The sequence below is a fragment of the Cytobacillus sp. IB215316 genome (genome assembly GCF_033963865.1).
GTDB lineage: Bacteria > Bacillota > Bacilli > Bacillales > SM2101 > Nanhaiella > Nanhaiella sioensis.
The window spans coordinates 865,074-911,133 of the sequence record NZ_JAXBMC010000001.1; the positions used below are offsets into that span (position 1 = coordinate 865,074).

The 46,060-nt window shown below is 36.2% G+C and carries 41 protein-coding genes and 1 other annotated feature; all 41 genes read left to right on the plus strand.

Annotated elements, in window-relative coordinates:
• Positions 1–272: 272 nt before the first annotated feature.
• The 41 genes from rsmH to SLH48_RS04380 all read left to right on the plus strand — a co-directional run bounded on the left by rsmH (position 273) and on the right by SLH48_RS04380 (position 45,697).
• Positions 273–1,205, plus strand: coding sequence for a 16S rRNA (cytosine(1402)-N(4))-methyltransferase RsmH (gene rsmH, locus SLH48_RS04180; protein WP_320257103.1), 933 nt, complete (start codon positions 273–275; stop codon positions 1,203–1,205).
• 256 nt (positions 1,206–1,461) lie between these two features.
• Positions 1,462–1,815, plus strand: coding sequence for a cell division protein FtsL (gene ftsL / locus SLH48_RS04185; RefSeq protein ID WP_214483239.1), 354 nt, complete (start codon positions 1,462–1,464; stop codon positions 1,813–1,815).
• A gap of 4 nt (positions 1,816–1,819) precedes the next feature.
• Positions 1,820–4,078, plus strand: coding sequence for a penicillin-binding protein (locus SLH48_RS04190; RefSeq protein WP_320257104.1), 2,259 nt, complete (start codon positions 1,820–1,822; stop codon positions 4,076–4,078).
• Between the two features lie 71 nt (positions 4,079–4,149).
• Positions 4,150–6,084, plus strand: coding sequence for a stage V sporulation protein D (locus SLH48_RS04195; RefSeq protein ID WP_320257105.1), 1,935 nt, complete (start codon positions 4,150–4,152; stop codon positions 6,082–6,084).
• A 285-nt stretch (positions 6,085–6,369) separates the two neighbouring features.
• Complete coding sequence (locus tag SLH48_RS04200) at positions 6,370–7,833, plus strand: UDP-N-acetylmuramoyl-L-alanyl-D-glutamate--2,6-diaminopimelate ligase (protein WP_320257106.1); 1,464 nt, start codon at positions 6,370–6,372, stop codon at positions 7,831–7,833.
• A 2-nt stretch (positions 7,834–7,835) separates the two neighbouring features.
• Positions 7,836–8,261: a hypothetical protein gene (locus SLH48_RS04205; protein WP_320257107.1), complete on the plus strand. Its 426-nt coding sequence runs from the start codon at positions 7,836–7,838 to the stop codon at positions 8,259–8,261.
• Positions 8,254–9,228 carry a phospho-N-acetylmuramoyl-pentapeptide-transferase gene (mraY, locus tag SLH48_RS04210; RefSeq protein WP_320257108.1) on the plus strand — a complete coding sequence of 325 codons (975 nt, stop codon included), beginning with the start codon at positions 8,254–8,256 and terminating at the stop codon, positions 9,226–9,228. Before SLH48_RS04205 ends, mraY begins: the two co-directional genes overlap by 8 nt.
• Entirely contained in the window at positions 9,229–10,581 is a 1,353-nt protein-coding gene (murD, locus tag SLH48_RS04215) for a UDP-N-acetylmuramoyl-L-alanine--D-glutamate ligase (protein WP_320257109.1), read from the plus strand.
• Positions 10,582–10,622: 41 nt separating this feature from the next.
• Entirely contained in the window at positions 10,623–11,723 is a 1,101-nt protein-coding gene (gene spoVE, locus SLH48_RS04220; protein WP_214483246.1) for a stage V sporulation protein E, read from the plus strand.
• A 666-nt stretch (positions 11,724–12,389) separates the two neighbouring features.
• On the plus strand, positions 12,390–13,298 hold the full coding sequence (murB, locus tag SLH48_RS04225) for a UDP-N-acetylmuramate dehydrogenase (RefSeq protein WP_320257110.1): 909 nt from the start codon (positions 12,390–12,392) through the stop codon (positions 13,296–13,298).
• A 338-nt stretch (positions 13,299–13,636) separates the two neighbouring features.
• Entirely contained in the window at positions 13,637–14,398 is a 762-nt protein-coding gene (locus SLH48_RS04230; protein ID WP_320257111.1) for a cell division protein FtsQ/DivIB, read from the plus strand.
• A gap of 4 nt (positions 14,399–14,402) precedes the next feature.
• Entirely contained in the window at positions 14,403–15,107 is a 705-nt protein-coding gene (locus SLH48_RS04235; protein WP_214483249.1) for a DUF881 domain-containing protein, read from the plus strand.
• A gap of 118 nt (positions 15,108–15,225) precedes the next feature.
• Positions 15,226–15,948: a DUF881 domain-containing protein gene (locus tag SLH48_RS04240; protein WP_320257112.1), complete on the plus strand. Its 723-nt coding sequence runs from the start codon at positions 15,226–15,228 to the stop codon at positions 15,946–15,948.
• Position 15,949: 1 nt separating this feature from the next.
• Positions 15,950–16,312 carry a small basic family protein gene (locus tag SLH48_RS04245; RefSeq protein ID WP_214483251.1) on the plus strand — a complete coding sequence of 121 codons (363 nt, stop codon included), beginning with the start codon at positions 15,950–15,952 and terminating at the stop codon, positions 16,310–16,312.
• 426 nt (positions 16,313–16,738) lie between these two features.
• Positions 16,739–18,025 (plus strand): cell division protein FtsA, encoded by a 1,287-nt coding sequence (ftsA, locus tag SLH48_RS04250; RefSeq protein WP_320257113.1) that lies wholly within the window; start codon positions 16,739–16,741, stop codon positions 18,023–18,025.
• A 46-nt stretch (positions 18,026–18,071) separates the two neighbouring features.
• Positions 18,072–19,199, plus strand: a complete 1,128-nt coding sequence (gene ftsZ, locus SLH48_RS04255; RefSeq protein ID WP_320257114.1) for a cell division protein FtsZ — start codon at positions 18,072–18,074, stop codon at positions 19,197–19,199.
• Positions 19,200–19,597: 398 nt separating this feature from the next.
• On the plus strand, positions 19,598–20,521 hold the full coding sequence (gene spoIIGA / locus SLH48_RS04260) for a sigma-E processing peptidase SpoIIGA (RefSeq protein ID WP_320257115.1): 924 nt from the start codon (positions 19,598–19,600) through the stop codon (positions 20,519–20,521).
• Positions 20,522–20,576: 55 nt separating this feature from the next.
• Positions 20,577–21,287 carry an RNA polymerase sporulation sigma factor SigE gene (gene sigE, locus SLH48_RS04265; RefSeq protein ID WP_413785389.1) on the plus strand — a complete coding sequence of 237 codons (711 nt, stop codon included), beginning with the start codon at positions 20,577–20,579 and terminating at the stop codon, positions 21,285–21,287.
• Between the two features lie 65 nt (positions 21,288–21,352).
• On the plus strand, positions 21,353–22,174 hold the full coding sequence (sigG, locus tag SLH48_RS04270) for an RNA polymerase sporulation sigma factor SigG (RefSeq protein ID WP_413785390.1): 822 nt from the start codon (positions 21,353–21,355) through the stop codon (positions 22,172–22,174).
• Between the two features lie 362 nt (positions 22,175–22,536).
• On the plus strand, positions 22,537–22,797 hold the full coding sequence (locus SLH48_RS04275; protein ID WP_214483257.1) for a YlmC/YmxH family sporulation protein: 261 nt from the start codon (positions 22,537–22,539) through the stop codon (positions 22,795–22,797).
• Between the two features lie 104 nt (positions 22,798–22,901).
• Positions 22,902–23,726 (plus strand): peptidoglycan editing factor PgeF, encoded by an 825-nt coding sequence (gene pgeF / locus SLH48_RS04280; protein WP_320257117.1) that lies wholly within the window; start codon positions 22,902–22,904, stop codon positions 23,724–23,726.
• Positions 23,727–23,733: 7 nt separating this feature from the next.
• Positions 23,734–24,411, plus strand: coding sequence for a YggS family pyridoxal phosphate-dependent enzyme (locus SLH48_RS04285; RefSeq protein WP_320257118.1), 678 nt, complete (start codon positions 23,734–23,736; stop codon positions 24,409–24,411).
• Positions 24,412–24,522: 111 nt separating this feature from the next.
• Positions 24,523–24,966, plus strand: coding sequence for a cell division protein SepF (locus SLH48_RS04290; protein WP_320257119.1), 444 nt, complete (start codon positions 24,523–24,525; stop codon positions 24,964–24,966).
• 6 nt (positions 24,967–24,972) lie between these two features.
• Positions 24,973–25,239 (plus strand): YggT family protein, encoded by a 267-nt coding sequence (locus SLH48_RS04295; RefSeq protein ID WP_214483261.1) that lies wholly within the window; start codon positions 24,973–24,975, stop codon positions 25,237–25,239.
• A gap of 71 nt (positions 25,240–25,310) precedes the next feature.
• The gene (locus SLH48_RS04300; protein ID WP_320257120.1) at positions 25,311–26,084 is read left to right on the plus strand and encodes an RNA-binding protein; all 774 of its coding nucleotides are present in this window, start codon (positions 25,311–25,313) and stop codon (positions 26,082–26,084) included.
• Between the two features lie 120 nt (positions 26,085–26,204).
• Complete coding sequence (locus tag SLH48_RS04305; protein ID WP_214483263.1) at positions 26,205–26,696, plus strand: DivIVA domain-containing protein; 492 nt, start codon at positions 26,205–26,207, stop codon at positions 26,694–26,696.
• A gap of 66 nt (positions 26,697–26,762) precedes the next feature.
• Positions 26,763–27,004: a binding site (T-box leader), on the plus strand.
• A gap of 374 nt (positions 27,005–27,378) precedes the next feature.
• Complete coding sequence (ileS, locus tag SLH48_RS04310; RefSeq protein ID WP_320257121.1) at positions 27,379–30,147, plus strand: isoleucine--tRNA ligase; 2,769 nt, start codon at positions 27,379–27,381, stop codon at positions 30,145–30,147.
• Between the two features lie 148 nt (positions 30,148–30,295).
• On the plus strand, positions 30,296–30,598 hold the full coding sequence (locus SLH48_RS04315) for a TraR/DksA family transcriptional regulator (protein ID WP_214483265.1): 303 nt from the start codon (positions 30,296–30,298) through the stop codon (positions 30,596–30,598).
• Between the two features lie 122 nt (positions 30,599–30,720).
• A complete protein-coding gene (gene lspA / locus SLH48_RS04320; RefSeq protein WP_214483266.1) occupies positions 30,721–31,185 on the plus strand; it encodes a signal peptidase II in 465 nt (154 codons plus the stop codon).
• Positions 31,185–32,093: an RluA family pseudouridine synthase gene (locus SLH48_RS04325; RefSeq protein WP_320257122.1), complete on the plus strand. Its 909-nt coding sequence runs from the start codon at positions 31,185–31,187 to the stop codon at positions 32,091–32,093. The genes lspA and SLH48_RS04325 overlap by 1 nt, the downstream gene beginning before the upstream one ends.
• Positions 32,094–32,291: 198 nt before the next feature.
• On the plus strand, positions 32,292–32,831 hold the full coding sequence (pyrR, locus tag SLH48_RS04330) for a bifunctional pyr operon transcriptional regulator/uracil phosphoribosyltransferase PyrR (protein WP_214483268.1): 540 nt from the start codon (positions 32,292–32,294) through the stop codon (positions 32,829–32,831).
• Positions 32,832–32,991: 160 nt separating this feature from the next.
• Entirely contained in the window at positions 32,992–34,326 is a 1,335-nt protein-coding gene (locus tag SLH48_RS04335) for a solute carrier family 23 protein (RefSeq protein WP_320257161.1), read from the plus strand.
• 179 nt (positions 34,327–34,505) lie between these two features.
• Positions 34,506–35,423 (plus strand): aspartate carbamoyltransferase catalytic subunit, encoded by a 918-nt coding sequence (locus SLH48_RS04340; RefSeq protein WP_320257123.1) that lies wholly within the window; start codon positions 34,506–34,508, stop codon positions 35,421–35,423.
• Positions 35,404–36,678: a dihydroorotase gene (locus SLH48_RS04345; protein ID WP_320257124.1), complete on the plus strand. Its 1,275-nt coding sequence runs from the start codon at positions 35,404–35,406 to the stop codon at positions 36,676–36,678. Before SLH48_RS04340 ends, SLH48_RS04345 begins: the two co-directional genes overlap by 20 nt.
• 8 nt (positions 36,679–36,686) lie before the next feature.
• Complete coding sequence (locus SLH48_RS04350) at positions 36,687–37,787, plus strand: carbamoyl phosphate synthase small subunit (protein WP_320257125.1); 1,101 nt, start codon at positions 36,687–36,689, stop codon at positions 37,785–37,787.
• Positions 37,772–40,984 carry a carbamoyl-phosphate synthase large subunit gene (gene carB / locus SLH48_RS04355; RefSeq protein WP_320257126.1) on the plus strand — a complete coding sequence of 1,071 codons (3,213 nt, stop codon included), beginning with the start codon at positions 37,772–37,774 and terminating at the stop codon, positions 40,982–40,984. Before SLH48_RS04350 ends, carB begins: the two co-directional genes overlap by 16 nt.
• Positions 40,981–41,757, plus strand: a complete 777-nt coding sequence (locus SLH48_RS04360) for a dihydroorotate dehydrogenase electron transfer subunit (protein ID WP_320257127.1) — start codon at positions 40,981–40,983, stop codon at positions 41,755–41,757. The genes carB and SLH48_RS04360 overlap by 4 nt, the downstream gene beginning before the upstream one ends.
• A complete protein-coding gene (locus SLH48_RS04365) occupies positions 41,754–42,695 on the plus strand; it encodes a dihydroorotate dehydrogenase (protein ID WP_214483274.1) in 942 nt (313 codons plus the stop codon). Before SLH48_RS04360 ends, SLH48_RS04365 begins: the two co-directional genes overlap by 4 nt.
• Positions 42,667–43,383, plus strand: a complete 717-nt coding sequence (gene pyrF, locus SLH48_RS04370; protein ID WP_320257128.1) for an orotidine-5'-phosphate decarboxylase — start codon at positions 42,667–42,669, stop codon at positions 43,381–43,383. The genes SLH48_RS04365 and pyrF overlap by 29 nt, the downstream gene beginning before the upstream one ends.
• A complete protein-coding gene (pyrE, locus tag SLH48_RS04375) occupies positions 43,380–44,012 on the plus strand; it encodes an orotate phosphoribosyltransferase (RefSeq protein ID WP_214483276.1) in 633 nt (210 codons plus the stop codon). The genes pyrF and pyrE overlap by 4 nt, the downstream gene beginning before the upstream one ends.
• 212 nt (positions 44,013–44,224) lie before the next feature.
• Positions 44,225–45,697, plus strand: a complete 1,473-nt coding sequence (locus SLH48_RS04380; RefSeq protein ID WP_320257129.1) for an alanine/glycine:cation symporter family protein — start codon at positions 44,225–44,227, stop codon at positions 45,695–45,697.
• The last annotated feature ends 363 nt before the right edge of the window (positions 45,698–46,060 follow it).

Sequence of the window (46,060 nt, forward strand, 5' to 3'; positions counted from 1 at the left end):
AAGCAGGTGCTTTTTTCAAACTTTGTTGCTACTACATGGCCACTGATTAAAAGAGGTTTTATGCGATCTTCTTGAATTTATAGAAGAAAAGCTGCCGAAAACTTTAACTATTATCGTGTTCATTGCTTAGTATGAAAAACAACAATCGATGTGAAAACGGCCTATGCGTAACATAGTTATTTACTAAATTGATAATTTGAACAGAGAGACAAATACTACTCAATAAGTAGAAAATATGGGCAAAGTATATTTGTCTCAAGGTGGTGCTAGACATGTTTAAACATAAGACAGTTTTATTAGACGAAGCAGTAGATGGCTTACGAATTAATCCCGACGGTATGTATGTTGACTGTACTCTTGGTGGTGCAGGTCATAGTGAATTAATCGTGAGCAAGCTATCTAATAGTGGAAGGTTAATTGCGTTTGACCAAGATGAAACAGCGATCGAACATGCGAAAAAAAAATTAGCAAAACATCAAGATAAGATTACAATCATCAAGAGTAATTTTCGATACATACAACAAAGACTAGCAGAAATAGATATTCATGCTGTTGATGGTATTTTATTTGACTTGGGAGTATCTTCTCCTCAATTGGATACGCCTGAGAGAGGTTTTAGTTATAATTACGATGCGCCATTAGATATGAGAATGGACCATCAAGCAACTTTATCTGCATATGATGTTGTAAATCATTGGCCCTACGAGCAATTGGTAAGAATATTTTTCCAATACGGGGAGGAGCGTTTTTCAAAACAGATCGCTCGGAAGATTGAAGCTGCTCGAGAAAAGAAACCAATTGAAACGACAAGTCAATTAGTTGACCTTATAAAGGATGGAATTCCTGCAGCGGCACGTCGAACTGGCGGACATCCTGCGAAAAGAATTTTTCAAGCTATTCGAATTGCTGTTAATGATGAACTACAAGTGTTTGAAGATGCAATTGGACAGGCTATTGACATGTTAAAGCCTGGTGGCAGAATTTCTGTTATTACATTTCACTCATTAGAAGACCGGATGTGTAAAGTAGCTTATAAAAAAGCAAGTGAAGGTCCTCCTCTTCCCCCTGGACTACCTGTAGTACCAGATGAGTATAAGCCAACCTTAAAGCTCGTTACACGAAAACCTATTTTACCATCAGCTAACGAACTAGAACTAAATAACCGAGCACGTTCAGCAAAGCTTAGAATTGCGGAAAAAATGTAACTTTTTCGATATCATTTGTCCAAGACTAATTGAAGAACCTCTAAAAAGCTATATTTTCTTATCTTTTCAAAAGGCTCTTTTCGTAACTTTTGTATAAAGAATTACTAAGTGAGAACATCTTGGTATATTTTTATGAGGTTCATAACATGTATAAAAACGAAAAGATGCCCCGAAATGTTGTTGTATACGTGTTACTTAGGTACGATTAACAACAATTTATTCGATCACAGCCTTTAAAAAAGGAGAGAAGAAATGAATGAGTAACTTAGCACACAGAGTTCAAGAACAGCGTCAACACGAAGTCAAACATAAACGTAAATTAGTCAAAAAGAAGAGCGCGAAGATATCATTAGGTGAAAAATGTATATTGCTAATGTTTGCAACTGCAATATTAGTTGGTGGCATAACCATCATATCAAATACAGCTTCGATATACGCTTTAAATAAAGAGATTCAACAAACTGAGACTTCCATAGCTGAACAAGGAAGAGTAAACACAGATTTACAGGTGGAAATTCAAGAGCTTAGTACATACGAAAGGATATGGCAAAAAGCACAGGAGCTCGGGTTACAACTAAACGAAAAAAATGTAAAAGTAGTGCAGGATTGATATTATGACGATAAAAAGAAAAAATATTAACAAAGGAGCAGCGTTGTTAAGTATTGTTTTCACACTGCTCTTTTTTATGTTGTTGATACGTTTTGTGTTTATTCAATGGTCAGGGGAAGCAGGCGGTGAAGTATTAGCGATTAAAGCTGAAGAGAAGTATAAGAGACAAAGAACGATAGAGGCAAGAAGAGGCTCAATCTACGATAGAAATGGTGAAGTAATTGCAGAAGACATCCCTTCTTATACAATTGCGGCTGTGGTTGATGAAAGCTTAACAACTGATGAAGACGAGCCAAATCATGTAGTTGATCCACGCGATACTGCTGAAAAATTAGCACCACTAATTGGCATGAATGTACATGAGATGGTAGGGATTTTAGAGTTGGATAGGAAGCAAGTTGAGTTTGGACGTTATGGTCGCAATATTAGCCATCAATTGAAAAATGAGATTGAGGAGTTAAAATTACCTGGTATCACATTTATTCGAGATGAGAAGCGTTATTATCCAAATGGCGTATTTGCATCGAGTGTGATTGGGTATACAGTGAAAGAAGAAATTGAAGACGATACACAAATTCGTAAACAAACAGTGGGAATGTTAGGACTTGAACAATCACTAAATGATTACTTGCATGATGAAGATGGGTATATTACGTACGAAGGTGATCAACAAGGCTTCCGACTCCCTAATAAAGAGACTAAGATTGTACCACCGGAAAATGGGAATGATGTATATTTAACGATTGACAGAAAAATTCAAAGTTTCTTGGAAGATGCTATGAACAAGGTGAATGAAGAATATACACCAGAAAAAATGATTGGCGTTATTGCAAACGCTAAGACTGGTGAAATCTTAGCAATGAGTACAAGACCTTCGTTTGATCCTAACGTAAGGGATATTGAGAACTATTTAAATGATGCTATTTCCTACCCTTATGAACCAGGTTCAACGATGAAAATATTTACACTTGCTGCCGCAATTGATGGCGGTGTATATGATGGCGAAGAAAGATTTAAATCTGGTTCCTATTCAGTTCCTGGGAGTAAACCGATAAATGATATAAATACTACCTGGGGTGTTATCAATTTTAATGAAGCGGTTAGGCGATCTTCTAATGTTGGTTTTGCCATCCTTGCTTATGAGAAATTAGGTCCTGATAAATTCTACGAATATTTGCAAGCTTTTCATTTTGATCAGCCTACAGGTATTGATTTACCTGGGGAGGTAGCAGGTAGCATTTTGTTTAACTATCCAATTGAACAAGTAACGACAGCCTTTGGTCAAGGTACAACTGTAACACCTATCCAACTCGTTCAAGCCGCAACTGCTATTACTAATGGTGGTGAAATGTTACAGCCGTATATTATCGATAGAATAGTTGATTCAAGTACGAATGAAGTAATAGAGCAAGGTGAATCAAAAGTTGTGGGGAAGCCTGTATCTAACAATACTTCTGAAGAAGTATTAGATTTGCTTGAGCAAGTTGTTGTAGGTGAATATGGGACAGGAGCAGCTTATGATATAGAGGGCTATCAAGTTGCTGGAAAAACGGGAACCGCTGAAATACCTAACCCTAACGGCGGAGGGTATCTAAAAGGACACGGAAATTATATTTTTTCCTTCCTCGGTATGGCCCCAAAAGAAGACACTGAATTAATCATGTATGTTTCGGTGAAAATGCCGAACATAGCACCAAACGAAAAAGGGTCAGCACCCGTTTCAAAAATATTTAATCCTGTTATGGAAAGTAGTTTGAAATATTTAAATATACTTCCTACTGAAGTAGAGGACGAACAAAGAAATCTACAAAACACAGCTGTTACGATAAAATCTTATATTGGAAAGTCTCCACAGGAAGCTGTTAATAGTATAGAAAAAAGCGGCCTATCCCCAATATTAGTTGGGAATGGGGAAAAAATTATAGCGCAATATCCTAACAGTCAAATCGAAGTGATCGCTGATGAAAAAGTAATTTTAGTTACCGATGGAGAATTATTAATGCCTGATATGATGGGTTGGTCATTACGGGACGTCTTAAAGGTTGTTGAACTATTAGAATTGCAGCCAAATATAGTAGGTAGTGGTTATGTTACGAAACAAAATATCTTCCCTCATTCGGTCGTTCAGAAAGGTGATTTGCTTATCATCGATCTTCAACAACCGGCAGTAACAGCGGAATTAGCAAATGAATCATCAATGGATGGTGAAGACGCCGATTTAGAACAAGGTGAAGATGAGGAAACAATGGAAGTGTTAGACTAAAGGTGATCTGTTCTAAACAATGATGTACAAGCATATATTTGAACGAGCAATTTTATGGGAGGTTCACTTATATGCGTGTGTCTCAAGTTACAGTAAGAAAAAGGTTAACTTTAACATTATTAGTAGGTTTACTCATCTTTTTTATCATTGATGTACGCTTAGGGTATGTTCAATTTTTATTAGGTAATGAATTGACTGAAAAGGCTGAAGGCTTATGGAGTCGGGATATAAAATTTGAACCTAAACGTGGCGAAATACTAGACCGAAATGGCGTTCCTTTAGCAACAAACATCAGTGCTCCTACTGTTTGGGTTGTCCCTAGACAGATAGAAGATCCTGTTCACACGGCTACTAAACTAGCTGAAGCATTAGACATGTCAAAAGAAAAAGCATACAAACTTGTCACTGCGGAAGAGGTGAATGTCAGAATTCACCCAGAGGGTAGAAAAATATCTCATGAGAAGGCAAATGAGATTCAGGAGTTAGACCTAGCAGGTGTATATATCGGTGAAGACTCCAAGCGTCATTATCCATTTGGCAGCTATTTATCGCATGTATTAGGGTTTGCAGGCATTGATAATCAAGGGTTAATGGGTCTTGAACTTTATTATGACAAACAGTTAAATGGTGAACAAGGCTCTGTGCAATTTTATGCTGATGCGAAAGGGAAAAGGATGCCGGATATGGCAGATGATTACAACCCACCAATTGATGGAAATGATTTGAAGCTAACCATTGATACGAGGGTTCAGACGATCATTGAACGTGAATTAGATATTGCTGAAGCTGCTTATAATCCAGATGGGATTATTGCAATTGCTATGGACCCAAACAACGGAGAGATACTTGGTATGGCGTCTAGACCAGATTTTGACCCAGCTAATTTTCAAAATGTTGCTCCAGAAATTTACAACCGAAATTTGCCAGTTTGGAGTACGTATGAACCAGGTTCAACCTTTAAAATTATTACTCTAGCAGCTGCTTTACAAGAGGAAGAAGTTAATTTAATTGAAGATCATTTTTATGATTCGGGCTCAATTTCTGTAGGAGGATCTAAGCTTCGGTGTTGGAAAAGCGGAGGTCATGGCAGTCAGTCATTTTTGGAAGTTGTACAAAATTCATGTAACCCAGGCTTTGTAGAGCTGGGTCAAAGATTGGGAAAAGATAAATTATTTTCTTACATTACTGCATTTGGTTTTGGAGAAAAAACTGGAATAGATTTGGCTGGGGAAGGGACTGGCATTTTGTTTGATTTGGAAAAGGTAGGGCCAGTCGAACTCGCTACAACTGCTTTTGGTCAAGGGGTCTCTGTTACACCTATTCAACAAGTTGCAGCAGTAGCTGCTGCGGTCAATGGTGGAATATTGTACACACCCTATATCGCGAAGGAATGGATTGATCCAATCACAGGAGATGTGATAAGTCGCAATACTCCTGATGAAAAACGCCGTGTCATTTCAGAAGAGGTCTCAGAACAAGTACGATACGCTCTGGAAAGTGTTGTAGCGCTAGGGACAGGAAAAGGTGCATATGTTGATGGTTATAGAGTAGGTGGAAAAACAGGAACGGCTCAAAAGGCAGTAGACGGTCGTTATTTAGAGAATAATTATGTTGTATCATTCATAGGTTTTGCCCCAGCAGATGATCCACAAATTGTTGTGTACATTGCTGTAGATAACCCAAAAAATACAGTTCAATTCGGTGGAGTGGTAGCTGCTCCTATTGTTGGCAATATTATGGATGATAGTTTAAGGGCTTTAGACATTAAACAAAGAGACGGACAAATTGAGAAAGAAGCAACGTGGTTAGATGAACCGCAAATTACAGTACCTAATCTTGTAGGATTAACTAAGAAGGACCTTCATACGCAACTCGTAAATTTAAAGATTGACAGTAGCGGGGAAGGCGATGAAGTCATACAACAAGCTCCAGCTGCTGGTGCAAAAGTAAAGCAAGGTTCCACCATTAGAGTGTTTTTTGGTGATACAGACAAAGAACGAGAGTAAAAAAATTTTGATCTATCACTCCATTTTAGTTTATGATTGTTGAATATAGAAATTATCCTCCCCACCTTTAAAGGTGGGGTCATTAATCATCATGTTGTATTGGTTGTTCAAATAAGTGTGATCGAGATGGTGATCTAAGATACATTAGAAACAAGTATTGATGAAAAAGATAATTCGTTTTATAATTTTTTTTGTGTTTAAATTATATGATATACATATATACATAACTTTGAATACGATGATAGTCATATCTATATAGATATAATACTGAGAGGAATTGGTTTTATGGACTTACAAACTTTGCAATCATTGTTGTATGATTTTCCAAAGAAGGTTGCGGAAAATCCAACGATTACCTCAATAGAAACGAACTCACGTGACGTAAAGCAAGGAAGTCTGTTTATTTGTATAAAAGGGTATACGGTTGATGGACATGATTTTGCACAAGAAGCGATTAATAAAGGTGCCGTAGCTATCATTGCCGAAAAATCATTAGATGTGGATGTGCCGGTAGTCGTTGTACAGGATACAACACGTGCAGTATCAGTTATTGCAGATGCCTTCTATGAACAGCCTACTAAACGGTTTAGGCTGATCGGTGTCACGGGGACGAACGGCAAAACGACAACTACTCATATTATTGAGGAAGTTCTCCAACATGCTAAACAAAAGACTGGATTAATTGGGACGAATACTATAAAAATTAATAATCAAACTTATGGCGTAAAGAATACAACACCAGAAGCCTTAACGCTTCAAAAAACATTTAAAGAAATGGTTGATAATCAAGTTGATACTGCAATCATGGAGGTATCTTCACATGCCCTCGATTTAGGAAGAACTTTTGGGTGTGATTTTGATGTGGCAGTTTTTACGAATTTAAGCCAAGATCATTTAGATTATCACGAAACAATGGCTGAATATCGCCGTACAAAAGGGTTATTATTTGCTCAATTAGGTAATAGCTATAATCACAGTAATCCTAAGTATGCAATATTAAATGCTGATGACGATGCAAGTGATGAATATAGAAGAAGCACAGCTGGAACAGTGATTACTTATGGGATGCAAAATCAAAGTGATTTTATGGCAAAAAATATAAAAATGACTCCTTCTGGGACGAATTTTGAACTAATAACCCCTTATGAAACATTTAAAGTTTCAATGAAATTAATAGGTCTTTTCAATGTATACAATGTGCTGGCTGCAACAGCAGCTTGTTTTGTTTCAGGAATCTCCTACACTTCTATTATTAGTACAATAGAAACTTTAGAAGGAGTAAGTGGTCGTTTTGAAGTAGTTGATGGGGGGCAAGACTACACAGTCATTGTTGATTATGCCCATACACCTGATAGCTTAGAAAATGTGTTAAAGACGATCAATGAATTTGCTAGCTCCGATGTATACGTTGTAGTAGGGTGTGGAGGGGATAGAGATAGAACTAAACGTCCGTTAATGGCTAAGGTAGCTGAAAAATATAGTAACTTGCCGATATTCACTTCAGATAACCCTCGTTCAGAAGATCCTGAGAAAATCTTAGCGGAGATGGAAGAAGGAGTAAAAGGAAAAGATTATATATCGATCATAGATCGTAAGGAAGCAATTTCTTATGCGATTGGCCATGCAAATAAAGATGATATCGTTTTAATCGCCGGTAAGGGGCATGAGACATACCAAGAGATTGGTGGCCAGAGGCTTGACTTTGATGATCGTGAAATCGTACTCCAACTTATAAAGGAGCGACTATAAATATGCTTCGATACCATCATCTAAAAAAATTATACCCGCATACTAGGGGTGTTGAGGATGATATCCATTTCAAATATGTCTTTACAGATTGTAATATATTAGTGAATAAAGGGTTATATGTACCAATCAATAGCCAGGGTAATGATAACAGAGATTTATTCACAGCAATAGAAAATGGAGCAGTAGGATCATTATGGAACGAAGAACGGGAATTACCAAAATATATACCAAATCATTTTCCTGTTTTTATTGTTCATGATTCGTATATAGCCTTAAAGAAATTACTTGTTTTTTATGATAATTTGTTGCTATTGGAAGATATAGGTGAAACTAATCGTTCGGTATTTAAGGGCGATATACCAATTGAGGAAAATGAGTTGAATATAAAAATATTAAAACTAATGAAAGGGGGGGATAATCTTGCTTGAAAAAGTAGTGCTATTTTCAATATTGATGGCATTTTTAATAAGTGTATTATTATCTCCAGTTTTTATTCCCTTCTTACGTAGACTTAAATTTGGACAGAGCATTCGTGATGAGGGACCCAAATCGCATCAAAAGAAATCTGGTACACCTACGATGGGTGGAATTGTCATTTTGCTATCCATTATACTTACTGTTGTTATTATGACATCAAAATATACAGAGGTAACGGTAAATACATATCTGTTACTATTTGTTACATTAGGTTATGGTTTGTTAGGGTTTTTGGATGATTTCATTAAGGTAGTGATGAAAAGAAATCTAGGTTTAACGTCTAAACAAAAATTAGCAGGACAAATTATTATTGCTGTAATCTTCTATATAGTATTAATGCAGAATAATATTTCTACTACAGTTGCTATACCTGGATTTGATGTTTCTATCGATTTATCTTGGGCATATATTATCCTACTTATTTTTTGGTTAGTAGGCTTTTCAAACGCAGTTAATTTAACTGACGGTTTGGATGGGCTTGTTTCAGGTACAGCTGCAGTAGCCTTTGGAGCGTTTGCAGTATTAGCTTGGAATCAAACACAATACGATATAGCTATTTTTGCTGTTGCGGTAGTTGGTGCGGTACTTGGCTTTTTAGTGTTTAATGCACATCCAGCTAAAGTTTTTATGGGGGATACTGGTTCGCTTGCTCTCGGAGGGGCTTTAGCAACTGTGGCGATTCTAACAAAGCTTGAAATTATACTGCTAATTATAGGTGGTGTTTTTGTCATTGAAACACTATCTGTCATCATCCAAGTCATATCATTTAAAACAACTGGTAAAAGGGTGTTTAAAATGAGTCCCCTACATCATCATTATGAGTTAGTAGGGTGGTCAGAATGGAGAGTTGTCGTTACTTTTTGGACGGTAGGTTTAATATTTGCAATGCTTGGATTATATATTGAGGTGTGGTTGTAATTGAAGAATACTGAACGTTTTCGCGATAAAAAAATACTTGTTTTAGGTTTAGCTAAAAGTGGTTTATCTGCGGCTAAGCTATTAATAGAACTAGGTGCCGAAGTAACAATCAACGATAAAAAGCCTTACGAAGAAAATGAAAATACGAGAAATTTGTTATATTTAGGTGTGGACATTATTTGTGGAAGTCATCCAGTAGACTTGCTCGAAGAAAATTTTGATTTAATCGTAAAAAATCCAGGGATTCCTTATACAAATCCCATTGTGGTAGAAGCATTAAAAAGAACTATTCCAATCATTACCGAAGTTGAGTTAGCTTATTCAATTTCAGAAGCAGAGTTTATTGGTATCACAGGTTCGAACGGGAAAACAACGACGACAACATTAATTTATGATATCATGATGCAAGCACAGAAGAACCCTCTCATTGCCGGAAATATCGGGACTGTTGCTTCTGATGTTGCACAAATAGCAACAAGCGAGCAAATGATTGTAACTGAATTATCCTCCTTCCAATTGCAAGGGGTTGATCAGTTTCGTCCCAAAATATCAGTAATATTAAACATTTTTGATGCACACCTTGATTATCATGGTACGAAGGAAGCTTATGTTAAAGCGAAAGCGAAAATATTTCAACAGCAAACTCCAACAGATTTTGTTGTTCTTAATGCTGACGATAATATACTTGTAGAACTATCTAAAGCAGCTCAAGCTAAGAAAGTATTTTTTTCAACAAAGCAAAAGTTAAAAACTGGAGCGTATGTAAATAATCATACGATTTTCTTTAATGATGAAGAAATTATTAGTACTGATGAAATTGTACTTCCTGGTGAACATAGCTTGGAAAATATTTTGGCTGCTGTTGCTGTGTGTAAGCTTATGAATATAACAAATGATGCAATAGGTGATGTATTGAAAAGATTTTCAGGGGTTAAACACCGTTTACAGTATGTTAAAACATATCATGGTCGGAAATTTTATAATGATTCAAAAGCAACAAATATTTTAGCAACACAAAAGGCACTCAACGCTTTTTCAGCACCAATCATTTTATTAGCAGGTGGACTTGATCGAGGGAATCATTTTAAAGACCTTGTTCCCTATTTACAAAATGTGAAAACACTAGTGACATTTGGTCAAACAGCTGAGTTGTTAGAAGAAGCTGGAGTGGAAGCAGGAATAAAAAACATGGTTCGTGTCGATAATGTTGAAAAGGCTGTTTCTGTAGCCTATGACAACTCCGATAAAGGCGATATCATTCTGTTATCTCCTGCATGTGCAAGTTGGGATCAATATACAACATTTGAGGAAAGAGGAGACATTTTTATAGACGCAGTGCATATGCTTAACTAAGGGCTTGGCCGCTCTTAATTTAGGACGTTGAGGTGTTTCTATTGTCCCCCAAAAAAGCTACTCCGGATTTTATTTTAATTCTTGTAACTTTGTCATTATTAGCAGTAGGTCTAATCATGGTATACAGCGCCAGTGCAATTTGGGCAGAATATAAGTTTAATGACTCATTTTTTTTCGCTAAACGGCAGCTATTATTTGCTGGTATTGGTGTGATAGCGATGTTCTTCCTCATGAGTATTGACTATTGGACATGGCGTAAGTGGGCAAAAGTCATTTTACTTTTCTGCTTTTTGCTACTCATAGTCGTATTAATTCCTGGCGTTGGCGTTGAAAGAAATGGGTCACAGAGCTGGATCGGTGTTGGAGCGTTTTCAATTCAACCCTCAGAGTTCACTAAATTAGCAATGATTGCATTTCTAGCAAAATATCTTTCCGAAAATCAGAAGGAGATTACTTCTTTTAAAAGAGGCCTTTTACCATCGCTGACCTTAGTTTTTAGTGCCTTTGCTTTAATTATGCTTCAGCCTGATTTGGGAACAGGGACTGTGATGTTAGGGACTTGTATCGTTATCATTTATGTAGCTGGAGCTCGGATCAGTCATTTCGTTTGGCTTGGCTTGTTAGGAATTGCAGGTTTTGCTGGATTGATTATATCAGCACCTTACCGCATGAATAGAATTACTTCTTTTATTGATCCATGGCAAGACCCACAAGGTACCGGTTTTCAAATCATCCAGTCACTATATGCAATAGGTCCAGGGGGGTTATTTGGCTTAGGCTTAGGGCAAAGTCGTCAAAAATTCTTTTATCTACCTGAACCACAGACGGATTTTATTTTTGCTATTATATCTGAAGAGCTTGGTTTTATTGGAGCATCATTTGTCATTTTGCTTTTCAGTCTCTTATTATGGAGAGGTATTAGAATAGCGCTTGGTGCACCTGACTTATTTGGTAGCTTCCTTGCGATAGGAATTATCTCCATGATAGCTCTACAAGTTATTATTAATATTGGTGTTGTAACCGGTCTAATGCCTGTTACTGGGATTACATTGCCGTTTTTAAGCTACGGTGGCTCTTCACTAACTTTAATGCTAATGGCTATCGGTGTCTTACTTAATGTGAGTAAGCATTCAAGGTATTAGTGTATACGTTCGAAGAGTAGCCGTTAAAAATAGATTTTTTCAAGAGACCCTGTTAATATAACGGGGTTTCTCGTATTTTATTATAGGCTCTTTTTGTAAACTATTTTGCTTTTTCACCTACGTGAGTAACAGATGCTAATACATAATTTTTACAGTCTTTAGAGAAGAAAAGATGCCAAGAACGGTAGTTATATTTGCACTTAGCTCATTCGAAAAAAGCTTTATTATAAAATAGTGTAATAGGGGTCACTATGTTTCATAAATAAACGAAAACTTGTTGTTTCAGGTGGTGTTACGAAACTGTATAATAAAGTATTATAGGCTCTTTATAACAAACTTTGTTGCTGCTGTAATAGAATTAAAAGAGCAAGCTGAGGTTGATAGCCTCTTTTCGTAAACATTGTTGCAATTGTTATCAAATTAGTACTATAAACTTTTATACTGTTAGTTAATTGCTGTACAGAAGAAAAAATCCACGAACTCTAGTTGTGTACGTGTTTATTTCTTAGTACGAAAAACTACAATCAATGCGAAAACAACCAAGAGAAAGGACTAATTGTATAGATGTATATACGAAATTCTACAATATATTCAATGAACTTAATCATATCAAGCTAGTTTATAAGCACGTAGTAGTATTCACTAGTACAGAAGGAGGTTGCCAAGATGGAAAAAATAGCTGCGGAGTTGCTTCATGAAAATGTCGGAAAAGTTCGGTTAAATGAACCGCTTGCTAATCATACGACAATAAAAATTGGGGGGCCAGTAGACTTATTTGTCGAGCCAAAAGACATACCAGCTTTATACAAAACGATGGAAATAGTAAAGAAATATGGAGTAACATGGCGAGCAATTGGTAGGGGATCAAATTTATTGGTCTCAGATTTGGGAATCGAAGGAGTAGTAATAAAGCTTGGAGAAGGCCTTGATCATTTGGATATAGATGGTACAAAGGTTACTGTTGGAGCAGGTTATTCTATTATCAAATTAGCTACCATCATTAGTAAAAAGGGTCTATCAGGTTTAGAGTTTGCAGGAGGTATACCAGGTTCAATTGGTGGTGCCGTTTATATGAATGCTGGTGCACACGGATCTGATATTTCGAAAATACTCTTAAGAGCGCGCATACTGTTTGAAGACGGTACAATTGAATGGTTATCATGTGAAGAGTTGGAATTTTCCTATCGAACTTCTATTTTGCAAAGTAAGCGCCCGGGAATTTGTGTGGAAGCCCAGTTCACTTTTGAGTCAGGTGACCGTGAACTTATTGTCGCTGAGATGCAAAAAAACAAAGATTATCGACGTGATACACAACCATTTCATTTCCCTAACTGTGGAAGTGTTTTTAGAAACCCTCTACCAAATTATGCAGGACAACTAATAGAAGTTGCTGGCCTAAAAGGGCATGCAATAGGTGGTGCGCAAATCTCTGAACAACATGCTAACTTTATCGTTAACACTGGTAAGGCAAAAGCAGAGGATGTATTGAATTTAATACAACATGTTAAACGAACAATATACGATCTTTACGATATTGAAATGAAGACAGAAGTTGAAATAATAGGAAAAAAGTAGCATGTTTTTTCTCTGATTTCAAGTATATATTGTGATATAATAATTAACAATACAAACTATTGAAAATGTTAAACGGCATATATAACCTATGCCGTTTTGTTTCTCTTATCCAACCCTGTTGGTAATGACGTTGCGAAAATTTTTCTTAACATTAGCTGTTTTCGCTTCAAATCGTTGTTTTTTGGCTTAAGAAATTACCACGCCTACAACTAGAGTTTAATTAGCATTTTCTTCTTTAACGATGCGATTGCATAAAACCACTATTTTCTGTTCTTACATAGTAACATGAGTAACAAAATCATGAAATGAGCTTTTAATATAGATCGGGGTGACTTTTTTTGGGGAAAGAAAAAGTTGTTGTACTTGAAGATCGGGTTCCCAAGCTAAAACAGCAACGAAAACAAAAGGTAAATAGAAGGCTTATTTATTATATTCTATTTTTTTTTCTTATGATCATTACAATTGTGTATTTTCAGTCCCCCTTAAGTAAAGTTTCTTCAATATCAGTAAGTGGGAATCACCATGTTTCAACTGAAGAAATCATTGATTTGAGTGGAATTTCGACAAAAAATAGCTTTTGGAGCGTCAATGAAAACAGCATAACACAGTCCATTTCTGCACATGAAGAAATAGCAGATGTATCTGTTCAAAAGCAATTTCCAAACAAAGTACTTATATTAGTCACAGAAACAAAGCGGATCGGTTACATGTTAAACGAAAGTCGCTTTTATCCGATTCTAGAAAATGGTAAATCCCTTACTGATGAAAAACAATCCGTATCATCCCCAGATGCTCCTGTATTTGTAAATTGGTCGAACAGTGATGATGTTGACAAGATGATAGAAGAATTAGTTCAGTTATCTGATGAAGTGAGCAATTCAATTTCAGAAATTCATCATACACCAACACCATCAGACCCATTGCATATTACCCTTTATATGAATGACGGGTTTGAGGTAAGTGGTACAATAACAAATTTCTCTAGGAAAATGGCTTTTTATCCATCAATTGTAAATCACCTTGACCCTTCAGTGAAGGGGATTATTGACATTGAAGTTGGGAGTTTCTTTTCACCATACAACCAGCCAGAGGAGGAGTAGGAGAGTGAAAATCAGGGGTAAACATGTCATCTTATCCTTTGTTTCTTTAGTTATCGGTTTTCTTATCGCATTTTCTTATCATGTTACTACAAGTAACAATGGTACTCCTCGTATATCGGACAAGCAGTGGGAGAGAGACTTTCGATATCGAGAACAATTGATAGCACTAGAGGAAAAAAACCGAGAATTATTTAATACAATTAAAGAAAAGCAAGATGAAGTAAGGGAATACGAAGAGGAATTAGCTAAACAGGAAGGTATTTATTTTAATTTAGTTGAAGATGTGGAAAAGTATAGAATGTTTGTTGGAGAAATCGATGTGCAAGGTGAAGGTATTGAAGTTACTTTGTCGGATGCCGAATATGTACCTGATGAAGAGAACGTGAATAATTACATAGTTCATGAAGGGCATGTATTTAAAGTAATTAATGAATTACTCATTTCAGGTGCTTCAGCAATTGCGATCAACGGACAAAGAATTTCTCGAAATTCGTATATATTATGTAATGGACCTGTTATTGAAGTTGATGGTAATCAACATGCTGAACCATTTGTCATTACAGCTATTGGAGAAGCAAACACGCTTTATGAAGCTCTTTATATTATTGGTGGTATTTACGATCAATTAGTGAGTGATAATATTTTTGTAAATATAGACAAAAAAGAAAACATCATGTTTGAACCCCTTTTAGGTGTAAGTACACAATAGTTGTGTTATTAGGCTATTTTTTATCCTTTGTTGCTAATGATTATACAAAGTGGGTGCCAAAATAAGACAGGTAATAACCATGCGAAAACAGGCAATTATTAAGGTCAGGTGATTTTCATTGGGCAACAAAAAAGTTATCTCAATAACAATAATCACAATAATTATTGGATTTATGATTGCAGTTCAATTTCAAAGTATTAACAAGCCTGTTGTCCGTGATACAAGGGATACTTGGGAAATTCGTGAGGATATTAAGAAAGAGCAAGAGCTTACATTTCAGTTACATCAAGAGATTTCAAATTATAACGATAAGTTGGAGAAATATAAAACAGAGCGACAAGATGATGCGGTACTTAAAGAAACGTTAGACGAGTTAAAAGTAAAGGCTGGTTTAACTGATGTAAATGGACCAGGTGTTATTTTAACAGTGAAGCCGTTTTTCGATGAAATCATGCCAGGTGAACGTGTTCATACAGTATCCCCAGAACTATTAAAAAGGTTGATTAATGAATTAAATCAATATAACGCAGTAAATATTTCTATAGCTGAACAACGGGTAATAAATACTACAGTGATTAGAGACATTAATGGCGTCACAAAAATAGATGGGTATCCTCTTAATAGATTTCCATTTGAAATTAAAGTAATTGCTAAGAGTGAAGAAGGAGCAGAAAAATTATATAACAGATTACAGGTCTCTAGCATGATTGATGCTTTCGTTTATGATAATTTACAAGTTGTGATTTCTGATCCATTAGCATCGATTGAAGTACCGGCTTTTTCAGAAATACCTCGTATCAAAAATATGAAGCCTGTAAATGCCGAAGAGGAGGAGAAATAGTATGTGGCTTCCACTTGTCGGCTTAATTCTTGGAATAACACTAGGTTTGCTAACAGATATACGCATACCAGATGAATATTCTAATTATTTATCAATTGCTATACTTGCAGCGTTAGATACGCTCTTTGGAGGAATCCGAGCACACTTACAAAATGTATACGATGAGAAAGTCTTTGTGTCCGGTTTTATCTTTAATCTACTTTTAGCTACAAGTTTGGCTTTTCTAGGTGTTCATCTTGGTGTAGACTTGTATTTAGCGGCAGTATTTGCATTTGGGGTAAGATTGTTTCAAAATATTGCAGTGATTAGACGAACTTTATTGTCTAAATGGAAGATTACTCACAAAAAAACTGAAAAAAATTAATTTTTATTAAAGGGAATAGATAGGATTTGTTGAATATTTTCCATATAAGAATGTGTTCAATAGGGAGGATAAAAAGGACTGAGAAGAACAAGGCGGTGGAGCCTTGAAGGCTAGAACAAAGCTCAAGTATATGAAAGGCGCTATTGTTGGCCTTGTATCAAGTAGTCTTTCTGACCTTTGCTTCATTTGTAGACTGCAATAAAGCCATACGTAAGGATACAGAAAGGCGGCTCACTATCGTGTCTACCACGTCAATTGCAAACGTGCACAGCACACCTTGTTCGAGTTCAATTTTCCCAGACCTTTAAACTTTCTTTGAAGATTGATTTGTAAAGTTTGATGTACCATTTATTGAATCGATTAATAAAGGACATATGCTCAACATGAACAGTTATTATTTATGTTTGAAAAAGGAGGTGCCAAAGAATGAACAGCAATGAAGTTTTTGTTAGTCTTGACATCGGTACATCCAATGTTAAAGTGATCATAGGTGAAATGGCAAATGATACTTTAAATGTTATTGGGGTAGGTAATGTTAATTCTCATGGATTAAGAAAAGGTTCAATTGTTGATATAGACGAAACCGTTCATTCTATTAAAAAGGCAATAGAACAAGCCGAAAGAATGGTTGGTATTCCCATCCAAAGCGTTGTTGTGGGTGTGTCTGCTAATAGTGTGCAATTACAAGATGCACACGGTGTTGTAGCTGTATCGAGTGAAAATAGGGAAATTAATGACCAAGATGTAGCTAGAGTCATTGAGGCAGCGCAAGTTGTATCAATCCCTCCAGAGAGAGAAATTATAGATGTCATTCCAAAACAATTTATCGTCGATGGGCTTGATGAAATTAACGACCCGAGAGGAATGTTAGGAGTCCGTCTTGAAATGGAAGGAACCATTGTTACTGGATCAAAGACGATATTACATAATTTACTTAGATGTGTAGAGCGTGCAGGTTTAGAAATAACGGCTATTTGTTTACAACCACTCGCTGCGGGTTCTATCTCTTTATCTCGGGATGAAATGGAGCTTGGTGTAGCCCTAGTTGATATCGGTGGCGGCTCCACAACTATAGCTTTTTTTGAAAATGGACATTTAAAAGCCACAACGGTTTTACCGATAGGAGGGGATAATATAACTAAGGACCTTTCTATTGGTTTAAGAACCTCTACTGATGACGCTGAAAAGATAAAAACAAAGTATGGACATGCTTTTTATGATACAGCCTCAGAAGAAGAAACATTTAATGTTCCGATTATTGGTAGTGATAAAGAAGAACAATATAATCAACTAATAATCTCAGACATTATTGAAGCTAGATTTGAAGAAATGTTTGACATGATTAAAAATGAAGTAAGACAATTAGGAATTCGTGAATTGCCTGGAGGTTATGTACTTACTGGTGGTACTGTTAATATTTCTGGATCATTGGAATTGGCACAACAAATTTTAGCAAATAACGTGAGGGTAGCAATTCCTGATTACATTGGTGTAAGAGAACCTCAATATACTACCGGAGTAGGATTAATTCAATTTGTATATAGAAATGCCAAGCTTCAAGGGAAAAGTATTGTTGAGGAAAATCGCCCTATAGATCTAGCAGAAAAAAGAGTAGCAAAGAAACCTCAGCAGTTAAAGCAAAAGTCTAAGCAAAAAAATGAAGAAAATCTGAGTGAAAAAGTCAAGAAATTTTTCGGGTTATTTTGGGAATAACAGGATGAAAACTTCTTAGTAAATCGATAAATTAGGAGGATTTGTGATGTTAGATTTTGAGACAAATCTTGATCAATTAGCGACAATAAAAGTAATCGGTGTCGGTGGTGGAGGAAATAACGCCGTAAATCGAATGATTGAGCATGGAGTTCAAGGTGTTGAATTTATAGCTGTAAATACTGATGCACAAGCGCTAAATCTTTCAAAAGCAGAGATTAAAATGCAAATCGGGGCAAAGTTAACTCGAGGTCTTGGAGCAGGCGCAAATCCTGAAGTAGGAAAAAAAGCAGCTGAAGAAAGTAAAGAACAGCTAGAAGAAGTGTTAAACGGAGCTGATATGGTTTTTGTTACAGCAGGAATGGGTGGAGGTACTGGGACTGGTGCAGCACCTGTTATAGCCCAAATTGCAAAAGATTTAGGCGCATTGACTGTAGGAGTTGTAACACGTCCTTTTACATTTGAGGGTAGAAAGAGATCTACTCAAGCTGGCGGCGGTATTGCAGCAATGAAAGACTCTGTAGATACTTTGATTGTTATCCCGAATGATAGATTATTAGAAATCGTTGATAAAAACACACCAATGTTAGAAGCATTCCGTGAGGCTGACAATGTATTACGTCAAGGTGTACAAGGTATTTCAGACTTAATTGCAACGCCAGGTTTAATAAACCTTGATTTTGCTGATGTTAAGACAATAATGTCAAACAGGGGTTCAGCTTTAATGGGTATCGGTATCGCAACAGGTGAAAACCGTGCAGCTGAAGCTGCAAAGAAGGCTATTTCAAGTCCATTACTTGAAATTCCTATTGATGGTGCTCAAGGAGTCCTAATGAATATAACTGGTGGCATGAACTTAAGCTTATACGAAGTACAAGAAGCGGCCGATATTGTAGCTTCTGCATCAGATCAAGAAGTTAATATGATTTTTGGCTCAGTAATCAATGAGAGCTTAAAAGACGAAATAGTAGTAACGGTGATTGCCACAGGATTTAAAGAAACCGAAATTCCTCAAGGTAGACAAATTCGTCAATCAGTAGGTGCGAATACCCAAAAAGCAACTGCAGCAACTAGCCGTGAAAAGGAAAGCGAAAATGTATCGAACTATAATCCTCAGCAGACTGAGGACACATTAGACATCCCTACATTTTTACGTAATCGAAACCGCAGACGCTAACAACTTTATATTTTATACTTCTAAGAGAGAGCATGAATCGTATTTATTGATTCGTGCTTTTTTATATTAGGTTTCACTTAGAGTGTTGTAATTGGCGCAAGGTGTAAATAAGTTTACTATCGTGCGATGTTTTTTTCTTATTTATCATGGTAATGATAGTGTGAAAAATCTAAATAGATGTGCTATTTAAATAGGATTGCAACAAAGTTTAAGAAAAGATCCTCACATTAAAAAGTGATTGCTTCTAGATTCGTCAGTTGTTTGACAATATAAGCTTAAATCCAACAAAAAATTCCTCATTAATTCCTACAAAGATTGACAGACATCACATCACATTATATATATACTAGTTTCAAATCAATATACTAACGAAGGAGCTACAAGGAAGGGGAACTTGAGTGTCTATTTATATTGACATTATATGGTTTCTTAATTTGTTATTTGATGGATCATTACTGCTTCTAACTGCAGTAATTCTAAAGAGAAGAATTAAGTTTTGGCGACTTGTGGTTGGCTCGTTAATAGGCTCGTCTCTCGTTCTATTAATCGTTTCTCCACTAGCTTCTTTTGTATCCAATCCATTAATCAAATTTTTATTTTCACTGATTATCATTTGGTCTGCTTTTGGATACAAGCGTTTTTCTTATTTTATCAAGAATCTTTGCACTTTTTATTTCGCAACGTTTGTAGTCGGAGGTGGTATTATTGCTTTCCATTATTTATTACAAAAGGAATTTAACATAAATAATGGTATCTTTCTTACGACGTCAACTGGATACGGTGATCCAGTTAGTTGGGTATTTGTAATTATTGCGTTTCCATCTTTATGGTATTTTTCAAGGTCGCAAATTGATGGGATTAAAAGTAATAAGCTGAAATACGAGGAAATTATTGATGTTACTATAGTTATCACCAATATCAAAATAACCATTAAGGGATTAATTGATAGTGGTAATCAGCTATACGATCCAATTTCTCGGTCACCAGTAATGATTATCGATAGTACATGTTTAGTTGAACATGTCCCTACAGGAATTATTGAACTATCAAAAAACGTTGATATGTTAATGAATGAGATGACTGTTGATGATCCTCAATGGGAAAAACGACTTCGACTAATTCCATATAGAGGTGTAGGACAAGATCATCAAATACTATTAGCAATAAAACCAGATAATATTTCACTTCGTTATGAAAATAATTGGTTAGACGTGAATAAAGGGCTCATTGCCTTAAATCATGTCAAACTTTCAAGTGATGATGAGTATCAATGTATCGTTCATCCTAAGATGATCCAATCATCCTCAGTACAATCAGCCTAGTATGACCTTGATCTATATCCCTGTAAAAATTGAAGGAGGAACAATTTTGAGAAATATGACCGTTCGTTTTACATATTATTGGTACAAAATATTAATGAAACTTGGAATCAAAACTGATGAGATTTATTATATAGGCGGAAGTGAAGCTTTGCCGCCCCCATTATCAAAAGAAGAGGAAGGGCTCTTATTGCAAAAACTTACGAAAGGCGATAAAGCTGCTAGATCTATTCTAATTGAAAGAAACCTTCGTTTAGTCGTTTACATTGCTAGAAAATTCGAAAATACAGGAATTAATATTGAGGATTTAATTAGTATCGGTACGATAGGTTTAATTAAAGCTGTAAATACTTTTAATCCAGAGAAAAAAATTAAGCTAGCTACATACGCATCAAGATGTATTGAAAATGAAATTTTGATGTATTTAAGAAGAAATAATAAAATACGCTCTGAAGTATCATTTGACGAACCCCTCAATATTGACTGGGATGGAAATGAACTGTTGTTATCAGATGTATTAGGAACTGAAGACGATGTTATCACGAAGAATTTGGAGGCAAATGTAGACCGAAAATTATTGCTGAAAGCTTTACATCAGTTGAATGATCGTGAAAAACAGATTATGGAGCTTAGGTTCGGACTTATAGGTGGTGAAGAAAAAACACAAAAGGATGTTGCTGATATGTTAGGAATTTCTCAATCATATATATCTCGACTAGAGAAAAGAATTATAAAGAGGCTTAGAAAAGAGTTTAATAAAATGGTTTAAGCATTTTCGATCATTACTTTTTTTCTTCAATATGAACGTTGTGCATATTTTTCCCTCCTAAGGAGATACTTAACTTAGGACATCTACTCCTGTTAGGGGGGAAAGAATTGACTAGAAATAAAGTTGAAATTTGTGGCGTTGATACGTCAAAGCTTCCAGTACTAAAAAATGTAGAGATGAGAGAACTATTCCGTTTAATGCAAAGTGGGGACATACAAGCTCGTGAAAAATTAGTTAATGGGAACTTGCGACTTGTATTAAGTGTTATTCAAAGATTCAACAATAGAGGAGAATATGTAGACGACCTATTCCAGGTTGGTTGCATCGGGTTAATGAAGTCCATTGACAACTTTGATTTAGGTCAAAACGTTAAATTTTCCACATATGCTGTGCCGATGATCATAGGTGAAATTCGGAGATATTTACGTGATAATAATCCAATTAGAGTTTCACGTTCATTACGCGATATTGCATATAAAGCGTTACAAGTAAGGGAAGAATTAATGGGGAAGACATCGAAAGAGCCTACAGCAGAGGAAATATCCAAAGTGTTAGAAGTTCCTTATGAGGAAATAGTGTTTGCTCTTGATGCAATACAAGACCCAGTATCATTATTTGAACCAATTTATAATGATGGAGGGGATCCAATCTTTGTAATGGATCAGCTAAGTGATGAAAAAAATAAAGATTCACAATGGATTGAAGAAATAGCTTTAAAGGAAGGTATGCGAAGATTAAATGACCGAGAAAAGCTCATTTTAAGGAAACGTTTTTTTCAAGGTAAAACCCAAATGGAGGTTGCTGAGGAAATTGGAATTTCTCAAGCACAAGTATCAAGATTAGAAAAAGCAGCAATAAAGCAAATGAATAAGAATATTCAAAGCTGATGTCAAAGGGCTGTTCAATAATGAACAGCTCTTTTTTACGTAAGGTTGCTTTTCGTAATAGGAGTTGAACACGTATATATCATACGTTCATGGCATTTTTTCTCTTTTTAGAATTAATAAGCTCTCAAAAAACTACGAGCGGTAGTAGCATCCTTCTTCTTTAAATCTCTATTGTCGGAGAACAGGCCCTAACTCTTCAAATTTATTAACAAAAGCGTATGAAAAAAATTCCACATTTTGATGTCATCTAATTGTTCAACAAAAAATTGCTCATGAACTATAGTAGTTTACACATATATTGACTATTAAGGGATGTTAATTTTTGTGGAATGCCAGAATAAGAAGACAGGGGAGAGTTTTTTATGGTAAAAATCTCTGAATTTCAAGCAAAAAGTGTAGTTAATGTAGCTGATGGTACAAATTTAGGCCATATTGGTGATATCGATATAAATTTAAATACAGGAGAAATAGAGTCAATTGTTATTTTTGCTAATGGCAAAGTTTTAGGGTTTTTTGGACGAGAGGAAGAAGTAGTAATACCGTGGGCAAATATTGTGAAAGTTGGCAAGGATGTTATTTTAGTTAGATATCAATCACACGAAGCAGCTAAGCTGATAGAGTAAGAATACAAAATATGTAAAACGTTGTGAAAACAAAACTAACGAAATACTACAATTTGTGTTAAAATAAACAAAAGTAATGAGGCTCATAGTGAGGACTGACTGTTATGTACGAACCTTTTCAACAAATCGAACATGAAGAAATTCTATATTTACCATGGCATGTTTTTAATTCTAAAGTAGTAGCCGGGTTTACAACGAAAAATGGTGGATATAGTAAATATCCGTATGAGACGTTAAATACAGGTTTACATGTTAATGATAAACCTGATACGGTGGTAAAAAATAGAGAGGCGGTAGCAAAACTAATTAATTTCCCTATTGAAAACTGGGTATGTGCTGAACAAATTCATGATCATACCATAACTAAAGTAACAAAGAAGGATATAGGGAAAGGCATCTACTCCTATTCTACATCTATAGATGGTACAGACGGCTTATATACTACTGATGCCGGTATATTATTAACATTATGCTATGCAGATTGTGTCCCTATTTATTTTCGGGCTAACAATAAGGATATAATAGGCGTGGCACATGCAGGATGGAAAGGTTCAGTGAAAAATATTGTTGGGAAGATGGTACAGCAATGGACTGAAAATGAAGAAGTTAAAAGAAATGACATTTATGTTGCTATTGGACCTTCAATAGGAAGTTGCTGCTATAAAGTGGATGAACGTGTAATTAAGCAAGTAGATGCTATCTTACAAAATCATGATCTCCTTCCTTATACTTTTATTGGTAATGGAGAATATAGTTTAGATTTAAAACAATTAAACCAACAATTATTGATTGAAGCTGGTATACTAGTTGACAATATTGAAGTTTCAAATTATTGTACGAGTTGTCAAGAAGAGTTATTTTATTCTTACAGACGGGACAATGGTAAGACTGGTAGAATGATGAGCTTTATTGGTATGAAGGAGGTATAATGTCAGATTGTCTGTTGAGGTAAATTTAGCTATTATTGAAGAAAAAATAACCGAAGCGTCTGCAAAAGTTAATCGTGACAGGAATGATATAAATATCATAGCGGTGACGAAATATGTAACTGTTGAACGGGTCGAAGAAGCCATACAAGCAGGAATTACTCATTTTGGTGAGAACAGAGATCAAGGTTTCAACGATAAATGGGAACAAATTGGAGCAAAGGTTACCTGGCATTTTATTGGGACGTTACAAACGAGAAAGGTAAAGAATATTATTAATAAGGTTGACTACATTCATTCTTTAGACAGACTTTCTTTAGCTGAAGAAATTCAAAAGCGCGCTACGAAGCCAATTAAATGTTTCATCCAGGTGAACACTTCAGGCGAGGGCTCAAAACATGGTATGTCTCCCGATGAAGTATTACCATTTATTGAAAAAATAAAAGATTTTTCAAATGTTTCCATCGTTGGGCTGATGACAATGGCACCACAAACAGATGATGTTTCAATCATTCGTTTGTGCTTTAATAAATTAAAAGAACTTCAACAACAAGTACAAGCTCTTTCCTTAGCATATGCACCTTGTTTAGATCTATCAATGGGTATGTCAAATGATTACGAAATTGCGATCGAAGAAGGGGCAACATATTTACGTATAGGTTCTTCTTTAGTTGGCAATGAGCAGTGATTAAGAGCACAGTGAGGAGTACTTTTGTATTTAGCAAAAGGTTTGATTTTGGAAGCTTATATGGATTATCGTCTAAAAGGCTAGTTCACGAGGTGAGAGGGGAGTGTCAATATGAGCATAATGTCAAAGTTTAAGAACTTTTTTGCACTTGAAGATGAATATGATTATGTTGATGAGCGAGAAGAATATGAGCATGATGATGAAATAGACGTATCGAAACAGCCAAAAGCTAATCAGAAACAAAATATTGTGAGTTTACAAAGCGTACAAAAATCTTCTAAAGTCGTATTAATTGAACCAAGAGCGTATAGTGAAGTTCAAGATATAGCTGATCAATTAAAAAATAGACGTTCTGTTGTAGTAAATTTACAACGAAACCAGCATGACCAAGCAAAAAGAATTGTTGATTTTTTAAGTGGGACAGTGTATGCTCTCGGTGGGGATATACAAAAGGTAGGATCTAATATTTTTCTATGTACGCCTGACAATGTTGATGTTTCTGGAACAATTTCTGAGTTGTCAATTGATGAAGACTCTTTAGGACAGAGGTGGTAAACTTATATGGAACTATTACTTAGTATTATTTTATTTGCAGTAGATATATATTTTTATGCTCTTTTTATTTACATATTAATGTCTTGGTTTCCAAATGCAAAAGAAACAAGTATCGGTCAAGTTTTAACTTCTATTTGTGAACCTTATTTAGAACCATTTAGAAAAATAATCCCACCTCTTGGTATGATTGATATATCACCAATCGTTGCAATCCTTGTATTGCGGTATGCAAGTTATGGTTTACAATTTTTATTTAGCTCTTTTTTACTTTAATATAGCAGTATAGATGTAAGGAATCTTTCTTAGATTCCTTTTTCTTACGCAAGATAAGGACTGAGTTGCACATGAATATTTACCAACATTTTCGCAAAGAGGAGCACAATTTTATAGACCAGGTGATAGATTGGAAGAATACAGTTCAAAATACTTATAGCTATAAACTTACAGACTTTTTAGACCCTAGAGAACAAGAAATTACGAAATCTATTGTAGGCGAGAATCAAGATGTTCACGTGCAATTATTTGGTGGTGCTGAGTGGACCGAAAGAAAAAGGGCGCTTATCTATCCTGATTATTATGTTCCTAGTAATGATGACTTCAAGCTTGCTATTTTTGAACTTGGATACCCTGAAAAATTTGTAACGATTGAACATCCACAAATGTTAGGTTCGCTAATGGGACTAGGGATGAGAAGAGCTAAATTTGGTGATGTAATGATACAGGATCGTGTTGTTCAATTCATCGTCGCAGAAGAGGTCGAAAACTATATACAGTTGAATCTCCAATCAGTTGGTAAGAGTAAAGTCTCAGTTAAAAGAATTAATTTTTCAAGCATAGTAAACCGTAAGGAATTGTGGAGAGAAAATGTAGCCACTGCATCCTCACTTCGGCTAGATATTATGATCGCAACAATATTCTCAATTTCTAGACAAAAAGCTCAACAGCTTATTAAAAATGGTCTTGTTCGCATGAATTGGAAAATGATCGAGCAAACTTCATTTGAATGTAAAGAAGGGGATATCATCTCTGTACGTGGAGTTGGTAGAGGGAAGCTTTTGTCAATTGAAGGTAAGACAAAAAAAGAAAAATGGCGAATTGTTGTGGGAATACAAAAATAAATTGAGACAAGAGCAGGAATTATTAATAATATGTCGAATAACTTAAAAAAACATTTACGTAGTGTATAACAAGAGTTTTTCGTCATAAAACATACATACGATTTTGTGGAGGTGGCACATGTGCCTTTAACACCATTAGATATTCATAATAAGGAATTTAGTAAAGGATTCCGAGGTTATGATGAAGATGAAGTAAATGAATTTTTAGATCAGGTTATTAAAGATTATGAAATTGTAATTAGACAAAAAAAAGAGTTAGAAGACAAGGTTACAGATTTAACTGAGAGAATAAACCATTTTACAAGTATTGAAGAAACACTTAATAAATCAATCATTATTGCTCAAGAGACAGCAGAGGAAGTTAAAAGAAATGCTGAAAAGGAAGCAAAGTTAATTATTAAGGAAGCTGAAAAGAATGCTGACAGAATAATTAATGAATCACTTTCTAAATCTCGTAAGATTACCTTGGAAATAGAGGAATTGAAGAAGCAATCAAAAGTATTTAGAAATCGTTTTAAAATGCTCATAGAAGCTCAACTTGATATGCTTCAACATAACGATTGGGATAGCTTAATGGAGTATGAAGAAGATCCACAATCGGTTGTGAAATAGGAAAACTGGACTTGACTAACTGAAGCACGATAGCATATAATTTCTAAATATGTGTCATAACTTTAAATGTAGACGATGATAGGGACAGTAATTCTTTAACGAGTTTATTATAAAAAGCGAATCGAGGACGGTGGAAGCTCGATATAAACAAAAGGAATGAACATCACCCTTAAGTTCCTAGCTGAAATTATAAAGTAAGCAATGGCGTTTATTCACGTTACGAATAGAAAGCGGACTAATTGTTTTTTGTATTATAACAAGTAACAGTCTACAAGGGTGGTACCGCGGGAGACCTTCTCGTCCCTATTTAGGGATGAGAAGGTCTTTTTTTAGGCTCTGATCCGTTACTTGGTGTTATTATAAGGCTTTTTTCGTTAACTTTGTTGCCTATTGTTACTTAAATTTGATTAACTATTGTGGATGATATGATTTTTATAGTCTGAAGAGAAGATAAGGTGTTATTTACGTTAGTTATTTTCACTATAGCTCTTATTACGAAAAGCAACAATTAATGTGGAAACAGCTTCTTAATAAAAAAGCCATCTATGTAATGTATTGTGCATACTAAAGAACACAAGGTATCACAACGATTGCTAGTTGTATGCTTTTATAGCGAAAAACAGTTACATATGGAAAACAGCTTTTTGATAATTATTTTATGTTAGTTTTGGAGGAATGGAAAATGGAGTATAAAGATACATTACTTATGCCGAAAACAAGCTTTCCAATGCGTGGAAATCTTCCGAATCGAGAGCCACAAATTCAACAGCAATGGGATGAGCAACATATATATGAAATGGTTCAAGAACGGACAAAAGATAGACCATTATATGTTCTACATGACGGCCCTCCATATGCAAATGGTGATATTCATATGGGGCATGCTTTAAACAAAATATTAAAAGATTTTATCGTACGTTACAAATCAATGAGCGGTTATAATGCGCCATATGTACCAGGTTGGGATACACATGGTTTACCTATAGAAACCGCACTAACAAAAAATAAAAAAATAAAACGTAAGGAAATGAGTATTGCTGAATTTCGTAAGCTTTGTGAAGAATATGCGTATAAACAAATCAATAATCAACGCGAGCAATTTAAACGCTTAGGTGTTCGTGGAGATTGGGAAAATCCGTATATTACATTAGAGCCTGCGTATGAAGCACAACAAATTAAAGTATTTGGCGAAATGGCTAAAAAGGGCCTAATTTATAAAGGCTTAAAACCTGTCAATTGGTCACCATCAAGTGAATCAGCTCTTGCAGAAGCTGAGATTGAATATAAAGATAAAAGATCACCTTCTATTTATGTAGCATTTGAAGTAAAAGATGGGAAAGGGGTACTCCAAGGGGATGAAAAAATAATTATTTGGACAACGACACCTTGGACTCTTCCTGCAAATCTTGGCATAACTGTTCATCCTGATCTTGATTATAGTATTGTTCAAGCAGATGGACAAAAATTTGTTATTGCAACTGATTTACTAGAAGTTGTACAAAATGAAATTGGCTGGGAGAATACGACAACAGTAAAATCCATAAAAGGACATCTTTTAGAGAATGTCGTTGCTGCACATCCGTTTTATGAGCGTGATAGTCTTGTCATGTTAGGAGATCATGTAACGACAGATGCAGGTACTGGATGTGTCCATACTGCACCTGGTCATGGGGAAGATGACTTTATCGTAGGAAAAAAATACGGTTTAGATGTGCTTTGCCCTGTAAATGAAATGGGTTATATGACTGCTGAGGCACCAGGATTTGAAGGGTTGTTCTATGATCAAGCGAATAAGCCAATTACTGAGAAATTAGAGGAAGTTGGAGCTCTACTCAAACTTAATTTTATCACGCATTCATATCCACATGACTGGAGAACTAAAAAGCCTACAATATTTAGAGCGACAGCGCAATGGTTTGCTTCAATAGATAAAATACGAGAAGATTTACTTAACTCAGTAAAAGAAACAAAATGGGTGCCGGAATGGGGCGAAACCCGCTTGCATAACATGGTGAGAGATCGTGGGGATTGGTGTATTTCTAGACAACGTGCCTGGGGTGTACCTATTCCTGTGTTCTATGGGGAGAACGGAGAGCCTATTATTACAGATGAAACGATTAATCATGTATCTGACCTATTTAGAGAGCACGGCTCAAATATTTGGTTTGAACAAGATGCAAAAGGCTTGCTCCCAGAAGGCTTTTCACATCCTTCTAGTCCAAATGGAAAGTTTACAAAGGAACAAGACATTATGGATGTATGGTTTGATTCAGGATCTTCTCATCAAGCCGTTCTTCTCGAAAGAGACGACCTACAACGTCCAGCAGATTTGTATTTAGAAGGGTCTGACCAATATCGCGGTTGGTTTAATTCTTCCTTATCTACATCTGTTGCGGTTACTGGGCATGCTCCATATAAAGGTGTATTGAGCCACGGCTTTGTGCTTGATGGAGAAGGTAGAAAAATGAGTAAGTCTATCGGGAATGTTGTCGTTCCAGAGAAAGTAATGAAACAATTAGGTGGCGATATATTACGTTTATGGGTAGCTTCAGTTGATTATCAATCAGACGTTCGCATCTCAGATGCTATATTAAAGCAAGTAGCTGAAGTATATCGCAAAATTCGTAATACATTCCGCTTCTTATTAGGGAATTTATTCGATTTTGAACCAACTAAAGACACAGTGGCATATGAAGATTTAAGAGAAGTTGATCGGTATATGCTCATTAAACTCAATAAAATCATTAACAAAGTAAAGAAATCTTATGAAACATATGAATTTGCGAGTATTTTCCACGATGTTCATAATTTTTGTACGATTGATTTAAGTTCATTCTATTTAGATTTTGCTAAGGATATTTTATACATTGATGCACCAAATGATATGAACCGTCGTGCAATTCAAACAGTCATGTATGAGTCTTTATTAGCACTTACGAAGCTTGTAGCACCTATACTACCTCATACAGCAGACGAGGTATGGTCGCATATTAATACAGTATCAGAGCAAAGTGTTCAGTTAGTCGACATGCCTGAAGCAATGGAATTACAAAATGCTACACAAATTGAAGAGAAATGGGATGCATTTATGTCTCTTCGTGACGATGTGTTAAAGGCATTAGAAGTGGCTCGGAATGAAAAAGTGATAGGTAAATCATTAAATGCTCATATTGCATTATATACTACTGATGATACTAAACATCTCTTAAATGCCATTGAAGAAGATGTGAAGCAACTATTTATCGTTTCAGGATTTAACATTGCAGGAATGCTAGAAGATGCACCTGCGAATGCACAAAAATTTGATCAGACTGCAATTGTTGTATCACCAGCTGAAGGAGAGACGTGTGAACGCTGTTGGGTTGTTTCACAAACAGTAGGTGAGGATAAAGATTATCCAACGATATGCTCGAGGTGCGCAACAGTAGTTAAGGAACATTATACTGAATAAATGAACAACCTTAGCAGTGTTCTATCTGCTAAGGTTTTCTTTGTTGTCCGTTAATGTAATGGAAAAATGTAGTTTACAGGATATGTTGTAAATAAGCATATACTATTGTCAACAATAACAACTGCTTCGTATCTTAGGAGGTTTATGTATGTATGAACAAACAGCAGAGATAAAAGCAGAATTAGAGCTTGCAAAGTTGGAACTAGAAACAAGGTTAGGGCAAGTAGATAAAGATGACGAATGTACATTAAATGATGAGAAACATATGGAGATTATTCATTATGTCAAAGAAGACCTAGATGATGTAAATAGAGCATTAGCGAAAATTGATTTAGGCCTTTATGGCTTATGCGAATCAACAGGTAAAAGAATCCCCCTAGACAAACTGCGAATCTTCCCGACTGTTAGAACAATTGATGAAGTAAATTATCCAAACAATTATATACATTAAAATATAACCGTATTATTTTAACAATAGCATTATTGGTGAATATATTATTATGAATTCGTTGTTTCTTTTCAAGACAATATGCTAAAATGCAGAAGTACATTATATTTCATGGAGGTACTTCTGTGTATTATTATATCTTAGCATTAATCGTTATTTTAATGGACCAAGTAACAAAGTGGATGATTGTTACAAAAATGGAGTATGGTGATCATCTACCAGTTATAGAAAATTTTTTATACATAACTTCACATCGTAATAGAGGAGCGGCTTGGGGTATATTGGAAGGACAGCTTTGGTTCTTTTATATTGTCACAACGATTGTCATCATTGGTATTATTTATTATATGAAAAAACTCCCTCAAACACAGGTGTTGATACGTGTTGCACTAGCATTAATGCTTGGAGGAGCCGTCGGTAATTTTATTGACCGTCTGTTTAGAAAAGAAGTTGTTGATTTTATTAATTTTACGAATATTTTTAGTTATGATTACCCAATCTTTAATATTGCAGATGCTGCATTAGTTGTTGGAGTCATACTGGTAATTATCCATACACTACTAGATGGACGAGAGAAGGAGAAAAATTAATGGATGTTATTGAGTTAATTGTAACGAATGAACAGCGTAACGAAAGGCTTGACAAAGTAATTTCAGAGCATGAAAATGAATGGTCTCGTTCTCAAGTACAGCAATGGATTAAAGCTGGAAATATTACGGTTAATGACAAGAATGTTAAACCTAATTATAAATGTAATATAGAGGACGCTGTGAAAATAATTGTACCAGCAGCTGAAGTTCTAGATGTGATTCCACAGGATATGGAATTAGATATTTACTATGAGGATGCAGATGTAATCGTAGTTAATAAGGATAGTGGATTGGTTGTTCACCCTGCACCAGGACATATGGAAGGTACATTAGTAAATGGACTATTAGCACATTGTACAGATTTGTCTGGTATTAACGGGGTGCTAAGGCCAGGAATTGTTCATAGAATTGATAAAGATACATCAGGGCTTTTAATGGTAGCCAAAAATGATGTAGCCCATGAATCATTAGTCAATCAGTTAGTAAATAAAACTGTCACACGTAAATACAAGGCGATCGTTCATGGTGTTATTCCTCATGATAAGGGAACGATTGATGCACCAATTGGACGAGATAAACGTGATCGCCAAAGTATGACAGTAACTGACGAGCATTCAAAAGATGCAGTTACGCACTTTAAAGTACTTGAAAGATTTAATAATTACACTGTAATTGAATGCCAACTTGAAACAGGAAGAACCCACCAGATTCGTGTTCATATGAAATATATTGGCTACCCTCTAGTTGGAGACCCAAAATATGGTCCAAAGAAAACATTAAAAACAAATGGACAAGTACTTCATGCGGCAATTCTAGGTTTTGATCATCCTAGAACGAATAAATATATGGAATTTGAAGCTCCTTTGCCTTCAGAATTTGTCACAGTATTAAATGAGATTAAAAAATAATATTGACATTACCTAACCGTTAATATATTCTAAATGTAGTTGCATACTAGATCTTTAACCCAGTCCCGTGAGGCTGAGAAGGATACGGAATTTTATTTAAGAATAATTGTAGTAGCGCTACAATTATGAATCCTCTCGCCACAGGTGTGAGGATTTTTTTATGCTGTTGACCACCATTTATAATCAGAGGTGATAACGATGCAAAAAGCTGTAGTATTGGATAATCAAGCTATTCGCAGAGCACTAACTCGTATTGCACATGAGATTATTGAAAAGAACAAAGGTATCAAGGATTGTGTCCTCGTTGGAATTAAAACTCGGGGTATATATCTTGTTAATAGGTTGGCAGAAAAGATTGAGCAAATCGAAGGAGACAAAATCGCAATAGGTGAACTAGACATCACATTATATAGAGATGATCTAACAAACACGACATCGAATAAAGAACCGCTTGTGAAAGGTTCTCATTTACCGATAGATATTACAAATAAAAAGGTAATATTAGTCGATGATGTGTTGTTTACTGGACGCACAGTTCGTGCAGCAATGGACGCGTTAATCGATGTAGGTAGGCCAGCTCAAATACAATTGGCAGTCTTAGTTGATCGAGGCCATAGAGAGCTACCGATAAGAGCAGATTTTGTAGGTAAAAACATTCCAACTTCTAATGCCGAAAAAATAGTTGTTAAATTAGAAGAAGTTGATCAAGTTGATCAAGTAGGTATTTATGAAATTTAATCCCCTTTTTAAGGTTATCCTGTGAGGTAACTAAGAGGGTACAACCTCAAGTATGTGGATACTTGAGTAGTTTGCACACCCTCTTTGTATATAAAACAAAGAGGGTTTTTATATGGATTTTTCTAGTGAGTGTTTTACAGAGGAGGAGACAAAGTTGGAGATGAAGCAAAAGGATGTAACTCTTAATGTACATGAAGTCCCACCCTTAAGTAAATGGATTATATTTAGTATCCAACACTTATTTGCAATGTTTGGAGCTACAATACTAGTTCCCTTTTTAGTCGATTTAAGTCCTGGAGTAGCACTTGTTTCAAGTGGTCTCGGAACTCTAGCCTACTTATTAATAACTAGAGGTCAAATACCTGCATATTTAGGCTCCTCATTCGCATTTATTGTACCTATTATTTTAGCAAAAACAGCCGGAGGTCCACAGGCTGCAATGTTAGGAAGTTTTTTAGCAGGTGTCGTCTATGGGATTGTAGCTTTACTTATTAAAGGTTTTGGTTTGAAGTGGATTATGCGCATCTTACCACCTGTAGTTGTAGGTCCTGTGATCATTGTAATAGGTCTAGGCTTAGCGAATGTTGCTGTTGGAATGGCAATGTATGAAAATGTAGGTGCACCATCAAACGAGTTAATTTACAATCCAACGTATTTCTCAGTGGCTATAGTGACACTCGCATTAACAATTATTTGTTCAGTGTTTTTAAAAGGCTTCTTTGGACTCATTCCCATTTTAATAGGTATTGTTGGCGGGTACACATATGCATTTTTTATGGGCATTGTTGATCTCACTCCGATTCGTGAAGCAAAGCTCTTCGAAGTGCCAGATTTCTATATTCCCTTTGTAAACTATACACCAAGCTTAGACTGGGAAATTGCTCTTATCATGGTTCCAGTCGCTATAGTAACAATTGCAGAGCATATCGGTGATCAGATGGTCTTAAGTAAAGTTGTAGGGCGGAATTTTATAGAAAAACCTGGGCTCCATCGCTCAATCTTAGGTGATGGTATTGCAACAATGATTGCAGCAACATTAGGGGGGCCTCCTAATACTACTTACGGAGAAAATATAGGTGTCTTAGCAATTACGAAAGTGTTCAGTGTATTTGTTATCGGAGGCGCAGCCGTGTTTGCAATATGTTTTGGATTTATCGGTAAAATAACAGCATTGATTGGTTCAATTCCATCTCCTGTCATGGGCGGTGTATCAATATTATTATTTGGAATTATTGCATCATCAGGCTTACGTATGTTAATAGATAATAAAGTTGATTTAGGAAATACAAGAAACTTAATCATTTCGTCAGTTATTATAGTCATCGGTGTTGGTGGAGCTTTTGTTCAAGTTACAGATCAGTTGCAAATTGCTGGTATGGCATTAGCAGCAATTTGTGGTGTTATACTTCATCTTATACTACCTGGCAAAGAGTCTAGCTATGGTACTAATGAAATGTTTGAACTATCGGAAGATAAGCAACAAATAAGCGGCTAAACCTTTTAAATGAGTCCTGTGAGACTAGTAAGGGTGTAAGGTAATAAGTGTATTTGATACGCAAAATGAATCATGATCGTATCATAACACTGAAATGTCTTTCAAACACCCTACACAAATTTGTAGGGTGTTTTTTCTTAAATAAATGTAACACTAAAAACCAAAAAGGGGATCATAATATGAAACATTTACTCGCGATGAATGAGCTATCAACGAATGATATTGAAATGATATTGCAAGATGCGCATCGGTTTTCTAGTGGTGAATGGACTGATATTGCGCAGAACAAATTTATTGCTAATTTGTTTTACGAACCTAGCACAAGAACGAAGTTTAGCTTTGAAGTAGCAGAGAAAAAGCTTGGAGCGCATGTGTTAAATTTCGATGCGTCAAACACAAGTGTCCAAAAAGGCGAAAGCTTATACGATACTGTGAGAACGTTACAAGCAATTGGAGCAAATGCGGTTGTCATTAGACACGAAGAAGACCAATATTATGATGAATTACGTGAAAAAATCAGCATCCCTATCATTAATGCAGGTGATGGATGTGGTCATCATCCAACACAGTCATTGCTTGATTTATACACGATTAAAGAGGAGTTTGGAACATTTAAAGGGTTGAAAGTTGCGATCATTGGCGATATTCGTCATAGTCGTGTAGCACGTTCTAACTCTGAAGTATTAACAAGACTTGGAGCTCATGTGATGTTCTCTGCACCAGATGAATGGCGAGATGAAACGAATGAATTTGGTAAGTATGTTGACATAGATGAGGCGGTACAGACAAGTGATGTATTGATGCTATTACGTATTCAACATGAACGTCATCAAGAAGGAAATGATCATGCTTCACAAAGCTATCATGAATCTTACGGATTAACAATTGAGAGAGAAAAGCAAATGCAAGCACATAGTATTATTTTACATCCAGCCCCAGTGAACCGTGGAGTGGAAATAGCTAGTGAATTAGTGGAATGTGGTCGATCTAGAATCTTTAAGCAAATGGAAAATGGTGTATATATTCGTATGGCTGTTATTCAAAGAGCATTACAATCTGTACAAGGGGGATTAACAAATGAGTATTGTACTAACTAATGGTAAGTGGTTCAACGAAAATGGGGCATTAGAATCGATAAATTTAAAAATTGAAGATGGGAAAATCGTGGAAATTGGAGAGGGTATTGATACGACAAATACACAGGTGATTGATGTTAAGGGTAAGGTCATATCACCAGGATTTGTTGACTTACATGTACATTTGCGTGAGCCTGGTGGTGAACATAAAGAAACAATTGAGACAGGTTCATTAGCAGCAGCTAAAGGTGGGTTTACGACGATTGCAGCGATGCCTAATACCCGTCCTGTTCCTGATACAAAAGATCAAATGAATTGGCTCCAAAAACGAATCGAAGAAACAGCACATGTCCGTGTCTTACCGTACGCAGCTATAACAACTCGTCAGCTTGGAGAGGAGCTAACGGATTTTGAACAGCTAAAAGAGGCAGGCGCATTTGCCTTCACAGATGACGGAGTAGGGGTGCAATCAGCACATAAAATGCTTGAGGCAATGAAAAGGGCAGCCGATTTAAATATGTCGATCGTTGCGCATTGTGAGGAAAATACGTTGATTAATAAAGGTGCTGTGCACGAAGGAGATTTTTCAGCAAAACATCACTTGAATGGCATTCCGTCAGTATGTGAATCAGTTCATATTGCGAGGGATGTACTATTAGCAGAGGCAGCGAATTGTCATTATCACGTTTGTCATATTAGTACAAAGGAATCAGTAAGAGTAGTTAGAGATGCGAAACGCGCTGGAATTAATGTTACAGCCGAAGTGACTCCACATCATCTACTGTTAACAGATGACGATATCCCAGGGCTAGATTCAAATTATAAAATGAACCCACCACTTAGATCAAAGGCTGATAAAGAAGCATTAATTGAAGGATTGTTAGATGGGACAATAGATTTTATTGCTACAGATCATGCTCCTCACACTGCAGAAGAAAAATCAGAAGGAATGGAGCTTGCACCATTTGGAATTGTAGGTCTAGAAACAGCGTTTCCGCTTCTTTATACACATTTTGTTGAAAAAGGCATTATTACCTTAGAGGAGCTAATAAATTATTTAACTAAAAAGCCAGCAGAAGTGTTTAATCTTCCATTTGGAAGCTTACAAGTAGGATCCCATGCAGATTTAACAATTATAGATCTTGAATTGGAACAAACAATTGACCCTGAAACATTTACTTCAAAAGGGAAAAATACGCCATTTGCTGAATGGACTTGTAAAGGTTGGCCTGTAATGACATTAGTTAACGGAAAAATTGTATGGCAGAAGGGATGAATTCTTATATGAAACGACAATTAATTTTAGAAGATGGAACAGTGTTTGTTGGAAAAGCATTTGGTAGTGAGAAAGATACGGTTGGTGAGGTAGTTTTTAATACAGGTATGACAGGATATCAAGAGATACTTTCAGATCCATCATATTGTGGTCAAATCGTAACTTTGACTTACCCTTTAATCGGAAATTATGGCATAAATCGAGATGATTTTGAGTCAATTACTCCTGCGATAAACGGGTTCATTGTGAAAGAATTTAGTGAACATCCTTCTAACTGGAGAAATCAATATACAATAAATGAATTTTTTAAAGAGCAAAACATTCCAGGGATAGCAGGAATAGATACTAGGAAACTAACGAGAATTATTCGTCATCATGGAGCTTTAAAAGGTGCTATTTGCTCCATGGACGTTGATGTAGCTGAAATGATCAAGCGTTTATCTTCAACTACACTTCCTACAAATCAAGTACAGAAGGTATCAACGAAAAGTCCATACCCTAGCCCAGGCCGTGGTTATAGGGTCGTATTAGTGGATTATGGGATGAAACATGGGATTTTAAGAGAATTAAACAATCGTAATTGTGATGTAATTGTCGTTCCATATAATGTTACAGCTGAAGAGATATTAAGACTTAGCCCAGATGGTGTCATGTTAAGTAATGGACCAGGAGACCCGATGGATGTACCTGAAGCAATCGATATGATTAACGGCATTATCGGCAAAGTACCGCTATTTGGAATTTGTTTAGGGCATCAATTATTTGCTCTAGCTAGTGGAGCAAGCACAGAAAAAATGAAGTTTGGTCATCGTGGATCGAATCATCCAGTTAAAAATCTTGAAACTGGAAAAGTAGATATTACTTCACAAAACCATGGATATACAGTAAATGAACAGTCAATTTCAAATACAAAATTAAATGTTACTCACATTGCTTTAAATGATGGAACAATAGAAGGCTTAGCTCATCAAGATTATCCAGCTTTTACAGTTCAATATCACCCTGAAGCTTCACCGGGTCCAGAAGATGCTAACGGTTTATTCGATGAATTTATGAGCCTAATTGAAACATACAAGAGAGAGGGAGAAAAAGTATGCCAAAACGTGTAGACATTGAGACGATTTTAGTAATTGGATCAGGACCGATCATTATTGGACAAGCAGCAGAATTTGATTATGCAGGAACGCAAGCTTGTCTAGCCTTAAAAGAGGAAGGATACCGTGTTATCTTAGTTAACTCTAATCCAGCTACAATCATGACCGACACAGAAATTGCAGATAAAGTTTACATTGAACCACTTACTCCCGAATTTGTGAGTAGAATTATTCGCAAAGAAAGACCGGATGCATTAGTACCAACATTAGGGGGACAAACTGGCTTAAACTTAGCTGTTGAGCTCTCAAAGTCAGGTGTGTTAGAAGAATGCAATGTTGAGATATTAGGTACAAAACTGGATGCTATTGAAAAAGCAGAAGATCGTGAACTGTTTCGTAATCTAATGAATGAATTAAATGAGCCTGTACCACAAAGTGAAATTATTCATACACTTGAAGAGGCGCAAAGTTTTGTTGAAGAAGTAGGCTATCCAATCATCGTTAGACCCGCATATACGTTAGGTGGCACTGGCGGAGGTATTTGTCATAACGAGGAAGAGCTCCATGAAATCGTATCTAGCGGTATAAAGATGAGTCCAGTTAATCAATGTTTACTGGAAAGAAGTATTGCAGGCTTTAAAGAAATCGAATATGAAGTAATGCGTGATTCAAATGATAATGCCATCGTAGTATGTAATATGGAAAATATTGACCCAGTCGGCATTCATACAGGGGACTCTATTGTTGTAGCGCCAAGCCAAACTCTTAGTGATCGTGAGTATCAATTGTTACGGAATACTTCTTTAAAAATTATTCGTGCGTTAAAAATTGAAGGTGGATGTAATGTTCAGCTTGCTATAGACCCGCACAGCTTTGACTATTTTATCATCGAGGTAAACCCTCGTGTAAGTCGCTCATCCGCATTGGCATCAAAAGCAACTGGCTATCCGATTGCTAAACTAGCTGCAAAAATAGCAGTTGGACTAACATTGGATGAAATGATTAACCCAGTTACTGGGAAAACCTATGCTTGTTTTGAACCAGCGTTAGATTATATCGTTTCAAAAATTCCAAGATGGCCATTCGATAAATTTGAATCAGCGAATCGTCATCTTGGCACACAAATGAAAGCTACTGGGGAAGTAATGGCAATCGGTAGAAACTTTGAAGAATCGATCTTAAAAGCTGTTCGTTCACTAGAAGCTGATGTATTTCATCTAGAACTAGATGAAGCAAGTACTCATAGTGATAAAACGATTGAAAAACGCATCCGTAAGGCTGGCGATGAGCGGTTATTTTATGTAGGAGAGGCACTCCGTCGTGGTATTACAATTGAGCAGCTCCATGAATGGAGTGCAATTGACTTATTTTTCTTACAAAAATTTCAAAACATCGTTCGTTTTGAATCTGTTTTGCAGAATAACATCGGTGATAAAGACGTGTTACATGAAGCAAAAGAGCTGGGCTTTGCAGACATAACAATCGCTAAACTATGGAATCAAACAGAACATCAAGTATATGAATTTAGAAAACAGTCGAACATCATTCCTGTATATAAAATGGTTGATACATGCGCTGCAGAGTTTGAATCAACAACACCATATTATTATGGAACATATGAGGAAGAAAATGAATCAATTGTTTCTGAGAAAGAGAGCGTGGTTGTTTTAGGTTCTGGTCCTATACGTATCGGACAAGGTGTGGAATTTGATTACGCAACAGTTCATTCAGTTTGGGCTATTAAAGAAGCAGGATATGAATCAATCATAATTAATAACAACCCAGAAACGGTTTCAACAGATTTTAGTGTATCAGATAAGCTCTATTTCGAACCGTTAACGATTGAAGATGTCATGCATATTATTGACTTAGAGAAGCCTATCGGTGTTGTTGTCCAGTTTGGCGGACAAACAGCGATTAATTTAGCGAATGAACTTGCAGAACGTGGAGTGAAAATTTTAGGAACATCTCTTGAAGACTTGGATCGCGCTGAAGATCGAGATAAGTTTGAACATACAATAACACAGTTAGGCATACCACAACCTAAAGGAAAAACGGCTACTTCTGTAGAGGAAGCTGTACAAGTAGCTGACAGAATCGGTTATCCAGTACTTGTTCGTCCATCTTACGTTTTAGGTGGAAGAGCAATGGAAATTGTATATAAAAAGGAAGAGCTGCTTCATTACATGAAAAATGCTGTCAAAGTAAATCCACAGCATCCAGTACTAATTGATAGGTATATGATTGGTAAAGAAATAGAGGTTGACGCGATTTCTGATGGGGAAAGTGTATACATTCCTGGCATTATGGAACATATTGAACGAGCTGGTGTACACTCAGGTGACTCGATCGCTGTGTATCCACCACAAACATTATCGTCTGATGTAAAACAGAAAATAGTTGATTATACAACGTCACTGGCTAAAGGTTTAAACATCGTCGGGCTACTGAATATCCAATTTATTGTGTATAAGCAAGATGTATACGTCATAGAAGTAAATCCACGATCAAGTCGTACGGTACCGTTTTTAAGTAAAATCACAGGTGTGCCTATGGCTAATATCGCAACAAAAGTAATACTAGGTGCGAAACTAGAACAGCTTGGTTATTCAACTGGTTTACATGAGGAAAGCAAAGGGGTATTTGTAAAAGTACCAGTCTTTTCGTTTGCGAAATTACGTCGCGTTGATATTACATTAGGACCAGAAATGAAGTCAACTGGAGAAGTAATGGGTAAAGACAATACATTAGAAAAAGCTTTGTATAAAGGGCTTGTTGCAGCTGGTATGAGAGTCCAACAATTTGGTTCGGTCCTTCTAACTGTAGCAGATAAAGATAAAGAAGAAGCTTTAATGATCGCTAAAAGATTTCACCGTATAGGTTATCAAGTATTAGCGACAAGTGGTACTGCTGATTTTCTAGCAAAAGAAAATATTCCTGTGACTGTCGTTAACAAAATCGGAACAGACAAACCTAATTTACTTGATGTTATTAGACAAGGAAAAGCACAGTTTGTCATTAACACATTAACGAAAGGTAAGCAGCCTGCTCGAGACGGTTTTAGAATTAGAAGGGAATCAGTTGAAAATAATATACCATGCTTGACAAGTCTTGATACAGCACAAGCAATATTACGTGTTCTCGAGTCGATGACATTTTCAGCAGAAGCGATGCCTCAATTTGAGCAAGCTAAAGAGGTGACACATTCATGATAATGCAAGAGGACATGCAGGTAGTTTCTCAAAGAGAAATTGCACAAGATATTTTTGAATTGGTATTACAAGGTGAACTGGTAACACAAATGGGAGAGCCAGGACAGTTCGTGCATATTAAAGTTTCAGAAGGGGCAGAGCCTTTGCTACGTCGTCCAATTAGTATTGCGAATGTTGATAAAAAGAATAGCCAATTTACAATGATTTATCGTAAGGAAGGACTCGGCACACGAGTCCTTTCTAGAATAAACAATGGGACAGTCAATGTATTAGGGCCATTGGGCAATGGTTTCCCAATTAACGAAACTAAACGAGGAAACACAGCTCTATTAGTAGGTGGCGGTATCGGAATTCCACCATTATATGAGCTTTCAAAGCAACTCGTTGCAAAAGGTGTGAAGGTTATACATGTTTTAGGTTTTCAAGATAAACAGGTAGCTTTTTATGAACAGCAGTTTTCAGAGCTTGGCTCAACACATATTGCAACGGTAGATGGATCGTTAGGTATAAAAGGTTTTGTGACTGATGTAATCGATCAATATCAATTATCTTTTGATGTTCTTTTCTCATGTGGTCCTACCCCAATGTTAAAAGTGATAGAAGACCGCTATCAAGATAAGAAGGCCTTTATTTCTCTTGAAGAACGTATGGGCTGTGGGATCGGTGCATGTTTTGCATGCGTTTGTCATACACAAGAAGATCCTGAAGGTACATCGTACAAGAAGGTTTGTAGCGATGGTCCAGTGTTTAAGGTTGGAGAGGTGGTATTATGAATCGACTTAACATAGAGTTACCAGGACTGAAGTTGAAAAATCCAATTATGCCAGCTTCCGGTTGCTTTGGCTTTGGTAAGGAATATGCAAATCTATATGATTTAAGTAACCTTGGAGCGATAATGATTAAAGCAACTACACTTGAGCCACGCTTTGGTAATTCTACTCCACGTGTCGCTGAAACTTCAGCAGGCATGTTAAATGCCATAGGCTTACAGAATCCAGGGCTTGAAAAAGTGTTAGCTGAGGAATTACCATGGTTGGAACAATATGATGTCCCAATTATTGCGAATGTAGCAGGTTCACAAGTCGAAGACTATGTTGAAGTTGCTCAAGAGATATCTAAAGCGAAAAATGTTCATGCGCTGGAGCTGAATATTTCTTGCCCAAATGTGAAAACTGGTGGCATAGCATTTGGAACAATACCTGAGGTTGCGCATGATTTAACAAAACAAGTAAAAGAAGTATCTACTGTGCCAGTATATGTGAAGCTTTCACCGAATGTAGCGAATATCGTTGATATGGCAACAGCAGTTGAAGAAGCCGGAGCTGATGGCTTAACGATGATTAATACACTTTTAGGGATGCGTCTTGACCTAAGAACGGCTAAGCCAATTTTAGCGAATCGTACAGGTGGGTTGTCTGGGCCAGCGATTAAACCTGTTGCAATTAGAATGATTTACGAAGTGAGTCAAAAGGTCTCCATACCAATCATTGGGATGGGAGGAGTGCAAACAGCTGAGGACGTTATTGAATATTTATATGCAGGTGCAAGTGCTGTCGCTGTAGGAACAGCAAATTTCGTGGATCCATTCGTATGTCCAAATATCATAGAAGAACTGCCATTATTACTTGATAAGCTTGGTATTGATCATATATCAGACTGCATAGGAAGGAGTTGGAAAGAGCGTGAAAAGACCATTAATCATTGCTCTTGATTTTGCAGAACAGGAGCAAGTAAATCAATTTTTAGCGAATTTTCATGGTGAAAACCTGTATCTCAAGGTAGGTATGGAACTTTTCTATCAGGAAGGTCCTCAAATTGTTTCACAGTTAAAAAATGCCGGTCACAATATCTTTTTAGATTTAAAACTACATGATATTCCTAATACAGTAAAGTCTGCCATGAAAGGAATCGCACGATTAGGTGTCGATATTATCAATGTTCATGCTGCTGGTGGGAAGCAAATGATGGAAGCGGCGATGGAAGGTCTTGAAGCGGGTACGCCTTCTGGGAATGATCGTCCGAGTTGTATTGCTGTTACACAACTGACCAGCACCTCACAACAAATGTTAAGTGAGCAACTACTTATTGATCATTCACTTGATAATGTTGTGCTTCATTATGCAAGTAACGCAAAACAAAGTGGGTTAGATGGTATTGTTTGTTCAACTCTAGAAGTACCGATGATTCAGAAAGAACTAGGAAAAGGGTTTGCTACTGTAACACCAGGCATTCGTCAATTAACAGACAATCAAGACGATCAAGTCCGTATTGCAACTCCAGAAAAGGCTCGCCAGTTAGGTTCCACCGCTATAGTCGTCGGGAGAAGTATTACGAAAGCGCAAGATCCGATAGCAGCATATAAAAAAATGAAAGCAGAATGGGAAGGAGCCTCCATATGAAAGCAAAAATAGCTGAACATTTATTAGAAATTAAAGCGGTTTTTTTACAACCAAATAATCCTTTTACATGGTCTTCAGGAATGAAATCACCGATCTACTGTGATAATCGCTTAACGTTATCTTATCCTCGTGTTCGAACAGATATAGCGGACGGTTTAGTAGAATTAATTAAAGAACATTTCCCTGAAACAGATGTCATAGCTGGTGCAGCTACAGGCGGCATTGCACATGCTGCTTTGGTAAGTGAAAGAATGAATCTACCTATGTGCTACGTTCGAGGTAAGGCCAAAGGCCATGGGAAAGGAAACCAAATAGAAGGTGTCGTGTCTGAAGGCCAAAATGTTGTCGTGGTTGAAGATTTAATCTCTACTGGAGGAAGCGCGTTAACAGTTGTTGAGGCACTTAGAGCAGAAGGCTGTAATGTGTTAGGAATCGCTTCAATTTTTACGTATGGACTGCTTGCAGGTCAACAAAAATTAGATGAAGCTAATGTAAGAGCTTATTCGTTAACAGATTTTGCGGCTTTAACTGAAGTAGCTGCTAAGAACGGGTATATAACTCAAGAAGATATTTCGAAACTGTTGAAATGGAGTGAAAATCCTCAAGACGAAACATGGATGAATATCTAATAATAGTCAAAATTTTCTTTTATTTGACACTTCTTACAATTTGAATAATAATGTTATTATATGAATAAATATCCCTATTGTTTTTGATAAACTGAGAATTATGAATAATCATACTAATATACTACTTAGCTATAAAAATTTTCATAGCAAAGATTTTTGAATAAAACTTTATTATTATTCTACTAAACTAAAAAACAAGGGGGATAAATGTAATGACAAGTGTTGTAGGATGGCTAAATGATCATATTTGGAGTATTTATCTGATTTATTTATGTTTAGGAGCAGGCTTATTCTTTACGATTGCTACGAGATTTGTTCAAGTCAGATACTTTAAAGAAATGATTAAATTAATGTTTGAGGGAAAAAGCTCCAAATCAGGAGTATCATCCTTCCAAGCGTTAGCACTATCTTTATCTGGGCGCGTAGGTACCGGGAATATTGCTGGTGTTGCTTCTGCGATAGCATATGGAGGGCCTGGAGCAGTGTTCTGGATGTGGCTAATTGCCTTTTTAGGTGCTGGCTCCGCTTTCGTAGAATCATCTTTGGGGCAAGTTTTTAAAACAAAACAAGATGGTGAATATCGTGGTGGACCAGCGTTCTATATCGAAAAAGGTCTTAAAATAAAATGGTACGCAATTTTATTTGCGCTTGTTACTGTTATTGCAACTGGAATGCTTTTACCAGGTGTACAAGCTAACAGTATAGCGGCAGGAATGGATAATGCATTTGGGATAAACCCTACGATTACAGGTGTGTTTTTAGTTGTATTCCTAGCGTTAATTATTTTCGGTGGAATTAAACGTATTGTCAATGTTGCTCAAGTAGTTGTACCATTTATGGCTATAGGGTATATATTAGTTTCTATGTACATCTTAATTACAAACATCTCACAGGTTCCTGAAGTGTTTAGTCTTATCTTTAGCAGTGCTTTTGGGACAGATGCTACTTTTGGTGGTATTTTAGGTGCAGCTATTGCATGGGGAGTCAAACGAGGTATTTACTCTAATGAGGCTGGTCAAGGTACGGGACCTCATGCAGCAGCAGCAGCTGAAGTTTCACACCCTGCAAAACAAGGACTTGTTCAGGCGTTCTCAGTATACATAGACACGTTGTTTGTATGCTCAGCAACGGCATTTATGATTATTATTACTGGTATGTATAATGTTACACCAGAAGGGGAAGCGCCGATTGTCAATAATTTAGCAGATGTAGAACCAGGACCAGTATATACACAACAAGCAATAGAATCACAAATACCTGGCTTCGGAGCACCGTTTGTTTCGATTTCACTTCTCTTTTTCGCTTTTACAACAATTATGGCATACTACTATATGGCTGAAACAAACCTAGCATATCTTAACCGTAAAGTGCGACGGGTTTGGTCTGAATATTTATTAAAAGTTGCGCTGTTATTTGTTGTCTTTTATGGAAGTGTAAAAACTGCAGATTTAGCTTGGGGCTTAGGTGATGTTGGTGTTGGTAGTATGGCATGGTTAAATATAATAGCAATATTACTGTTGACGAAACCAGCGTTAAGAGTACTTAAAGATTATGAAACTCAGAAAAGAGCAGGTAAGGATCCAGTATTTAACCCTAGCAAGTTAGGTATTGAAGGTGCTGATTTTTGGGAAGAGGAATACAAAAATCACGAAGCTGATGAGTCAAAATCAACTAAAGCTGTCTAATTGTAAGGTTCTTTTCGAAAAAATTGTTGCTATGTTTACTGACAGTATGAATGAGAACACTGGATGTATACGTGCTTTAATGAAAAAACGAAGAGTAACAATTAATGTGAAAGCAACTAAATGAAAAAAGTAGAGGGGGCCGCAGGCCCCCTTTTGTTATTTCTAAGTTTACTATTTTCTAATTTTTTTGTTTAGTTTCAATCCTTAAACCTAAAAGGTACGGCTTCGAATGCTACGCATGTCCTTGTGCTTATAGAAAATGGTAAAGAAACTTACAGATTTTCACGAACGGGAAAGCCTACTCCTTAAGGTGTGGGATGGTAGTGAGATCAGATACGGTGTAGCTTCTGCTACATTAAGTAT

Excerpts from the sequence above, each read along its gene's own strand:
- rsmH (WP_320257103.1), top strand. The coding sequence starts at position 273 with ATGTTTAAACATAAGACAGTTTTATTAGACGAAGCAGTAGATGGCTTA.
- ftsL (WP_214483239.1), top strand. The coding sequence starts at position 1,462 with ATGAGTAACTTAGCACACAGAGTTCAAGAACAGCGTCAACACGAAGTC.
- SLH48_RS04190 (WP_320257104.1), top strand. The coding sequence starts at position 1,820 with ATGACGATAAAAAGAAAAAATATTAACAAAGGAGCAGCGTTGTTAAGT.
- SLH48_RS04195 (WP_320257105.1), top strand. The coding sequence starts at position 4,150 with ATGCGTGTGTCTCAAGTTACAGTAAGAAAAAGGTTAACTTTAACATTA.
- SLH48_RS04200 (WP_320257106.1), top strand. The coding sequence starts at position 6,370 with ATGGACTTACAAACTTTGCAATCATTGTTGTATGATTTTCCAAAGAAG.
- SLH48_RS04205 (WP_320257107.1), top strand. The coding sequence starts at position 7,836 with ATGCTTCGATACCATCATCTAAAAAAATTATACCCGCATACTAGGGGT.
- murB (WP_320257110.1), top strand. The coding sequence starts at position 12,390 with ATGGAAAAAATAGCTGCGGAGTTGCTTCATGAAAATGTCGGAAAAGTT.
- SLH48_RS04245 (WP_214483251.1), top strand. The coding sequence starts at position 15,950 with ATGTGGCTTCCACTTGTCGGCTTAATTCTTGGAATAACACTAGGTTTG.
- ftsA (WP_320257113.1), top strand. The coding sequence starts at position 16,739 with ATGAACAGCAATGAAGTTTTTGTTAGTCTTGACATCGGTACATCCAAT.
- ftsZ (WP_320257114.1), top strand. The coding sequence starts at position 18,072 with ATGTTAGATTTTGAGACAAATCTTGATCAATTAGCGACAATAAAAGTA.
- sigE (WP_413785389.1), top strand. The coding sequence starts at position 20,577 with ATGACCGTTCGTTTTACATATTATTGGTACAAAATATTAATGAAACTT.
- SLH48_RS04275 (WP_214483257.1), top strand. The coding sequence starts at position 22,537 with ATGGTAAAAATCTCTGAATTTCAAGCAAAAAGTGTAGTTAATGTAGCT.
- pgeF (WP_320257117.1), top strand. The coding sequence starts at position 22,902 with ATGTACGAACCTTTTCAACAAATCGAACATGAAGAAATTCTATATTTA.
- SLH48_RS04290 (WP_320257119.1), top strand. The coding sequence starts at position 24,523 with ATGAGCATAATGTCAAAGTTTAAGAACTTTTTTGCACTTGAAGATGAA.
- SLH48_RS04295 (WP_214483261.1), top strand. The coding sequence starts at position 24,973 with ATGGAACTATTACTTAGTATTATTTTATTTGCAGTAGATATATATTTT.
- SLH48_RS04300 (WP_320257120.1), top strand. The coding sequence starts at position 25,311 with ATGAATATTTACCAACATTTTCGCAAAGAGGAGCACAATTTTATAGAC.
- ileS (WP_320257121.1), top strand. The coding sequence starts at position 27,379 with ATGGAGTATAAAGATACATTACTTATGCCGAAAACAAGCTTTCCAATG.
- SLH48_RS04315 (WP_214483265.1), top strand. The coding sequence starts at position 30,296 with ATGTATGAACAAACAGCAGAGATAAAAGCAGAATTAGAGCTTGCAAAG.
- SLH48_RS04325 (WP_320257122.1), top strand. The coding sequence starts at position 31,185 with ATGGATGTTATTGAGTTAATTGTAACGAATGAACAGCGTAACGAAAGG.
- pyrR (WP_214483268.1), top strand. The coding sequence starts at position 32,292 with ATGCAAAAAGCTGTAGTATTGGATAATCAAGCTATTCGCAGAGCACTA.
- SLH48_RS04335 (WP_320257161.1), top strand. The coding sequence starts at position 32,992 with ATGAAGCAAAAGGATGTAACTCTTAATGTACATGAAGTCCCACCCTTA.
- SLH48_RS04340 (WP_320257123.1), top strand. The coding sequence starts at position 34,506 with ATGAAACATTTACTCGCGATGAATGAGCTATCAACGAATGATATTGAA.
- SLH48_RS04345 (WP_320257124.1), top strand. The coding sequence starts at position 35,404 with ATGAGTATTGTACTAACTAATGGTAAGTGGTTCAACGAAAATGGGGCA.
- SLH48_RS04350 (WP_320257125.1), top strand. The coding sequence starts at position 36,687 with ATGAAACGACAATTAATTTTAGAAGATGGAACAGTGTTTGTTGGAAAA.
- carB (WP_320257126.1), top strand. The coding sequence starts at position 37,772 with ATGCCAAAACGTGTAGACATTGAGACGATTTTAGTAATTGGATCAGGA.
- SLH48_RS04360 (WP_320257127.1), top strand. The coding sequence starts at position 40,981 with ATGATAATGCAAGAGGACATGCAGGTAGTTTCTCAAAGAGAAATTGCA.
- SLH48_RS04365 (WP_214483274.1), top strand. The coding sequence starts at position 41,754 with ATGAATCGACTTAACATAGAGTTACCAGGACTGAAGTTGAAAAATCCA.
- pyrE (WP_214483276.1), top strand. The coding sequence starts at position 43,380 with ATGAAAGCAAAAATAGCTGAACATTTATTAGAAATTAAAGCGGTTTTT.
- SLH48_RS04380 (WP_320257129.1), top strand. The coding sequence starts at position 44,225 with ATGACAAGTGTTGTAGGATGGCTAAATGATCATATTTGGAGTATTTAT.